Below are 55944 nucleotides of genomic sequence, written 5' to 3'. Positions count from 1 at the left end.
TGGGGAAATATATAGAGTTAAAATAACTATCGAAAGAATAAATAAGAAATAAATTTAATTTTTTATTAGTTTTTTATTTAATTTCTATTTTATTTTTGCTTTATTTATTTTTGTTTCGAACGCTTTTATAATTAAATTTAATAATTTAGGTGACTTAATTATGAAATTGGGTAAATTTGAGATAGACAATATTTATTTAGGAGATAGTTTAGTTTTAATGAAAGACATTCCAGATGATAGTATTGATCTAATTGTTACAGACCCTCCATATGGAATTAACTTTAAAGGTAAAAAGAATAACTACAATAGAAAATATGAGAATGTTTTAGAAGGTTACAATGAGATTCCCAAAGAAAAATATTACGAATTTTCTTATAATTGGATGAAAGAGGCATATAGAATATTAAAACCAACTGGGAGTATGTATGTATTTTCTGGTTGGACAAATTTAAAGGATGTTCTCAATGCATTGGATGATGTAGGATTTATAACAATAAACCACATTATTTGGAAATATCAATTTGGAGTTTTTACAAAAAGGAAATTTGTTACATCCCACTACCACATTTTATTTGTTGTTAAAGATGAAAAAAGATACAAATTTAATAAAATAGAACATTATCCAGAAGATGTTTGGATAATAAATAGGGAGTATTGGAGAGGTAAAGTTAAAACTCCAACAAAATTGCCTACTGAATTAGTTAAAAAAATTATTCTATATGGAAGTGATGAAGGAGATATAGTTTTTGATCCCTTCCTTGGATCTGGACAGGTTTGTGTTGTTGCAAAAATGCTAAATAGACATTATTTAGGTTTTGAAATAGTTAAAGAATATTATGAATTTGCAAAAAAGAGATTAGAAGAAATTGAAAGGCAAAAAGAGAATGGATTAATAAAGTGGATTAATAAGAGTAATACTATAAAAAAATAAAGTAAATGGTGTCATAATGGATAGTAATACAATAGAAGAATTTTTAAAGGATTTAGTTAAAAGAATATGTGAGATTGGAAAAGAATATCAATTAAAACCAGATTTACGTGAAGTTGAACCATTTCAACATTTTTTAGATAAAAATGGAGAAATAAATTATTCTGATTTAGATAGAAGAGATGGAAAATTTACGAGGAGAGAAATTTTAGCAAGATATTTGGTGTTAATGGTCGTTTTAGATCAGGGACCAGATATTATAGGAGTTAGAAAACTGCTAAATGGTGTTATAACTAACCTTTATAGAGAAGAAATAAGAATTCTTCATAGACCATTAGATTTTTTTAAAGAGTTGGGAATATCAATTGATACTTTAATTGAACAACATGAATCGGTTAAAAAAATAAGAGCAGAAACATGGGCAAAATTGAACAATACTAATCCTTCAAAGTATAATTTATTCTTTGCACAATCACAAAGAGGTATTGTTCCGATTAAACAGGTTTTAGATTATTCAATACATAGATGGGGCACTCCTTTGGCTATGTATTTACTATTAGAAAAAGATTTGGAGAAAGAAAATAAACAGTCAATAGAACCTCTTATTGAATATTTAGAAAGTTATGATTCAGCTGAGTTAATGGCGAGAGGTTTAAAAGATAATGAAAGATATGGATTAGGAAGTGCTATAGGAGATAAAGCGTGCCATTTATTTGCGAAATTGTATGTAAATAGATTAAATCTTAAAAAAAGGAGTGATACTGGTTGGACTGGAATTTCTTATGAGGTCCCATTTGATAGTAATGCGGGTAGAGTTTTATTTAGATGTGGATTTTTAACTAAAATAGGTACTATTAAAGATTATATAAAATGGGATGTAATCCAAAAAGGAAGAGGTAAAGGTAAAAAAGATTATATTCGAGTTACAAATTTAAGAGGTAAAAAAATTTCAATTAATGATGAAAATCTAAAACAAGAATATGATGACTTAGTTATTAACTATTTAAAAATAAATAAAAGACCTCCAAGAAATATAGAAATTCAACACATTCCAAACTTATTAATAAAAATTATAAATAAAGAAGAAAATGTAAATTATTCAATAGCTGATTTTGATGATGGTTTAATATATATTGGAACTAACTTTTGTTTTAATCACGATAGTCCAAACTGTAAAAAGTGTCCAATAAGAAATTTATGCATTGGATATAACGAAAACAACTCACTAATTAAAAATTATAGAACTTAAATCTAAATATAAAATTATTCTTTATTTTCTTTTAACAAATTTATAATGAGTGAGATTATGATTTTAAAAGAGGGAGATGTTATTTTTGAAGTTCCAGATAAATTAACAATTACAAAGAAGGACGAAGTTTTTTACAACCCAAGAATGAAAACTTGTAGAGATTTAAGTATAGTTATAGTCCAAGCATTTTTAAATTTATATCATAAAGTTGATAAATGCTATATATGTGACGCTTTGGCAGGTAGTGGGATTAGAGGTCTTAGATATGCAAAAGAAATAGAATTTCGTGGAGACTTACAAGTTTTCTTAAATGACATAAATCCAAAGGCATATGAAAAAATAATAAATAATGCTAAAATGAATAAAATTGAGAATATAAAAGTTTTTAATGAAGATGCAAACACATTTTTATCAAAACATTTTAGATTTTTCAATGTTATAGATTTAGATCCCTTTGGCTCTCCATCTCCTTATATTGACCAAGCTATTAGGGCATTAGTTACAAGAAATGGGTTGTTATGTATAACTGCAACAGATACAGCTGCTTTATGTGGAAGATCTAAGAAATCATGTTTAAGGAAATATTTAGCATATCCATTATTTAGTAGAGATTGCCATGAGTTTGCATTGAGAGTTTTGGTAGGATATGTTATGAGAATGGCTACAAAATATGAAATATCTTTAAAACCTGTATTTTGTCATTCTACTGATCATTATGTTAGAGTATATTTAATTACTGATAGAGGAGCTAAGAGGGCAGATAAAACCTTTGAAATGCTTGGCTATGTTAAAGATATTAATGGAATTAAGATAATTAAAAAATTTGAAGAAGGTTATGAAAAAGGATTCTCAGGGCCTTTATATATAGGTAATTTATACGATAAAACTCTCGTTGATGAAGCTTTAAAAATAGCTGAGGAAAGAAAATTAAATGAGAGAGTTTTAAAAATATTAAATGCCATTAGTGAGGAAGCGGAAATAAATCAAGTTGGTTGTTACGATACTCACCAATTAGGAAAGATTTTAAAAATATCAGTTCCACCAATAAAAGATATTATAAATAAATTAAAAAAGTTTGGTTTTAAAGCCACAGTTACTCACTATAATTCAAAAGGAATAAAAACTAATGCTACATTAAAAGATGTTATTGATGTAATGTATAGTTGTAAAAATTAATTTAAATTAATCAATTAACGAAAACTATATATATGGGTTATTATTATCTATTTTTTGCTCTTGTAGGGCGGTGGCTCAGCCTGGTTAGAGTGCTCGGCTGATAACCGAGTGGTCCGGGGTTCAAATCCCCGCCGCCCTACCATTTTTTATTTTTGAATAATATATTTATTAATTTAAATATATAAATTAATTTTTGTATAAAAATTATCTTCTAAACTGACTCATAAATTTAGGAATGTATTTTATAGCCATATTTAAACTCATAATTTCATAGTCATCTTTTAAATAACCTTTTTCCTTCAAAACTCTTCCAACCCAATCTGAAAATCTTTTATCTTGTATAACTACAACTCCATAATCGTTTTCTGTTCTTATCAATCTACCTATCATTTGAATTAAGGTTCTTGCCATTCTATCAAAAGAGGTCATTAAAAAAGATCTCCAATGAGCATTTTTAATATTTCTTTTTTTGAATTTTTCTTCTAATATTTTTTGTTCTCTTAATATTAAAGGAGTAGGAACTGGAAATGGTAGTGTGTCAATAACAACACCAACTAATGCCTCGCCGGGAATATCTACCCCTTCGGCAAATCTACCAGTTGCCAATAAAATCCCTCCAACTCTCTCAAATCTTTCTTTTAATTCCTTAGCCTCTTTTCCATCCATTCCCTGCTCATACACGTGAATGTTTTTATTTTTAATATTAGTTTTATCAATTTCTCTTTTTAGATATTTATAAAAGTTATCTAAATCTTCAAAGCTCTTAAATAAAACTAATGTGTTTCCATTTATTGCCTCCAATATTTTTAATAAGTTTTTATTAGCCTTTTCTCTATCTCTTCTTTCATACTTCATATCTACTCCATCTTTTAAGCCTATAATTATCTTCCTATCTTTTGGAAATGGGCTCTCTAAAACTAAAAAATCTGGATTATCCACTCCTGTTTTTATAGCGTGCATTTCTAAGTTTCCTATTGTGGCAGAACAATGAATAACTACTGCATTATTATAAAGTTCTTTTAAATGAGAACTAACAAAAACTGGCTCACATAGTAAGGAATTTCCACTTCTATATATTACATAATTATCATTAATATATTTTAAATTTTTGATATTTTCAATAAATTCAAGAATGTGCATATCAGACAATTTCCTCTTATGAATAAAATCGAGTTCTATAGAAATTAAAGCTCTATTATCAATATTAAATTTAAGTTCATTTTTATCAATCTCTTCATTTTCATTAAATTTTAAAATTTTATTTTTTATATTGTTTATTTGATAGTATCCATCTAATATAGATCCTAATATAGCCAATTCTGTCTTATATCTCCAAGAGTGTAATTCTCCATCAAAAATAATCGTTTCTTTGCAGATATCTATATCTACATTTTTATTAACTAAATAATTCTCAATAATTTCCCAGAAGTTTTCATCCTCAACATTTAATCTCTTTTTTAAAATATTTGGAGCGTAATAAATAGCCATATATTTCAATCTATTAATAGCCATATCTGGATTAATAACTATTGTAGAAGCATTTCTTACACTGTTCTCTAATTTGTGTGCCTCATCACAGATAATTATATCTATATCTCTTTTACTTTCAATATCTTCCTTTGCATAGTAAAACATACTATTATTTACTACAACAATATCAGCCAAAATACTATCAATTTTTGCCTTTTGATACTCACAAACACAATAAGGACAGTGGTAAATTGTCTTATTTCCTAAATTTATTGCCTGTTTTTTAGTTCCACAGTAGCATATAGGTCTTTTATTTGGTCTATAAGGACATTTTTTGTTTAGTTGGCAGTATAACCTATTTGCTTTTCCACCCTTTGATTTACATATATAGTTACCTTTTCCCATCAGATAGGCAACCTTTAAATTATGCTTTATAGAACTTAAATCCTCGTAAATTCTAACCTGTTGGTCAATAGTTTCAGTTAAAATAACAACTTTTTTTCCCTTTTCAGCAAAATATATAGCGGGAATTAAATAACCCAAAGTTTTCCCTACACCAGTTGGAGCCTCAATTATCAAATTTTTTTTATTTAAAATACTTTCATAAATTTTTAGCATCATTCTTTTTTGTGGCTCTCTAATCTTAGGATAAGGAAACTTTTCTTTAATATATTTTTTAAAATCCATAAAAAATCCCAATTCTGTAAATTTTTAAAAGTTTATTTTAAATTGTAGGTATTATCTATAAATAACTTTTTATCAATATTACCTTCAGCTCTTAATACATTTTTAAATTTAGAAAGATATTGAGATATTTTTAATAATTTTTCTACTTCTTCATAAAATGGGATCTTTCTAAAATGCTCTCTCCTATTTAACTCTAATAGGTATCTTATAATTTCCTCCTCATTTTCTTGATTAGAGTATTTTGCAATGTTGTTTTTTATAGATTTAAAAAGTTCTACATTTATTAATTTTATATTACTACCAAAAATTTCTTTGCATCTTTCAAACATTTCATCAAAATTTTTACTACTAAAAATATATCTTCCAAACTCTTCTCTCTCTTCCCAACTAATTCTAAAATCTTTATATAGTAAAGTTTTACTACTATGTTCCATTCCATTTTCTATAATTTCCTCAAAATTATCAAAATAAAGTTCTTTTATATATTTAATAACTTCTTTAATAACTTTTTTATCAGTTTCTCCCTTACAAATTCCTTTGCAGTAATGTTTTATTATCAACAAAGGAGTTCCATTCCACTTTACCATACTACTGAATGGAAAAATTTTACACATTAAAGGTTTAAACTCATAACCTTTTTCTAAATGAACTCTACATAAATTATTATTTAATAAAATACATCCTCTTTCATTAATTTTTACTCTATATTTAAATTCTCCTTTGCATCTCTCTATACAATCTTTGTAATCTTTAAGTTTTAAAACATCGAAGTAATTTAAATATATTCTCCATCCTTCACAAGAACAGCAGTATGCACAATTAATACATCTATAAGTGATTCCATTAAAAGTAATCTCCCACTTCATATAAGTCACTTAAAAGATTTTTTATATTAAGAGTTTATTTAAATTTACTTATGAGTATTACTTAACAATTAATGTTAATGTAATTTAATGTTAATAGATAATAATTAACCATAGAGATGGGTGATTATTTTGATGTTATTTATAAAACTACTCTATGCATTCGCTTTTGTTATAGTAGCCATTGTTATCGCATATATTGAAAAGTTAGGCATTGAGAAAAAAATATTTTATGTTTCAATATTGGCGTTAATTCAACTGTTTATATTGGGATATGCCTTACTTTATATTTTTTCTTTAGGAATGATGGGAGCTTTTCTTATGATTTCTGTAATGATTACTGTGGCATCATATTTAATAATGAAAGAAATAAAATTAAAGCATAAGAAAAAACTTTTTCTTAGTTTATTTGTTACCTTTTTAACGACAACTATAATTTCATTAATTATATTGGTATTTTCTGATGTTATTAAATTTGAGCCTATTTATGTAATTCCACTAATGGGAATGGTTGTTGGTAATACAATGAATACAGTCCATTTAACCTTAGATAAAATCATAGATTTAGTAAAATCTGAAAGAGATATTTTATGGGGATATTTGGCATTAGGAGCTACGGAATTAACTGCTTTAAAGCCATTTATAAAAAATGCCGTAAAGTCAGCAATAATTCCACAGATGAATAGAACGAAATCTGTTGGAGTTATCTTTATTCCGGGAGCTATGGTTGGTATGCTGTTGAGTGGGGCTAATCCTATATATGCTGCTGAAATTCAAATTGTAATAATGTGGATGATTTTAAGTTCGTCAATAATTTCTGGAATTTTGATTTGTTATTTAATGTATAAAGAGATTATTAGGGTATAATAAAAAGTTAGAATCCTCTCAACTGTTTTATTTTCTCTATTCTTTTCTTAATTAACTCCTTCTTACCAATATCACTTCTGTGATAAACTTCTCCTTTAATATATTTTGTAGCCTCTTCTGCAATCTTTTCAGCATCTTCAATTGTGTCTGCAACTCCTACAACAGCAACAGCTCTTGAACCTGTCATATATATAGTTCCATCTTCTTCATTAACTGATGCATAATGTAATATTGCTCCTAACTTTTCAATTGATTCTTCATCTACTGTTATTGGTTCTCCTTTTACTGGATTGTCAGGATAACCCTTAGGAACAACATATTTACAAACAGTTGCTTTATTTTCAAATTCAACATCTACATTTTTGAGTTTTTTATTGACTATTGCATCACAAATTTCTAAGAAGTCGTTTTTTAATATTGCCAATATATTCATTGCCTCAGGATCTCCAAATCTTGCGTTGTATTCAATAATCTTAGGCCCATCCTTAGTTAGCATAAACTGTCCATATAAAATTCCTTTATAACCACCAACTTCTTCTTTTAATGCCTTAACAGTTTCTTCCATAATCTCTTTTGCCAATTTTACATCTTCCTCAGTCATGAATGGTAAATTATGATCTGGGCATGAGTAAGAACCCATACCTCCAGTTATACTACCTTTATCTCCCTCCAATGCATGTGGATGATCTTGAACAAATGGTGTGAATTTTATACTGTCAATATCAACAAATCCGTGCAATGTGAATTCAACGCCCTCTAATTTTTCTTCAATTAATACTCTTCCTCCTCCTAATCCAGTCTCAAAAATCTCTTTAGCATATTTTTTTGCTTCTTCATTGTCTTTTAATTGCTCTCCAACGACTTTAACTCCTTTTCCTCCAGTTAATCCAACTGGTTTAACAACTGCCTTTATTCCTTTTTCAGTAAGTTCATCTATAAAACTTTCTAACTCTTCTCCATACTCTTCAAAAGCTTTAAACATTAAAGAACCTTTTATATTATATTTTTTTAATAAATTTCTCATAAATTCTTTGTTTGTTTCTATTTGAGCCGCTACTTTTTTTGGGCCAACAGTTGGAATACCCATATCCTCTAATAGATCAACAACTCCTGCCTCTAATGGAGATTCTGGACCTACAACTGCTAAATCTGGCTTAACTTTTTCAGCAAATGATTTAACTTCATTTAAATCAGTTTCTTTTGCTAGTTTAATCTCTTCTGATAATCTTGCAATTCCCGGGTTTTTATTTTTCATTAAAGTGTATAATTTAACTTCATCATTCTTTTTTAAAGCATGAGCTATAGCACTCTCTCTTGCTCCTCCTCCTATTAACAGAACTTTAACCATCATTTTCACCCATATTTTTATTTTTAATTTATTATTCTATTATTATTTCTCTATATTCTTTTTTCTCTGTATCTAAAATTCCAATTGTGGCAATACCTGTTAAATATCCACAGCACTCCCCAGGATTTATAACTAAAACATTATTAACCTCCTTAAAAACTCTTTCGTGGGTATGTCCATAGATAACAACATCATACAAACCAGAGTTTATAGCCAAATCTAAGACAGATTTATGATGACCATGAGTTATAAAAAATTTTAACCCATCAATTTCAATTGATACGAAATCATCAATAATATTATCTTCATTAATCTCTTTTAACCATTCCTGTAATTTATATCTCTCTCCATCGTTATTTCCATATGTTGCTATTATATTGGCATCTAAATTTTCAAACTCCTTTATGACAAACAAACTAACAAAATCTCCACAGTGTATTACTGTCTCAACATTTTCCTTGTTAAATATCTCTATTGCCTTTCTTATGTTAGGTAGATAGTCGTGAGTATCACTCATTATTCCAATTTTCATTTTCTCCCCTTTTCTGATTTTTTAAATATTCGATAGCCTCTGCTACTAAATCAACAATATATTTAACATTCTTACTTTTAATTATTACACTATCTGATGTTGCTACTATTTCTTTATTTTTAAGATTATAGTCACAGTTTTTAACACAATGAACTTCTCCAACTATATTATAATCTTTCATTTTTTCTCTAATATTTTTTGCTAACATCCCACTTTTTGACACTTGGGCATCTAAATAAATTATTGGCTTTATATCATACTCTTTAAGAATTTTTAATAATAACGATATTGCTTTAACGGAGTATTCGTTTATCTTATATTTACCATAAACTTTTTCAAAGTCTCTATATATATTATCGTCACACAAAACAACTTTATTTCCTTTAATTAAAGCCTCTAAACCTATAAGAACATTAAATCCATCAATATATAGTGTTTTCCCTTTTATATCTGATAATCTTTTTAATTTACTTTTTGTTATTTTAATCTCCTCATCCGTGTGAGTAGTTCTAATAATTCTAATTCTATCTTCTTTACTCAACTTGTAATGATTAGCAACAAAATTTAATGCAACATCTTTTTTATATCCCCTATTTATTAAATATCTAAAATCTTCTTTAGCCTTCTCTAAACTCATTATTTCCCCTAATTGGACAGACTTCTTCACATTCTCTACAAAATATACAACTGTCAATATCTACCTTTATAACTAAAGAATTTACATACTCATCTGGCGTTAAAATTGCCTGTAAAGAACATCTATCAATGCATTTTAAACATAGTTTGCATTTTTCTGGATCAATTTCTTTATTTAATACATCTATTGCCTCACAATCACATAAACCACAACTGTTACATCTATCTTTTAAAATTACTGGTGTCTTTGGTTTTGGAATTTCTTTTTTAATTATTGGAATGGGACAAAATGATATGCATATTCCACATTTCATACATTTACTCTCATCTATTGTAAATCTATCTTTTATTATAGCGTTATTGGGACATATTTCTAAGCAAGTTCCACAAACAGAGCATATTGTCTCTCTAAAATCAAATATTTTTATAGCATTGGTCGGACATTTACTTACACAGAGTCCACAACCAATACACTCAACTAATTGAATTGGCTTAGTTTTGGAAGGCTTTGAAAATATATCCTTATTTTTATTCGATAAATAAATCATTTTGATAATATTTTTTATAATCCCTACTCCTTTTATAATCTTATAAAATTCTTCTTCCATATTACCCACATTTAAAACTTTTAAAATTTAATTAAAATATTAGAAATATTTAAATTTATCAATTAGTTCATCTAAAATAAAAAATGGCGCCCTGGCCGGGATTTGAACCCGAGTCACGGGAGTGACAGTCCCGTATGATAGGCCGGGCTACACCACCAGGGCATAATAATGCCAAGGATAACCTAACAAAGCATTCAATAATAATGAATAAAAAGAGGCCGGCGGCGTCGCCCCTTTCCCGCCAGGTGGCAGTACTCGGGGCATCGCTGGGGGGCTTAACTTCCGAGTTCGGTATGGGTTCGGGTGTATCCCCCGCTATGACCGCCGTACCAAATGAAATGGCGGGCCCGAAGGGATTTGAACCCTCGACCACCTGGTTAAAAGCCAGGCGCTCTGCCAGACTGAGCTACGGGCCCTCTTTAACCTTTAACTTATGTGTGTTCCAAACATATTGTATTTCTCCTATATATACTTTTTGGTCAAATCATACAAAGAAAGTTTTGAAGATGGTCCGGCGGGCCGGATTTGAACCAGCGACATGCGGATCTACAGTCCGCCGTTCTACCAGGCTGAACTACCGCCGGACATAAAGTGGTGGGATTGTCCTGATCCAAACGCAACTTTGAAAGTAAATTACTGATATTTAGTGGTGGGCCTGCCCAGATTTGAACTGGGGTCTCAGGATCCCAAATCCCAAAGGATAGACCAAGCTACCCCACAGGCCCACTAACAGAAAATGGAGCCCCGGGGGGGATTTGAACCCCCGACCACCTGATTACAAGTCAGGCGCTCTACCAGGCTGAGCCACCGAGGCTCATTTGCAGTATTAGTTAAATTACAGAAGTTATATATAAATTTTTCGGTAATTAGTATATTTAATTATTTATTATCTTTGATAAGATTTTTTATAATATTTTAACTACTAACACTCCTATGATTCCTCCTACAATTGTAGCAATTAAATTCACATGTTCATTGTTTAAAATACCCCTTCTTTCAAATAATGCTCCAACGATGCTATCTGCTAAATTACCAGAAATACCTCCAATAACACTACATATTATAATATTAGAATTTTTAAAACATAGATATCCTATAACTCCTATTATAAAAGCTCCTAATAGCCCAGCAACTAATCCAAATATTGTTATAGCTCCATCAGTTCCTTTTTCTACGACTTCAAATGTTGTTATTAATCTTGGATTCTCATCAGATAATACTCCCAACTCTGAAGAAAAAGTGTCTGAAGTTGCTGCGGCAATTGAAGATACATAACCAAACAATGCCCATTTAAAACCCAGAACTGTTAAAATTGCAAATATTAATGGAATTAAACCATTAGCTAAAACATTTTTTAAACTTCTACTACTTTCATATATGTTTTTATTTTTCTTTTTTTCTTTACCTATTTTACTAACAATAACTCCCAATATAAAAAAAGATAGTAACAAAATTAAATATTCAAATCCACAAAAATATAATAATATGAAACCCATAAGGGAAGAACAAATAATTCCCTTATCATCCAAACACTTACTTTTTTTAATGAGTAATGCTAATATAATTATAACAATTATAGAAACTATCAATTTAAGCATAATCTCATCGTCTATAATTTTAATCATTAAAGCCCTGGCCGGGATTTGAACCCGGGTCAGGGGATCCGAAGTCCCCTGTGATATCCTCTACACCACCAGGGCTCATATATATATGAAATAAGAACTAATAAAATAAATCGCTATAAGAATAAAATTTTTTTAATTATTGTAAAAATATAAAAATAAGGTCTCAATTAGTTGAAAAATAAAAATATCAAAAATAAAGAAATTACTGCTTTAATGCCAACTTAATGTCTTCGACTTTAACGGTTTTTCTTTTAGCGTGCTTAGCTAATTCAACTGCCTCTCTTGCTATTTCTAATGCAATCTCTTCAACAGCCTCAGCCAAGTATTCTGCGGCTGCTCTACTCACTCTCTCTGCTCCTGCCTTCTTCAATATTCTTTCAAATGGTGCTACTGGTAACTCTCCCATTATCCCACCTCTCAATAGATTTTCAATTAAATAGTGATATAAAATCCTTTATTTAAACTTTTCGGTTAATTTTATTTTTACTTAACTTTGAAAATTTCTAAGATACTAAAAACAATTATTATCTACAAATATTACCATGATAGTGATATGTATGATAATTACCATAGCTTCTGGAAAAGGAGGAGTAGGAAAAACAACAACTTCTGCATCGTTGGCTGTAGGTCTTGCAAAATTAGGAAAAAAAGTTTTAGCTGTTGATGGAGATATATCAATGGCTAATTTGGGAATATTATTTAATATGGAAAAGAAAAAACCCTCATTACACGAAGTTTTAAGTGGAGAGGCAGATATAAAAGAGGCTATTTATAAACATAGAACAGGAGTTTATGTTTTACCAACAAGTTTATCCTTAGAAGGTTATAAGAAGTCAGATATTGACCTACTTCCAGATGTTATAAATGATATAGAGGATGAGTTTGAATATATAATTATAGATGCTCCTGCTGGATTAAATAGAGAGATGGCTACTCATCTTGCTGTTGCAGACAAACTATTACTTGTTGTTACTCCTGAAATGTTTTCAATTATTGACGCTGTTAGATTAAAAGAGAGTGCTGAAATGGCTGGAACTCCTTTAATGGGAATAGTGTTAAATAGAGTTGGTAGAGATTTTGGAGAGATAAGAAAGAACGAAATTGAGATGTTAATAAAAGGAAAAGTTTTAGTTGAAGTTCCTGAGGATGAAAATGTTAGAGCGGGAACATTGAAAAATATGAGCGTTATAGAGTATAGACCAAACTCTCCTGCATCTTTAGCATATATGAAATTAGCATCAATATTAGCAGGGGTTCCAATAGATTTTGATATAAAAATTAAAAAGAAAGAGAGTTTTATTGACAAAATTAAAAAGTTATTTTGGAGATGATTTTATTTTTATTATTCTATAGGGAATCTTAATAACCCTGCTATTCCTCCTAATGCTTTTAACTGTTTTCCAGCATCGTGTTCAGAGGAGACAATAACTACCTTCCCTCCCAACTCTTCAGTAGTATCAATTATTTTTTCAATTTCATGATTTCTTATTAAACTATCTGAAACTAACAATGTGTCTATGGCTGAGTATTCTAATGCCTTTTTAACCTCATCAATTCCATAAACTGCCAATCCTTTTTTAGAAATTTCCTCTAAAAGTTTCTCTATTAATTGTGTTTCCTTTGCTACTCTTGATTGTGCATATATTTTATTAATCAGCCCTCTTTTAATAACCTCATTCATCCCTGCTCTTGAAGTTGTAGATATAGTTTCCACTAAAATCTTACTTTTAAGTTCTGGATACTGAGTAGAGATAAAATTATAAAATGTATTCTTTGCAAATCCTGGACCAGCAACTAAGATGTTATCGACATCATACTCCTCTAAAACCTTTGCAATTTCGTGATAGTATTCTTTTTTTAGTTCTTCGTTAATTTTATAATCCAACCTTTTAGATGTATGTGACTTTATTGAGCAAATTTCTTTTATAGTGTAATCTCTAACTTCGAAAATGTCTGCCTCTTCATCATCCATAACTACTACTAAAATCTTAGGTTTCTTAGAAGACTCTATCGCCTCTTTTATTCTATCAATTTGCCATTTTTTCCAATTTTTTTCAATTGATAGTTCGTCAAATGGCTTAATTTCAAATGTGTGATGACTTCCAAGAGGAACATCATCTGGACCATGAATTATTGAACCTAAGATTCTCAATCTATTTAAATTTTCGTCAAATTCTACATTTTTTACTTCAAGACCTAAGAACATTTTTCTTTTAACTCCTCTATCTGCTCTGATAACATCTCCTTTATCTTGCACTCTTCTCTCAGTAACTGCAAATACTTTATCTCCTTCTTCAATAATGTTATATAAAACCCACAAATCATCTAAATTTTCAGGCATAAGTTTAATAATATTTTTTTGTGGAATCTCTTCAACAATCTTCATTTAATCCCCTCTATTATCTACTAATTTCTACATCTCCATTTTCAAGGATGTATATTTTAAATTTCTTTGTGGTTATTCTATTCTTAATAAAATCAGAAGCTTTTTCTTTTATAAGGTCAATTAACTCCAAGGTGTTGTATTTTACTTTTATATTTTCTTCATCAGCTTTTTTAAATACAATTTTTGGAATCTCCAAGACATCGATACCCTCATCAATTTCAATAGATACTGGGGCAATAATCATATTGTAAATTTTTATTGTGTTATATGCCTTCTTTATATTTTCTTTTGCTCTCTTTTCTATCATACTAATATTTGCTCTACTTGTTCCCAATAATTTTGCTATCTCTTCTTGTGTTAAACCCTTTTTTCTTAATTTTAAAACTTTAATTTGTGTTTCTGTTAGAAAGGATTCCATATTAACACCATGCAAAATCAAACTATTACAAAAATTATTATAAAATAGAATTTATTTAAATTTTATTTGGTGATAAGTATGAACTTAGAGGAAGAGAAAAGGAAAGTTATTGAAAAGTTAATTAGGGAGGGGTATATAAAGAGTAAGAGAGTGATAGATGCATTACTAAAAGTTCCAAGAGAGGAATTTCTTCCCGAACATTTAAAAAAATATGCCTATGTTGATACTCCCTTAGAAATTGGTTATGGTCAAACGATTTCAGCCATTCATATGGTAGGCATGATGAGTGAGTTATTAGATTTAAAGCCAGGAATGAAAGTTTTAGAGGTAGGAACTGGATGTGGTTATCACGCGGCTGTTACTGCTGAAATCGTTGGTAAAGATGGTTTAGTAGTTAGTATAGAAAGAATTCCAGAACTGGCTGAAAGGGCTGAAAGAACTTTAAGAAAATTGGGATATGACAATGTTATTGTGATTGTAGGAGATGGAACTTTGGGTTATGAGCCACTGGCTCCTTATGATAGAATATATGTAACTGCTGCTGGTCCTAAAATTCCAGAGCCGTTAATAAAACAGTTGAAGGATGGAGGAAAATTATTAATGCCAGTAGGTAGATATTTACAAAAATTGATTTTAGCAGAAAAGAGAGGAGATCAAGTTATAATAAAAGATTGTGGTCCAGTAGCATTCGTTCCTTTAATTGGGAAAGAAGGTTTTCAATAAATCAATAAAATAGTTAGTTTTATTTAATCCTTTAATTATTTTAGTTCTATGTGGTGAAATTATGCTATGGAAAGATGTTTGTGAAATATTTGACAAAATTGAAAAAACCACTAAAAGATTGGAAAAAAGAGATTTATTTATAAAATTAATTGATATGGTTAAAGAAAAAGGAACGCCAGAAGATTTAAAAAAGATTTGTTACATGGCAATAGGTAGAGTTTATCCAGAATATGATGAAAGAGAATTAGGAATTGGAGAAAAACTTTTAATTAATGCGGTAACATCAATAGGAATTAAAAAAGATGAATTATTGGAGAAAATTAAAGAAACTGGGGATATTGGTTTAGCTATTGAAAAGTTAAAGTCGAAAATTAAGCAGTCCTATTTATTTTTTCAGCCTTTAACTGTAGATGAAGTTTATAATACATTAAAGAGAGTTGGAGAGATTGAAGGAGAAGGTTCAGTAAAGAAAAAGTTGAGATTAATAAGTAGTTTATTTTTAAGAGCGTCACCAATTGAGTGTAGATATTTAGCGAGGTTAATATTGGAGGATATGAGAATAGGGATGAATGTTCCTACTATATTGGAGGCACTTTCAGTTTATTTCAATGTGCCTAAGGAAAAATTGGAAAAATTATATGCTATAACCAATGACATTGGGCTTTTAGCTGAGAAATTATTAAGAGGAGATTTAGATGATGAAGAATTAAAATTAAAACTATTTAGACCAATAAAACCTATGCTGGCACAAATTGCTCCATCAATTGAAGAGGCTTTATTAGAAATGGGTAGGGCACAATTTGAGACAAAGTATGATGGAGCAAGAGTTCAAATACACAAAGATAAAGATAAAGTTAAAATTTACAGTAGGAGATTGGAAGATGTTACAAACGCTCTCCCTGAGATTGTAGAGGCTGTTAAAAAAATTAATGTAGATCAGTTAATTGTTGAAGGAGAATGTGTAGCAATTGATAAAAATACTGGAAAGCCAAGGCCATTTCAAGATATTCTTAGGAGGTTTAGAAGAAAGTATGACATTGGAAAGATAATGAAGGAAATTAATTTGAGAGTTTATTTATTTGACATACTTTATAAAAATGGAGAATCATTTATTGATGAAGAGTTTGAAAAAAGAAGAAAAGTTTTAGAGGAAATTGTTGGTTATGAAAATGATTGGAGAACTGAAAGAGAAAGAATAGAAAAAGAACTGAGATCAGATAAAATTATTGATATATCTTATAAGTTAGTTACTAACGATCCAGATGAGGCAAAAGAGTTTTACAATTGGAGTTTGTCTATTGGGCATGAGGGAGTTATGATTAAAAATCTAAAAGCCCCATATACTCCGGGGAGTAGAGTTAGAACTATGTATAAATTTAAACCAACTCTTGAAAATTTAGATGTTGTTATTACAAAGGCTAAAAGGGGAATGGGTAAGAGAAAAGATTGGTATAGTTCTTTTGAAATTTGTGTTAGGGATGAGGAGGGTAATTTATATCCAATCGGACATGTAGGAACTGGATTGACTGAAAGTGATTTAGAAATGTTAAAAGAGGAGATTGATAAAATAATTATTAGAGATTTAGGGGAAGAGGTAGAAGTTGAGCCAAAAATTGTTATTGAAGTTGCTTATGAAGAAATACAAAAATCTGATAAATATCCCTGTGGATATGCTTTAAGATTTCCAAGAGTTGTAAGATTTAGATTTGATAAAGGTAAGGATGATATAAACACAGTAGAGGATGTAGAAAGAATTTACGAAATTCAAAGAGGTAGAAAACAGAATAATAAGTAAGTAAATTAAACAATAATTAACTTTTATAAGAAAGGTGTAGGAGTATGGAGATATTTAATAATACTCCAACTCATATAGTTATTTTTATTGCTATTACATTGTTAGGAATTGTTGCAGGAAAAATTGTAGATAAATTTATAAAAAATTATATAAAAAAAATTGTATCTAAAACAAAAACAAAACTTGATGATATTTTTTTAGACGCCATAGATATACCAACAGTTGTAATTATAGTGGTTATATTCTTTTATTTTGGATTGAACTTTTTAGTATTACCTGATTACATTCATAAAATCATAGAAAGTGCTATAAAAGTTGTTGTTATTTTTTCAATAACATACTTTGCTGTTAAGTTTGTTGATGGGATTTTCGAACATTATGTATCACCATTAGTTGAAAAAACTAAAACAAAACTTGATGATCACATATTTAAACCGTTAAAAAAATTTACAAAAATATTAATAATAGTTCTTGGAATATTAACTGCTTTAAGTTCTGTTGGATATGATGTAACTGCTATATTGGCTGGTTTAGGTATTGGAGGTTTAGCAGTAGCACTGGCAATGCAAGATACAATAAAAAACTTTATTGCAGGTGTTTTAATATTAATTGATAAGCCATTTAGTTTTGGACACTGGGTTAAAGTTGGCGATGTTGAAGGAATCGTTGAAGAAATTGGTATGAGAAGTACAAGAATAAGGACATTTGATTATACATTAATAACAGTCCCTAATTCTAATTTGTTGGAATCCTCTATTGAAAATTTAACAGTTAGGGATAGAAGAAGAGTTTTAATGACTATTGGTTTAACTTACAATACACCAGTTGAGAAAATTAAAAAAGGTAAAGAAATAATAACAAATATTGTTGAAAATCATCCTGCCACTCTACCCCCCTATAGAGTTCATTTTACAGAATATGGTGATTGGAGTTTAAATTTAAGAGTAGAATATTTTGTAAGAAATATTAGTTTTGATTATTATTTAAATGCTGTTGATGAGATTAATTTAAAAATAAAAGAGGAGTTTGAGAAAGAAGGAATAGAGATGGCATTCCCAACATATACAGTATATTTAGAGAAAGATAATGAAAAAGATAATTAAATATTTATTTAAGATTTTTTACATTTTTTAGTTCTTCTCTAAGTTTCAAATTTTCTATAAATGTAACTATATCTCCATGAGTTTTTTCTAAGATTCCTCTACATATATCTTGCTTTCTTCTTAAATTATCTACAACATAGTAGTAATCAAAGTTCATTAAAAAATCGTATAATGTTTCCATAAATTTAAAGTATCTCTCAACTTCTGATAGATCATCATTTTTCATAGATTCTAAAACTTCTCTCCTTAATTCCCCAATCACATCAGATAATCCCAAAATATAATTTTCCTCCTTTATAAAATCAAGGTCTTTGAACTTAGGAATTTCGTTCTTAAATTTTATCATATACAATGCCAATGCCTCTACGAACTCCTGCTGAGGAGTTGATAAATATCCAATGAACTCTGGAAATGTAGCCATACTATTCAATTTTTTAATTTTTTCTTCAATTTCTTTTAATTTATCTTCAAAATTTTCTTCTTTATCTGATTTGTGAATTTTTCTAATTAACATTGAACAATCTCTTACTATTTCCCTTGATAATTTTAAAATTTCTTCTCTAACGCTGTCTTTATTTGCAAGGTAGTTTATTAAGTATTCCAACTCTTCCATGTTTCTCACCAAAAATTTTATATACTCTTTTGTTAGTATTTGTTTATACACTTCTTTTCTTTTATTATGTTTATTAATATTAATGCAAACCTGAAAAGCCATAATAGGCAATGACAGGTTTGCACGATTGTAGGCTTAAATTTAATATAGTATAAATATAAAAACATAAAAACACAATTATTAAGATTTTTTAATTTATAGTAATAAATATTTCGGAGGTTAGATTATGGGATTAAATGTAAATAGACCAAGAAGAGGTTCCTTAGCATTCAGTCCAAGAAAAAGAGCAAAAAGACCTGTGCCAAGAATTAGAAGTTGGCCAGAAGAAGATACTGTAAGATTGCAAGCATTTCCTGTATATAAAGCAGGAATGAGCCATGCATTTATTAAAGAAGATAATCCAAAAAGTCCTAATGCTGGGCAGGAAATATTTACTCCAATCACAATATTAGAGGCTCCGCCAATTAATGTATTTGGAATAAGAGTTTATGGAAGAAATGAAAGAAACTATTTAACAACATTAACAGAAGTTTGGGCAGATAATTTAGATAAAGAATTAGAAAGAAAAATCAAATTACCAAAGAAAGAAGATAAAAAAACAGTAGAAGATTTAGAATCATTAAAAGATAAAATAGAGGAAGTTAGAGTTTTAGTTCATACAAATCCAAAATTAACAACCTTACCAAAGAAAAAGCCAGAAATTTTAGAAATTAGAATTGGAGGAAAAAATATAGATGAAAGATTAAACTACGCTAAGGAGATTTTAGGTAAGCAATTAAATATTACAGATGTCTTCCAAGAAGGAGAATTAGTTGATACAATTGGAGTTACAAAAGGTAAAGGATTCCAAGGACCTGTAAAAAGATGGGGAGTTAAAATACAATTTGGAAAGCACGCAAGAAAAGGAGTAGGTAGGCACGTAGGTTCTGTAGGTCCATGGCAACCAAAAATGATAATGTGGACAGTTCCAATGGCTGGACAAATGGGTTATCATCAAAGAACAGAATACAATAAAAGAATATTAAAAATTGGAGATAATGGAGAGGAAATTACTCCAAAAGGAGGATTCTTACACTATGGTGTTATTAGAAACAAATATGTTGTATTAAAAGGTTCAGTTCAAGGACCAGCAAAGAGGTTAATTGTGTTAAGAAGAGCTATAAGACCACAAGAACCATTAATTAAGGTTCCAGAAATTACATACATAAGTACTACATCAAAACAAGGGAAATAATCAGGGAAATTAAAATAAACTAATTTAAAATTAAAAATTTTAAACGATAAATATGAGTAAATAGATGATAAAGGTGAATAAAGATGAAAGCAGTGGTTTATAATTTAAATGGTGAAACAGTCAAGGAAATTGAATTGCCATCAGTATTTGAAGAAGAATATAGACCTGATCTAATTAGAAGAGCATTTTTATCTGCATTTACTGCAAGATTGCAACCAAAAGGTTCAGATCCTATGGCTGGTAAGAGAACTTCTGCAAAGTGTATAGGTAAAGGGCATGGCATGGCAAGAGTTATAAGAACCCCACAAGGATGGGCGGCATTTGTTCCACAGGCTGTTGGAGGTAGAAGAGCACATCCACCAAAAGTTGAAAAAATATTGTGGGAGAGAGTAAATAAAAAAGAAAGAATTAAGGCTATAAAAAGTGCTATTGCCGCAACAGCAAATCCAGAATTGGTTAGAGAAAGAGGACATATATTTGAAAATGAAAATTTACCAATAATCGTTGAAAATTCATTTGAAGATTTGCAGAAAACAAAAGAAGTTTTTAAAGTTTTTGAAAAATTGGGAATAAGTAGTGATGTTATAAGGGCTAAGAATGGTATTAAGATTAGATCTGGAAGAGGAAAAATGAGAGGTAGAAGATATAAAAAGCCAAGAAGTGTTTTAGTCGTTGTTGGTAATAAATGTAATGCAATATTAGCATCAAGAAATCTACCTGGAGTTGATGTTATAACAGCCAAAGATTTAGGAATTATACACTTAGCTCCAGGGGGAGTTGCTGGAAGATTAACAGTATGGACTGAAAATGCTATAGAAAAATTAAAAGAGAGATTTAACAAATAAAAAATTTGAAACAAGGGGATGAATTATGGATGCTTTTGATGTAATAAAAATGCCGGTAGTTTCAGAAAAGGCTGTTAGATTAATTGAAACAGAAAACAAGTTAGTATTTTATGTAGATAGAAAGGCTACAAAAAGAGACATAAAAAGAGCAATGAAAGAATTGTTTGATGTTGAAGTAGAAAAGGTAAATACATTAATAACTCCTAAGGGAGAAAAAAAGGCATACATTAAGTTGAAAAAAGGATATGATGCTCGTAAAATAGCAGCAAGTTTAGGAATCTACTAATAAATTAAAAAACGGTGATGAATATGGGTAAAAGATTAGTATCCCAAAGAAGAGGTAGAGGTAGCCCAACATATACAAGTCCTTCACATAAAAGAAGGGGAGAAGCAAAATATAGAAAATTTGACGAATTAGAAAAAAAAGGAAAAGTTTTAGGTAAAATTGTTGATATTTTACATGATCCTGGAAGAAGTGCCCCAGTAGCAAAAGTAGAATATGAAACAGGGGAGGAAGGGTTATTAATAGTTCCAGAGGGAATGAAAGTTGGAGACATAATAGAATGTGGAGTTACCGCTGATATAAAACCAGGAAATGTTTTACCATTAGGATCAATTCCAGAGGGTATCCCAGTATTTAACATAGAAACAATCCCAGGAGATGGTGGAAAATTAGTTAGAGCAGGAGGATGTTATGCTCATATCTTAACACATGACGATGATAGAACATATGTTAAATTACCATCTGGACATATTAAGGCTTTACATTCAATGTGTAGAGCTACAATAGGAGTAGTCGCTGGTGGAGGTAGAAAAGAGAAACCATTTGTTAAGGCAGGTAAGAAATATTATGCTATGAAGGCTAAGGCTATTAAATGGCCAAGAGTTAGAGGAGTAGCAATGAACGCAGTCGATCACCCATTCGGTGGTGGAAGACACCAACACACTGGAAAACCAACAACAGTTTCAAGAAGAATGCCCCCAGGAAGAAAAGTTGGACACATTGCAGCAAGAAGAACTGGAGTCAGGAAGTAATTTTCTCTAAATTTTTTCTACCTACCTTCATAAATTATACAATAAAAATAAAATAACTAATGGTGAATTATTATGGCTTCTAAAAGAAGAAGAATAAGAAAGAAAAAACAGGTAATTTCTAAGAGAGTTGAATTTAGATATAGAGGATACACATTAGAAGAACTACAACAAATGCCTTTGAGAGAGTTTGCTAAATTATTACCTGCAAGGCAGAGAAGAACATTGTTAAGAGGATTAACTCCACAACAGAAAAAATTGGCTATGAAAATTAAAAGAGCAAGAAGATTATTAAACAAAGGTAAAGAACCAAGAATTATTAGAACTCATTGTAGAGATTTCGTTATAACTCCAGATATGGTTGGATTAACATTTGGTGTCTATAATGGAAAAGAGTTTGTTGAAGTTAAAGTGACTCCTGAAATGATAGGTCATTACTTAGGAGAGTTCTCATTAACAAGAAAACCTGTTCAGCACGGAGCTCCTGGTATGGGTGCTACAAGAAGTTCAATGTTCGTTCCAATCAAATAAAATCCTTTATTTTTCTTTTTTTATTTTGATTAATAAGATTCATTAATTTAAATTTATAAATATAGATTTTAAAATAAAAAATAATTTAAGTAGTGTATTCAGCATTTATTCTAACATACTCATAACTTAAATCACATCCATAACAAACATTATCAAAGTTTCCCATTTTTAAATCAACTATTATTTTGATTTCATCACTTTTCATAATTTCTTCTGCTTTTTTTAACTCATCAGTTCCTTCATCTGCTAATGGAGTTCCATCTTTGACTAAATAAACCTCCTCCTTATTATTACCAATTATAATATCAACAATACTTGGATCAAAATCAGCCCCACTATAACCAACTGCCGCTAATATTCTTCCCCAGTTAGGATCTTCTCCAAATATTGCAGTTTTTACTAATAAAGAATTAACTATTGCCTTTGATGCTTTAATTGCATCCTCTTTACTTTTTGCTCCTTTAACTATTACCTCTACAAATTTAGTTGCACCTTCTCCATCTTTGACTATCATTTTGGAAAGTTCTCTACAAACATAAAGTAAAGATTTTTCAAACTCTTCCTTACATTCCTCATAATTAACTCCACTTCTACCATTTGCTAAAATAAAGACAGTATCATTTGTTGAAGTATCTCCATCGACAGATATATTATTGAAAGTTTTATCCACAACTCTCTTTAAAATTTTAGTTAAGTTTTCTTTGTCAATAATTATGTCAGTAGTTATAAAACAGAGCATAGTAGCCATATTGGGATGTATCATCCCCGCCCCCTTAGCAATTCCCCCAATTCTAACTTTTTTTCCATTTACTTCAAACTCAACTGCAATCTCTTTTGGTTTTGTATCAGTTGTCATTATAGCCTTAGCGGCATTTATTGAACTACTTTCTTTTTGCATTAATTCATAAACTTTTTTTATTCTATTTTTTATAATTTCCATATTCATTTTTCTTCCAATTACCCCAGTTGAAGCCACTAAAATTTCCTCTTCTTTAATATTAAAAAGTTCAGCAACTATTTTTTGCATTTCTTTCGCATCTTCTAAACCATTTTTTGTATAACAGTTGGCATTTCCACTGTTTGCAACTATCGCCCTAAACTTATCTCTATTTTTTATGAGATTTTTTGATAAAACAACTGGATGTGCAACAACTTTATTTTTTGTAAAAACTCCTGTTCCAATTGCTTCATTTTCAGAGATTATTATTGCCACTCCATACTTTCCTTCCTTATAACCATTTGCTTTAAAACCTTTTGGAACTATAACACCACCATCAATAACTTTCACAACATTCACCTTATTTTATTTTAATTCAATTAATGCTATCTTCTCCAAAACTCTCTCAATAGTATTTCCAAAACCTTTTATGTTAAAAACTTTCCTAATTAGTTTTTCTTTTTCTTCATTAAGTTCTAAAACTGAATCATCAACTTCTCCACCTATTAGTTTATGAATCTTTTTAAATGTATTCTCATTTTTACATATTAAGCAAACATTTCCATCTTTTGCTCCTATAATCTTTATAGCCTCCTGTATCTGCCTTTGTCCCGATGCTCTAACTAAAATTTCAATCCAAAAATTTTTAGCAATTGGTTTTTTTGTCTTAGCCTGATTTATTGCATGTAATATATGTTTTTTTGTCGCTATTAAATCAGCATTTAAAATTTGAAATTCTAATCCTAAATTAAAAATGTCTTTATTTATTTTTGCACCCCTTATACCCTTAATTATCATAACTATCCCTAAATTTAATATACTTTTTTCAATTTAACTGAGTTTTCGTCTTCCTCATCAACAATCTTAATATCATCTAATGATTTTAAATTCATCATTTCAGCAGTCTTCTCAATACCAAGTTTTTTATCCGTATCTAAGTATATAACATAAGCATCTATCTTTGGTATTCCCATTTTATATGCCGCAACTGCCCTATGATGTCCATCTATTAATATATAATGGTTGTCATTTTTTTTCTTTATTACTATAATAGGTTCAGCCAATCCTTTTTTTAATTCATACTTTCTTCCGACTAATTCATCAGCTTGTATTTTATTTTGGGTAGGTTTTAATTTACTAACTTCCACTTCTTTCTTTTCGACTTTTAAGTTGTATCCTAAACTTTGGTAAGTTTTAATTATATTTTCTAATTTTTTAGGAGTAGTTTTTTCTATTTGAGATCTAATAACATCCATATTTGATATTAACCCAACTAAATTATTCTCATTATCTACAACTGGTAATTTTGAAAACCCTGTTCTAAACATTATTCTGCCAACATCCATTATATTAGCGTCAGGAGTTGTAACTACCATATCCTTTCTTTTAGTCATTACATTTTCCACTTTTTCATTATCATCCTTGCCAATAATATCATTAACTGAAACTATTCCTATTAATTTTCCATTCTCTACAACAGGAAATGAGTTATGACCAGTCTCTTTTATCAATTTAATAACATCCTTAACCGTGTTATCTTTAGAGACAGTTATGACATTTTTTGTCATATACTCAGAAACTTTAACTTTCATATTATTTCCCTCATTAATACTTAATGTCTATACTATTAATTTTTAATTATATAAATAAAAGTTTATTTTAATTAAATAATTAAAATATTTCTATATACATTATTTTTAAATCTACAAACCGAAAATAATATATAAGAATAATTGCCATTAATAATCATAGCATAATAAGATAAGTGTAAAGATCAAAACAATTTTAGAGCGGAGGTAGCCTAGCCCGGCCAAGGCGTGGGACTGGAGATCCCATGGGGCTTTGCCCCGCGGGGGTTCAAATCCCCCCCTCCGCGCCACTTATTTTTTATTTTTTGTTTTTTATTTTTATATTAAAACACGAATTATGGAGGTGCAACCTTGACTGAAAATATGCAAAATTCTGAATTTAAATACTTAATTAGAGTTTCAAGAACAGATTTAGATGGTAATAAGAAGTTAATAATGGCTCTCCAAGACACCTATGGTGTTGGAGAGGCAATGGCAAGAGCTGTTATAAGAGTAGCTAAATTAGACCCTAACAAGTTGGCAGGTTACTTAACTGAAGAAGAAGTTAAAAAAATTGAGGAAATATTGGCTGATCCCGCTAAATATGGAATTCCATCATGGATGTTTAATAGAAGAAAAGATTATGTTACTGGAAAAGATAAACACGTTATTGAAAGTGACTTAATGATTGTAAAACAAGAAGATATAAACAGATTGAAAAGAATTAGATGTTATAGAGGAATTAGGCACGAACTTGGATTACCATGTAGAGGACAGAGAACAAAAAGTACATTTAGAAGAGGACCTACTGTTGGAGTTTCAAGAAGAAAGAAATAAACTAATAAGTTTATAAAACAAACATAAATTTAAAAATTTAACAAAGGTGATTAAATGGGAGATCCAAGAAGAAGATTTAAAAAGACTTATGAAACACCTAACCATCCATGGATTAAAGAAAGAATTGAAAGAGAAAAAGAATTATGTAGAAAATATGGGTTAAGAAGGAAAAGAGAAGTTTGGAAAGCTGAAACAATTTTAAGAAAGTATAGAAGACAGGCAAGAAGATTAATTAGCGATAGAACAGAACAAGGAGTTAAAGAGGCAGTTCAGTTATTTAATGTATTAAAAAGATATGGTATTTTAAAAATTGAAAATCCTACTCTTGATGATGTCTTATCCTTAACTGTTGAAGATATATTAGAGAGAAGATTACAAACACTTGTATTTAGAAAAGGATTGGCAAGAACACCTAAACAAGCAAGGCAGTTAATAGTTCATGGTCACATAGCTGTAAATGGTAGAGTAGTAACTGCTCCAAGTTATATGGTATCAGTTGAAGAAGAAGACAAAATTACCTATGCAAAAAACTCTCCATTTAATTATGAGGATCATCCAGAAAGAGCAAAAATTATAGGTTTAGAAGAAACACAGCCTGAATAAATTAATAATAAGGTGAAATACCATGACTGAACAAAAAAAAGAAAAATGGGGGATTGTTCATATATACTCATCTTATAATAACACAATAATTCACGCGACAGATATTACTGGAGCGGAAACTATTGCAAGAATCTCAGGAGGAATGGTTACAAGAAATCAGAGAGATGAAGGTTCTCCTTATGCAGCAATGCAGGCGGCTTTTAAGTTGGCTGAAGTATTAAAAGAGAGAGGTATTTACAACATACATATAAAAGTTAGAGCGCCAGGAGGTAGTGGTCAGAAAAATCCTGGACCTGGAGCTCAAGCGGCAATTAGAGCATTAGCAAGATCTGGATTAAGAATAGGTAGAATTGAGGATGTTACACCAATACCACACGATGGTACAACTCCTAAGAAGAGGTTTAAAAAATAAAGGTGGTAACCTTTGATTACAATTAAAGAGAAGAAAAAAACAAGAATTGGTGAAAATTTTATTTTTTCTTTAAAAGCACCAATATCTTTTTCTAATGCTATTAGAAGAATAATGATTTCTGAAGTTCCAACCTATGCTATTGAAGATGTTTATATATATGAGAATTCTTCATCAATGGATGATGAAATTTTAGCGCATAGATTGGGATTAGTTCCAATTAAGGGAAAACCATTATTAGAAAATGAAGTTATAAAATTCACCTTAGAAAAAGAAGGACCATGTGTAGTTTATTCATCAGATTTGAAATCTGATAATGGAGAAGTAGCATTTAAAAATATTCCAATTGTAAAATTAGGTAAAGGGCAAAAAATACAGATTGAATGTGATGCAGTTCCAGGTATTGGTAAAATACATGCAAAATGGCAGCCATGCAATGCTGTTTATAAACAACTTAGTGAAGATGAGGTAGAATTTCTAGTAGAAACATTTGGACAAATGGAGGCTGAAGAAATATTAGAGGAGGCCGTTAAAATATTAAAAAATAAGGCAGAAAGTTTTTTAAAACAACTGGAACAAATTGAGAAATAAATATTATTAAATTTTTTAAAACCTTAAAAAGGTTTAAAACACGGTGAGAATTATGAAAAAGATTAGAGCAACAAATCCAAGATTGGTTAAGTTAATTGAGACTTTAAAATATGAAAGTTATAAAAATCAGGCAAAGATTTGGAAGGATATAGCAAGAAGATTAGCAAAGCCCAGAAGAAGAAGGGCTGAAGTAAATTTAAGTAAAATAAATAGATATACAAAGGAAGGAGACATAGTTTTAGTTCCAGGTAAGGTTTTAGGAGCAGGTAAATTGGATCATAAGGTAATAGTTGCGGCATTTGCATTTTCAGAAACAGCTAAAAAGTTAATTGAAGAATCAGGAGGAGAGGCTATAACTATTGAAGAATTAATAAAAAGAAATCCAAAAGGTTCAAATGTTAGAATTATGGCATAAAACACGTTGGTGATAATAATGACAGTAATAGATGCTGAAGGAGCGATATTGGGGAGATTATCTTCGGAAGTGGCAAAGAGAGTATTAAGAGGAGAAGAAATAGTTATAGTAAATGCTGAAAAGGTAATTATAACTGGTAATAAAGATTGGATTATAAAAAAATATCAAGAAGAGAGAGAAAAGAAAAACGTTGCTAATCCAAGAAGATTTGGTCCAAAGTTTCCAAGAAGACCTGATGATATATTGAGGAGAACAGTAAGAAAAATGCTTCCATACAAAAAATCAAAAGGTAGGGAGGCATTTAAGAGAGTTAAGGTTTATGTTGGCAATCCTAAAAATTTACAAGTTGATGAAAAAATATCTCATCCATTAAACACTACAAAGTATATTACATTAGGTGAGTTAAGCAAACACTTAGGAGCGAAATTCTGAGGTGATTAAATGGAAGAACATAATAAAAAAATAGTTTTAACAGTTGGTAAAAGAAAAAGGGCAATTGCAAGGGCTGTAGCAAGACCTGGAAAAGGTAGAATAAGAATTAATAAAATACCAATTGAATTAATAGAGCCAAAGTATAAAAGAATGAAATTAATGGAACCAATTTTATTGGCTGGAGAGGAAATCATTAGCCAAATAGATATAGATGTTACCGTAAATGGCGGAGGAGTTATGGGACAAATGGATGCCGCAAGAACTGCTATTGGTAAGGCAATAGTTGAATTTACTGGTAGTAAAGAGTTAAGAGATAAATTCTTAGCATACGACAGAACATTGTTAGTTAGTGATGCAAGAAGAACCGAGCCACACAAACCAAGTAGATCTACAAAAGGTCCAAGAGCAAAGAGACAAAAATCTTACAGATAAATTCTTTATTTTATGTTATAATTTTCTTTTTATAAAAGGTGATGATTATGATGTTTCCAATTAGATGCTTTTCTTGTGGTAATGTTATTGCCGAAGTTTTTGAAGAGTATAAAAGAAGAATATTAAATGGAGAGAATCCAAAAGATGTATTAGATGATTTAGGTATTAAAAAATACTGTTGTAGAAGAATGTTTATATCATATAGAATTAGTGAAGATGGAAAAGAGATTATAGATGAAATTATTGCTCAAGATGAAAAATACTTATAAAAAATTATTTTTAGAAATTTTACATTCTTATGGGGCTGTGGGGTAGCCTGGTTATCCTGTGCGCTTGGGGGGCGTGCGACCCGGGTTCAAGTCCCGGCGGCCCCACCATTTTTATATATTTAGTTTTAGAGGTGAGATGTTGAAATTAACAAAATTTGAAATTGCAAGAATTTTAGGGGCAAGAAGTTTGCAGTTGTCAAATGGAGCATATATAACAATTAAAACAAATTTAGATAGTTCATTAAAAATAGCATATGAGGAGATTAAACAAGGAAAAGTCCCATTAAGACCTATAAGACCATAAAAGAATAATTTCTAATCTTTAATTGAGGTGGATATAATTGACAAACGTTATTATTGAAAAAATTAGTGCAAAAAAAGTCTTTAAAGGGGCTAAAATTAAAGTTATGATAACTACAATGACTAATATCTCAGTTGGTTATGATATTATTGATGTTGCTAATCCTGAGGAAGCTATAGCTGATGTTGAAAATGTTATAGCTCCAGAACTTATTGGATATCCAGCAACTGACATTGATTTTATAGATTCATTAATTTGTGAAACTTCAGCATCTAACAATCCTAATGTTGCCATGGGAATATCTATAAGTATAGCAAGAGCAGCATCAAATAGTTTAGATATTCCTATGTTTAAATTTTTAGGAGGGGCTTTAACAACAGATTTACCCATAGTTGCATCTGGAATATTAGTTGATAAAAATGATAATGAATTAATTCCAATTGTTATGGCTGAATCTATAGAGGATATTGTTAATTTTTATATAACATTATCTAAAAAATTAATGAATGATTATTCAATTGTAAATATTAATGGAGCATACACTTGTAGTGATATATTCAACGAAATCCCAAAAATTAGGAAATTAATTGATGAGCTTAAAGAAGATGAAGATTTAGATGTTTTATTAGGACTTAGCACTAAAAAGGATATTGTTAAAGATAAGGAATTATCTCAAATTGACTACTTAGAAGTTGAAGAACCCATAGAGTTTGATGGGTTTTTATGCACAGATGTTATTTATGAAGAAAGTGACTTTGTAAAATTATACCCTTATGAAATGGGAACAATAACTGAGATGTATTATTATATAAACTACATTGTGGATAAAGGACTTTATCCAGTAATATTTGGAAATAATTCCTCATTAGCTCATATAGCAGTTAGTTTTAAAGTCCCTTTTTTGAGATCAAATCTTTCCTCAAATGTCCTTAATGAAGTTTGGAACATAGAAAGGACTATAATTAATCCAAATATAAGAAGATTTTAAAATTTATTTTTAAATTTTTCTTATTTTTCGATAACTATTTATAGATAGATAACTATTTATAGATAGAATATTACTATATCTTAACTATCCAATTAAAAATAATTAAGAATGAGGTGATAATAAATGGCAGTAACAATAAACTACGATTTATGTAAAGGTCCTGACTGTGCAGAGTGCGTAAATAATTGCCCAATGGAAGTTTTTGAAATTCAGGGAGATAAGGTAGTTGTTGCAAGAGAAGAAGATTGCACATACTGTGGAGTCTGTGAAGATGTTTGTCCTACTGGGGCAGTAAAAGTTGAACCAGAATAAAATAGATTATTTTTTATTCTTCCATTTCTTTTAAAGCATTAAATAGTTCTTCCCATGCTTCTAAACTTAATTTCGCATCTTCTTCACTTAAAACTTCTAATGCATAGCCAGTGTGAATTAAAATATAATCTCCTATTTTAACTTCTTTATCTAATAATGTTAATTTTGCTTTTTGTCTAACTCCTTTATATTCTGCTATTGCATATTTCTCTCCATCCTCTTCTATTATCTCTACAACTTTACAGGGAATAGCCAAACACATAATTCATCACCATAAAAATTTAAACTCTAATAATTATTTTCCTATAAAGAATATAAAATTATGATTATGAAATTTTTTATTTAAAGTATTAATCAAAAATGGATGTGATCTTTTAAAACAAATGGAATAATAACCATCCCATGCCTAATTAACCTACTTAAAAATACTGCAACCATATATTTTTTAAATGGCATTTTAAAGATATCACAAATCCAACATATAACTTCAAAAGGAATTGGTGTAAAACTCGCAATAATAACCCCAAGAATACCCCACTTTTTTAAATAGAAAGTTCCTTTATCTATTTTCTCCTTTTCAAATAATTTTAACATTAACTGTTTTCCATACTTTATTGCAAGATAATATGTAACTACAGCCCCAAGGTTGCAAGCAACTGTTGAAATAATCCAAACCAATTTCCAATCTAATCCAGCCAATAAGCCAGCGACAATAAATATCTCTGTTGGAAAAGGTTGAAATATTGGCTCAGAAAATCCTACTAAGAAAATACCAAAATACCCATATTCCTTTATAAGGTTTAATAGGAATTCTTTAAATATCTCAAAGTTAATCATATCTATCGCCAAGATTTTTAATCATTCCACATAATTATATAATTCTCAATTATATAAACCTCTAAAAATATCAAGGTTCTAATTTAAATACTAAATTGTGGAGGGAGAATTATATGAAGATAAAACCAGAATGTGCTATCTGTATAATTAGGCAAGTTGTTGAAGCGGTTAAAGAAATAACAAATGATGAAAAAGAGCAATTTAGATTAATAAAAAACACTATGGAAGTGATTAAAGAAGTTTATGGAGAAAATGCTGTTCCAGCGTGGATGGGAACTGTTGTTCATAGGCATTTAAAAAAAATTAGCAATACTGAAGACCCTTATAAGAATTTAAAAGAAAAAGCGAATAAAATTGCATTAAAATATTTAGACAAAGTTAGAGAATTGTGTAATGATAACAACGATTTAGAAAGATTAAGAAAAAAAGTATTGGCATCAATTGCTGGTAATGTTATAGACTTTGGAGCATACAGCATAGATATAGATATAGAGAAGTTAATTGAAGATACATTAAATGATAAACTAAAAATAGATAACAGTAAAGAATTATTAGAAGATTTAAAAAATGAAAAAATAAAAAAAGTTTTATATATTTGTGATAACGCAGGGGAAATAATTTTTGACAGAATTTTAATAGAAGAAATTCTTAAATATAATAAAGAAGTTGTTGCAGTTGTTAAAGGGAAACCAATTTTAAACGATGCTACATTAGAGGATGCAAAGATAGCAAATATTGATAAAATATGTAGAGTAATAACAACAGGATCTGATATAATTGGAATCATATTGGAGGAGTGTTCAGAAGAATTCCTAAAAGAATTTAGAAGTGCTGATTTAATAATTGCAAAGGGTATGGGAAATTATGAAAGTTTAACAGAGTATGAGAATGAAATAGATAAGCCAATTTATTATATATTAAAGGCAAAATGTAAGCCAGTTGCTGAAAATATAGGAGTTAATGTTGGAGATAATATACTATTAAAAAGATAAAAGGTGAATAAACAATGGTTACATATAAAGATGCAGGAGTAGATATCTTGTATGAAGATAAAATAATTAAATCTTTAGTTTCACAGATAAAATTTAAGAGAAGTGATATAAAACCAGCTGAGTTAGGATTACATTACGCTGGGGCTGTTGAATTTTTAGACTATTATTTGGTTTTATCTACTGATGGAGTAGGAAGTAAGATGATAGTGGCTGAAATGGCTAATAAATTTGATACTGTAGGAATAGATATGATTGCTATGAATGTAAATGATGCTATATGTATAGGGGCTGAGCCAATAGCCTTGGTAGATTACTTAGCAGTGGGACATATAACTGAGGAAATTGCTGAACAAATTGGTAAAGGTTTGAATGAGGGTGCGAAAGAGGCAAATATAAACATAATTGGAGGAGAAACTGCCACTTTACCAGATATGATTAAAGGAATTGATTTAGCAGGGACTGTCTTAGCAATAGTTAAAAAAGATGAAATTATAACTGGAAGAGATGTTAAACCGGGAGATGTAATTGTTGGATTGAGAAGTTCTGGAATTCATAGTAATGGTTTATCATTGGCGAGGAAGGTATTTTTTGATATAGCCAAGTTAGATGTTTTCGATAAACTATCTTATGGAAAGACAGTTGCTGAAGAACTTTTAACACCAACAAGAATTTATGTAAAGCCAATCTTAGAAATGGTTAGAGATAAAGATATTAATGTTAAAGGATTAGCCCATATTACAGGAGGTAGCTTTAGAAAACTTAAGAGATTGAATAACAATGTTACATATTATATTGACAATCTTCCAGAGCCATTACCAATATTTAAAGAAATTCAAAGATTGGGGAATGTAAGTGATGAAGAGATGTTTAGAACATTCAATATGGGAATTGGCTTTTGTGTAATTGTTGATGAAGAAGATGCAGACAAAGTTATAAAAATCTCTAACAAGTATGATATTCCAGCCCAAATAATTGGGAGAGTTGTTAATAGTTTAGATATTAATGGAGAAAAAATTGTAGGAAAGTCAGTAGTTAAATACAAAGATAAATATATTATATTAGGTTAAATAACCTAAACATTAAATATTAACAAATTCTTTTAATTTTTAGAGATTTAGAGTTCCAATTTTTATTAAATTTATTTTAATTTTTCAATGATTTTCTTTATAAAAAACAAAAATAAAAAGGTTATCAACATGTGTGGGATATTTGGAGTTTATTCTTATGAAAAACTAAATGTTGCAAAGAGAATTTATTATGGATTATTTGCTTTACAACATAGAGGACAAGAAGGAGCAGGAATTGCTACAAGTGATGGAAAAAATATACACTACTATAAAAATGTTGGATTAGTAACAGATGTCTTTAAAAGTGAAATACTGCAAAATCTATTTGGATACATTGGAATTGGGCATGTGAGATATTCAACAACTGGTGGAAAATCTGTTGAAAACTGTCAGCCATTTGTAGTTAAAAGTTCTTTTGGTAATATAGCAATAGCTCATAATGGTGATTTAGTAAATTCAAATGAATTAAGAAAAGAGTTGGAATCAAAAGGGCACATATTTGTTTCTTCTACAGACTCTGAAGTTATAGCCCAACTCTTAGTTAGAGAGTTGTTAAAAACTTCTGATAAAATTGAGGCAATAAAAAATACATTAAAAAAACTCGTTGGGGCTTATTCACTTTTAATAATGTTTAACGATTCGTTAATAGCCATTAGAGACCCACGAGGATTTAAACCATTATGTATTGGAAGAGATGAAAATAATATATATGTTTCTTCAGAAGATTGTGCTTTAACAACATTAGATGCTGAGTTTATTAGAGATGTAAAACCTGGAGAGATTATAGAAATTAAGAATGGAGAAATAACATCTTATGAATTTGATTATGATATTTCCAAAAACTATGATCCTGTATGTGTTAATGCTCCTTCAATATATGAGGGAGCGACAACCTGCATGTTTGAGTATGTATATTTTGCAAGACCAGATTCAACAATTGATGGAATAAGTGTATATAAAGTTAGAAAAAATATAGGAAAAATTTTGGCTAAGGAACATCCAGTAGATGCCGATGTAGTTTCTCCAATTCCAGATTCAGGAGTTACTTTTGCATTAGGTTTTTCTGAAGAGTCAAAAATTCCATACTATGAAGGTTTGATAAAAAATAGATATGTAGGGAGAACTTTTATTTTACCATCCCAAAATGAAAGGGAGTTGGCTGTTAGATTAAAACTAAGTCCAGTAAAAAGTGTTTTAGAAGGTAAAAGGGTTGTTTTAGTAGATGACAGTATTGTTAGAGGAACTACTTCAAGGAGAATTGTAAATATGGTTAGAAAGGCTGGAGCAAAAGAAGTGCATCTAAGAATAGGATGCCCTAAAATTATATCTCCTTGTTATTATGGTATAGATATGGCGACTAAAAAAGAACTTATTGCTTCAAATAAAACAGAAGAGGAGATTAGAAAAGATCTTGGAGTAGAATCTATTGGATATATATCGTTGGAAGGGTTAATTAAAGCAATTGGTAGAAAAGATTTATGCTTAGCTTGTTTAACTGGAAAGTATCCTACTGATGTCAATTTTGAAAAAGTATTAGAAAGAAAGTAATAAAAAGTTATAAATCTTTATAAATACTTTTTAACGAAGTATTCTGCATTTAATACACTTGCTCCTGCTGCTCCTCTAATTGTGTTATGCTCTAATGCAACGTATTTAACATCAAATATTGGATCTTTTCTAATTCTACCAACAACTATACTCATACCATTTCCAATGTTTCTATCTAATCTTGGCTGAGGTCTATCTATTTCTTCCTTAATAACTATTGGTTTAGCATAAGTTGGAAGGTTTAAATCTTTTAATGGATCAAATTTATCCATAACTTCCTTTATCTCCTCTGGCTCAGCTCCATTTTCAGTTTTAACAAATATACATTCTGTATGTCCATCTATAACTGCCACTCTATTACATGAAGCACTTAATTTAAATTTAGCAAATTCAACTTTGCCATCTTTTAAAGTTCCTAAAAGTTTTAAACTCTCTGTTTGCATTTTTTCTTCTTCATTTTTAATAAATGGAATTAAATTATCTAAAATTGCCATTGAAGGAACTCCATTATATCCTGCTCCACTAACTGCCTGCAATGTAGTTATAATAACTGAATCTAAACCAAATTTATCCATAATAGGCTTTAATGTAATTACTGCACAAATTGTTGAACAGTTAGGGTTTGTTATTATTGCTCCATCCCATCCTCTCTTTTCTCTCTGAATTTCTATTAAATTTAGATGGTCGGCATTAACTTCTGGAATGACTAATGGGACATCTTCCTCCATTCTATAAGCTGATGCGTTAGAGAAAACTAACTTTCCTTCTTTAGCAAATTCTGGTTCAAACTTTTTAGCTAAATCTGATGGTAAGGCTGAAAACACAATATCAACATCTTCAAATGCTTCATGCTTAGGATCTGTCGGAACTACAACCATATCTTTTATATTTTCAGGAATATCCCTATCTTGGAACCAATAACAGGCATCTTTATACTTTTTTCCAGCACTTCTCTCTGATGCGGCTAAAACTGTTAATTCAAACATTGGATGCTCTGCCAACAACTGAACAAATCTCTGCCCTACGCTACCAGTAGCCCCTAAGACACCAACATTTATTTTCATCTTTTCACCTTTTGTTTTAATTTGTATCTTTAATTTTTATTTTAATTTGAAAGGCAAATAAATATTTTATTATTTTTGAAAGATTTAATAAATAGAAAAAATCTCATCATATATGTCCTTAAAGAATTCTCTTCTCATCTTTATAATAATTTCTGAGGAATTTAAATTCTCTTCTTGAATTTTTAAAATATCTTCTGGAATGTTTCCTTTTTTTATCTGTTTAGTTGAGATATACTTACCAACTTTAATTAATTTTTCTCTTAATTTTTCTTTACGAATATTTCTATTTTTTATAATTTCTTCCTTTGTTAAATTTAAAGTTTCATCTCTATATGGGATTGCATTAATTGATAGGGCTATAACTCTTTCATCAATTTTATTAATTCTGTTTGGCTTAAAATTTGGATTTTTATATCCCAAAGTAATACCTCTTTTTCTTCCAATACTCTCTCTTTCTGAAATTATATATCCGCAACTAACTAATGCACTTCTAAAAGGAATTGATGATGAATAAGATATTATTACTCCATTATCATTTAATCTTTTGTAAATTTCTCTTAAAAAATCGTAAGTGTATAATGTTGGGTCTCTCTTAGGAGAAAAGGCATCGTGAAAAACTATATCATATTTTTTATTACAATTTACAATAAATTTTCTTGCATCTTCGACATATATATTAATATTGTCATATTCTGACTTGTATTTAATTCCTATTTTATTTAAAAAATACTCTCTAACTTTGTCTTTTATAATTTCATGCTCTTTAAATGGAATATCTAAAAATAAAGTTAAAAATAAAACCTCTTCACAAATTTCAACCATATCTATTTTGCTGTTTTTATTATAATGTAGAGCAGATATAGCATTATAACATAAACCACTACACAAATCTAAAACTCTTGGATTTTCTAAATTTTCAATATTTGAAGGTTTAACAAATTTATAAATTGACTCTTTCAAAGCCCCGACTTTTGAGTGCATCATTTCCTCTTCATTTTCAGATTTTAAAGTATAGGTTCCATCTTCAGTTTCTACTAAAACATTGTTTTCTTTTAATTCTTTAACTAAATGTTCTTTAATATAATCTTCATTACTTCCATTGTATATTTTCATATATTTTCTAATAATCTCTAAACCTTTTTTATTTGGGAGCATATTCTATCACTTCTTCACTTTAAATTCTAAAACAATTCCCTCTCCCAATTTATAAAAGTTTTTTAATTCTAATTTAACACATTCATCAACTGTCTTAAAACCCTCTCCATCTACATAGGTAGGAGCATCTTTTCCACCAAATATTTTTGGAGCTATATAGACAGAAACTTCATCTACTAAACCTTCCTTAAACATACCCCAGTTTAATGTTCCCCCTCCCTCTAACAAAATGCTTTTTATTCCTTTTTCATAAAGTATCTCCATTAATTTTTTTAAATCTACCTTTCCTCTACCACATCTAACAACTTCTACTCCCATATCTTCCAATATTTTTATTTTCTTTTCTTTTTCTTCATTACTATCTTCTGTAGTGGCAATTATAGTTTTTGCCTCCTTGTTTAAAACTCTTGCATTTAGAGGAATTCTCAACTTGCTATCAACAACCATTCTAACAGGATTTTTATCACTTTTAATTTTATGAACTGTTAATCTTGGATCATCCTTTAAAACTGTTCCAATACCTACCATAATTCCATCTACATTAGCCCTAATTTTATGAACTCTTATTAAATCCTCTTCACAGGATATTCTTGAATCGTTATTTACTGTGGCTAACTTTCCATCTAATGACATTCCTACATTTGATATTACATAAGGCTTTTTTGTCATATTTTCACCTTTTAAATTGAAATATATAAAGAGATTGTTATTTTAAATTACATAGTTAAGTTTTTATATTTCATATTGATATAATTCATTAAACTCCTTAAAGTTAAAGTAAATATTATAAGGACTATAAAAAACTAATAAAAACAAATAACCATTTTTGGGTGTTAATATGAGTGTATGGCAAGGTAGAAGTAGAAGAAAACCAACAGGAGGTTTATATAAACCAGCAAGAAAAAAGAGAAAGTATGAGATGGGTAGAGAGCCTATAGAAACACACGTAGCAGATAGTTTAAAAATAAAGAAAGTTAGAACAAGAGGAGGTAACTTAAAAGTTAAAGTTGTTAGAGCTGATTTTGCCAATGTATTAGATCCAGAAACAAACACTTGTAAAAAAGTTAAAATACTAACAGTTAAAGAAAACACTGCAAATCTTCACTATATTAGAAGAAACGTTATAACAAAAGGAGCAATTATCGAAACTGAAATTGGATTAGCAAAAGTTACCTCAAGACCAGGACAGGATGGAACAATCAATGCAGTTTTAATTAAAGAATAAAATTACTTTAAAATTACTTTTTATATTTTTTACAAGATATGATTTATTAATTTAAATTAAAAAATAAAACAGGGAGATTATGAAACTTGAAAGATACTTAGGAGTTTCAAAAGATATAATTCCAGCAAAATTTATAATATCTAAATCAATAGAAGTTGAAAATTTTGAAGATTTAGAAATAAATGAATTGTGGGAAATTCACAATAGAACATTAAAAAAAGTTGATTTTAATAAGTTTGACTTCTATGATATTGAATATGTATCTCCAAACTTGTTAGATTTGAAAATAGAAATTGCCAAAAGAATTTTTGAAAATTGTAAGTTTTGTGAGCATAGATGTTATGTAAATAGAAAAATTGAAAGAGGATTTTGTAGAATAAAAGAAAGTTATTATTCTACAGAATTTTTGCATTTTGGAGAAGAGAGAGTTTTAATTCCCTCACATACAATTTTTTTCTGTGGGTGTAATTTTAAATGTGTCTTTTGTCAAAATTGGGATATATCTCAAGTATATTTTGATAGATCAATAATAAATAGATGTATTCCATACAATCCTAAGAAAATTGCCAATATTATTGAAGATAAGAGAATATATTCAAAAAATGTAAATTTTGTTGGTGGAGAACCTACTCCTAATTTATTGAGCATACTAAAAACATTGAAGTATTTAAATAGAAATATTCCAGTGGTTTGGAACTCAAATATGTATCTAACTGTTGAATCTCTCAATTTATTAAAGGGCGTTGTTGATGTATTTTTAACTGATTTTAAATTTGGAAATAACAAATGTGGAGAAAGATTATCAAAGGTTAAAAACTATTTTGATATAGTTGGCAGAAACCATATCCTAATAAAAGATGAGGAAGTTATAATAAGACATTTAGTTCTACCAAACCATATTGACTGTTGCACAGAAAAAATTTTCCAATTTATTTCAAATAATCTATATAATGCTGTAGTTAATGTTATGTTTCAATATCGACCAGAATATAAGGCAAAAGAATATCCAGATATAAATAGAATATTAAATTATGAAGAAATAGAGAGAGTTATATACTTAGTTGAAAAGTATAACTTAGATGTAATTTCTGATTAATTTAATCATTTTTATTTTTAATCTTTTCTCTCTTAATCATTTTAAATTTTTTACTTCCACATTCACAAACTAAATCTTCAACTTTTTTTATTTTATCTCCAACCTTATAAATTTTTCCACATTTTAAACACTTATAATATCTAATAACTGGCTTAACTAAGCCAGTGTATATTTTATTTATGTCTCCTATATTTGGTTTTAAATCTTTTCCAATTAATCTTGATATAAATGTAGTATTTGCTATTATTTCACTACCTTCATAGTAATTAAAGTTGGGGATTAGTTCAGAAATAACGAATCCCATATCAGTTATTGCTTTTTGAATTAACAACCATTCCTCTATAGGTTTGTGAGAATAAGATAAATATGCTATACCTTCTTTCCCTAATCCTTCAATCCCTCTTGACAAAAATAGCTTTAAACCATCAACAGTATATGGAGGATCTGTTGAAATTACATCAAACTTTTCTTTTAACTCCTCAGGTAGTGGATTTCTTAAATCGTGCTTAACAGTTTTAATATTAACATTTTCCTTCTCTGCAAATTTTTCTATTAACTTTAAAATTCTTTCATCTATATCTACAACCACAATATTTTCAGCCATATTTGTGAGTGCTGTTGGTAGAGAGGTTAGATCATCATCTCCAACAAATAAAATATTCTTCCCCTCTAAATCTCCTCTCTCATACATTAATGCCGCTCTGTATGTTGATGTCTCAGGGGTGGCAAAGGATTGGTCTAATGATGTATCAACTACTGGTCTCTTTTTACTCCATATTTTAACTTTATTTAAAATCTCTTCAAAAAATTCATCTAATACTATGCCTCTACCTTTGCAAGTTTTACATGTAAGAGACTTTTTATACTTCAATTTTAAAACATTTTCAGCAAATTTTAATCCTTTTTCAGTTAATTCAGCCCCCTTTTCACATCTTTTTAATAGTTTTTCTCTTTCTAAAATAGTTCTAACCTTAGCCACTATTGGTAATGGTAATTTAGTTTTTTGTGCTATTTTTTTGGTTGATATAGGTTGATGCCTATATATAACTCTAATTATATCTTTCACAGCCCTTTTTCCTTCACTAATATCAACTTTTTTAGATATATAATCTAAAAGTAAGTTATATTTTAATTCGTCTAACTCATCTTCTTTAAGCTTTTTATCTCCTTTTCCAATTTTACCTATAACTTTCATTTATTACACCTTAAAATAAACAATATATTTAAAGATTTAATTTATTAAATTTATGTATGTAAAAAAATAAATGGAGCCTCGGGCGGGGTTTGAACCCGCGACCTCCTGCTTACCAAGCAGGCGCTCCACCAGGCTGAGCTACCGAGGCACCTTTGCATTATTAAATAATTACTCATATATAAACATTACGCCGAAAAGTATATATATAAGTTATGTGTATTTACTAAATTGCCTACATTTGATGTAGCCCGGTGGTGTAGTGGCCTATCATCCGGGGCTTTGGACCCCGGGACCGCGGTTCGAATCCGCGCCGGGCTACCATTTTTATTTTAGATGTTTATATTTATTAATTTGAATATATTTAAATATGGTGAAACTGTGAAAGTAGCTATTTTAAGCGATGGACTATATGGAGATAGAGCATATAAAACCATTAAGTCAAAATTTCCATGCGATTTTATTGTAGTCAAATATAATTATGAAGATTTTGATAAAATTGAAATAGATGAAAAAATTATTAAAAAATTAAAAAATTATAATTTGTTTATCACATATATTTTAAATCCAGATGTAACCTATGAAATTGTTAAAAAAATAAAGGAAATTAATGAAAAAGCTTTTGTTATTGTAGGAGCTTGGAAAGGTTTAGGATTCAAAAAACAGTTGGAGAGTTTTAAAAATGCTTTTTGTCCAGATTTAATGTGTAATATTGATGAAAATGAATTAAAAGAATATCTATATAAATATCCTCAATTAAAAGAATTTTTAAAGTTTTTTGGAAAGCCCAAAGCAAAGTTATATGTTAAAGATAATATAATTAAAAAAGTTGAAATTTTAAGAGAAGCTCCATGTGGTTCAACGTCAGAAACCTTAAAGGAATACATAGGCAAGGAATTTAATGATAAAACTTTAACAAATATGGGTTTGAGAGTTCAACACTTTTGTAGGGCTGGAAAAATAAGGTTATTTGTAGAAAAAGAAAGTAAAAAAACAAAAGCTGGAAAATTATTAGTTAATGGGATCCAAGTAGTTCAAATTTAATGTTGTGTCCAAATAGATATAACAAAACTGAACCAGTAACCTTCTTACTTTTATTAGTATATTTTTTTCCACATATTTCAATTTCGAATTTTCTACTGTCATATATATTGACCTCATAAAATTTATTTTCAAAATTTTTGAATATAGCATCTTTTAATGGGTCAAATTTTTTTAGGTCATCTAAACTATTTAATGATTTAACGATAAAACCTGTATATCCATGTAAAGAGTTAATAACTCTCAATAATCTTATATCATCATCCATAACCTTTTCATCTAATTCAAGTTTATTTTTAGTTTCTTCAATAATTTTATAAATTTTATTTTTAGATTTAAAATTTTCTATAATTTTTTTCCAATTTTTCTCTTTTTCTAGTTTTTTTGTTGAGATTCTTTTATCTTTCTCTTTAATTGCTTTTATTAATCTTCTTCTCCAACATCTACCAACCATATTTAAATTTAAATTTTTTCCTAAGATGTAGTTAATTAAAAATTTTCTATCGTCTTTTGAATAATTCTCAATAATGTCTCTAATTTTATTATTTTTTGGTTTTATATAGATATGATAACCTCTATTACCACTAAATACAATTTTTATATCCTCCTCATTTAATCCGAAATCTGGAATTAAAAAGTCTTCAATTAAATAGATAACTTGATTCTTTGCTTCCTCTAAACAATATTTGCATATCCAATCATCCTCATGCTTACACTTATTAGTTTTATGGACATCTATATCAAAAGCTAACTCTCTCCTAAATACTCCTTTCTTTTCAGCCCCTCCGGGGTTATTTGGATATAGCATATAAGCTAAGGATTTGTATAAGTGCATTGGTGAATTTTTTAAAACCCAATCTTTATACACTCTCTCATTTTTAAAGGATAAGTTTCTATTATCGACTTTTTTTAAATATCCATAACCAAATTCCCTATGCTCAATATCTTCAGGGACTTCAAGGATATTGTTTTTTATTGCAAATTTGTAATATTCTTTATATAACTTTTGAACTTCTACAAATGCGTTCATATATAGATCACCGTTAAACAAAAATAAAATAGACAAAGAATAAATATTTTAAGATTTTATCATAAATAATTCCAATATAAAAATTAATTAAATTTATAATTGGTGAAACTTATGATTTTAGGAATTGATATTGGAGGAGCAAATACAAAAATTGCAGAGATTGATAATGATAGATATAAAATTCATCATATATATTTTCCAATGTGGAAGAAAAAAGATGAATTACCTGATTTATTGAAATCTTATAACAATGACAATGTTGAATATGTAGCATTAGTAATGACTGCTGAATTAGCAGACTGTTATAAAACAAAAAAAGAGGGAGTTTATGACATAATAAATAAAGTTGAGCAATCCTTTAATTGTCCAATATATGTTTTTGATGTTGATGGAAATTTTTTAACAACAGAAGAGGCTAAGAAAAATTATTTAAAAGTTTCAGCGTCAAATTGGGTGGCTACAGGGAAATTTGTTGCTGAATTTATAAAAGAGAGTTGTATTTTAGTAGATATGGGCTCTACGACAACAGACATAATTCCAATAAAAAACAAAAAGATTTTAGCAGAAAAAACTGATTTAGATAGATTAATGAATAACCAACTTGTTTATGTTGGGGCATTAAGAACACCAGTAAGTTTTTTAGCTAATAAAATAGAATTTAGAGGAAAATTAACAAATCTATCATCAGAATACTTTTCCATAATAGCAGATATTTCTTTAATTCTTAATAAGATTAGTGAAAATGAGTATAGTTGTGAAACTCCAGATAATGGAGGAAAAGATTTTAAAAGTTGTTTGACAAGATTGGCAAGAGTTTTGTGTGCTGATTTGAATATGGTTAGTGAGGATGAAATTATTGACTTTGCAAAAAAACTTTACAATAAACTACTAAATTTAATTAGAAAAAATGTTGATAGTGTTTCAAAGAGATATAATTTGAAACATGTAGTTATAACTGGTTTGGGAGAGGAAATTTTAAAAGATGCATTAACAGATTATAATATAATCTCTATAAAAGAACTGTATGGTAAAGATGTTTCCTTAGCAACTCCAAGTTTTGCCGTAGGGAAATTATTACAGATGCAGTTGAAATAAATAATAACTTATCTCTTTCTCATTCCAAAAAAGTTAATCATTCCTATTAACTCTTCAAATGCATTAATTTCAAATTCTAATGCTTCTTTTTTGCTATATACTCCACTCACTTCTCCGTCTAATGTTAATTGCTCTACGCCTCTAACAACTATTCTTTCTATTCCATCTCTACTTAAAAGTTCCTCAGCAACTCTATCATGCACAAATGCCTTAGGAGGTATAAAAACAGTTTCTTTAACATCTTTTAAATTTAGATTTTCTAAATCTTTAGAAGTTATTAAATCTGCAATGTCTTTATTGACTTTAACAACATTAACAGAAGTTTCGTCAAAAATCTTTTTTAAGAATGGGTAGGCAACATTTCCAGTTATTATTGTAGCCTCTCCATGTATTTTATTTTTTAATCTTTCTAAAATATGTTTATTTTCATCATCTGCCAACGCAAAAGGTGTTTTTGTAACTGGATCATATAATGGGGTTCCAGTAACTCTAATACTGTCTCCAAATTCGTTGTGAATTTCATCAACTATCTTTTTAAATTCTTCAACTGTATGCGTTTTTATATTTTCAAGTAATGGAGCATTTCCTAATATTAATCCTTGTTCTTCAGAATTTGCAAATCTCATTAATATAACAGCCTTTGCTCCCCAATCTACTAAATCTGAAACAGTTCTCTTTAATTCTTCACCATCATTAACTCCTGGAATAACTATTATTGCACAATGAACTTCACAATGCTCACAAAAGTATTTTAAGCATTTTAATGCAGTTTCAGCATTTTTGTCATTCATCCACTCTTTTCTAAGTTTTGCATTCGTTGAAAAAACTGAAAATGTAACTTCATCTACTCCATAATCAACTAAATTTTTGGCTATTTCTATATTATCAAAACCTTTGCCTGATGTATATCCAAGATGTATGTTCAATCCCATATTATTTATATATTTACATAAATCAACTAATTGAGGATAACAACTTATATCTCCTCCTCCGGTGATATTAACTTTTTTATATCTTTTAAATAATAAACTGCTTTGCACTTCCATTAATGCCAATGGTAAAGGAATAAAATCTCCATTAATTTCTCTAACTGAGTAAGTACAATAATCACAGCCAAATGTAAATTGACAGTATCTACAACCCAAAGGTTTTGGATTTTTTTTATTCACTTTTCTAAAATAACAAAATTTGCAAAACCCATTACAGTTAATTCCTGGCTCTCCTTTTAAATCTACCAATAAACTACTTTCCCTCATATTTCCACTTAATATTGTAGTTTTATAATTTATATCATAAATTGATAAAATAAATATTTAACATAAATTTAATTATTTAAATGTTTGTAGAAGATCTTAAATATGAACTTTAAATCTATTTTATATATATAATTTACGATTTTTTTTAAATGAAAAATAGAATATATAAAAATCATTATACTAAATATCGAACCAATAGATGTGGGTGTGATTAATATGGTTAAGTATAAAGACACCATAAATTTGTATAACGAAAAAGGTGAATTAGTAGAGGAGAATGTTCCCTTAGAAGCAATTAGTCCATTGTACAATCCAACAATTCAGAAGTTAGTTAGAGATGTTAAGAGAACAGTTGCTGTAAACTTAGCAGGTATTGAAAATGCATTAAAAACAGGTAGTGTTGGTGGAAAAGGTTGCAAAATTAAAGGGAGAGAAATAGATTTACCAATTGTCGAAAATGCTGAAACAATTGCTGAATATGTAGAAAAAGTTATTAAAGTTTCAGAAGATGACGATACTTCAATTAAATTAATTAATAATGGAAAACAAATGGCTGTTCAAATACCAACAAAAAGATTAGATATTGCAGCAGAATATTCAGTTTCTGTATTGGTTACTGCTCAGGCATTAAAAGAGGCGATTATAAGAACTTTTGATGTAGATATCTTTGACGCTCCAATGGTTCATGCTGCTATTTTAGGAGGATATCCACACGATGTTTCAATGAAAGGTTCAAATATTATGGCACTATTAGGTAGTCCATTATCATTAGAAGGTCCAGGTTATGCATTAAGAAATATTATGGTAAATCACTTTGTTGCATGTACTAAGAAGAATATTATGAACGCTGTAGCGTTTGCGGCAATAATGGAGCAAACTGCAATGTTTGAAATGGGAGACGCTGTTGGATTATTTGAAAGATTACATTTATTAGGATTAGCATATGAAGGATTAAATGCTGACAACTTAGTAATTGATTTAGTAAAAGCAAACGGTAAAAATGGAACTGTTGGATCAGTTGTAGCATCAGTTATTGAAAGAGCCTTAGAAGATGGAGTAATAAAAGAGGATAAAACCTTACCATCAGGATTTACATTATACAAACCTGTTGATGTTGCTAAATGGAATGCTTATGCAGCAGCAGGTTTAGTTGCAGCAGCTATTGTAAATTGTGGAGCCGCTAGAGCAGCACAAAACATTGCATCAACAATATTATACTACAACGATATTTTAGAATATGAAACTGGATTACCAGGAGTTGATTTCGGTAGAGCAGAAGGTACTGCTGTTGGTTTCAGTTTCTTCAGTCACTCCATCTATGGAGGTGGAGGACCAGGTATCTTCAATGGAAACCACATTGTTACAAGACACTCCAAAGGATTTGCTATTCCACCAGTTGCAGCTGCAATGTGTTTAGATGCAGGAACTCAAATGTTCTCACCAGAGAGAACTTCTGCATTAGTAGGAACAGTATTCAGTGCAATTGATGAATTTAGAGAACCATTAAAATATATCATTGAAGGGGCATTAGAAGTTAAAGATAAGATCTAAGTGATCATAATGATAGAAGTTGAAATCTTCCCTTATAGGTATTTAAAAGCCTCTACAACTGAAAAATTTCTTAATAAAATATATGACTTAAAGACCGTGGAGAGAGTGGTTATCCACGGTCAACCCCTTCCTAAAGTTGTTCCATATGGACCTGCCAGAGGAACACCAGTAAATCACACAGAAAGGAAAGTAATTAATGTTAAAGGAGTTCCAGTAGAACTTACAGTTATGGCAGGGAGGTTTTGGATAACACTCAGCGATGATAGTGAATTAGAAAAATTAGATGAAATTTGTAAAGAGATGTTTCCATTTGGATACGATTTGAGAGTAGGGAAATTCTTAAAAGATAAACCAACAGTTACAGATTATATTAAATATGGAGAAGATGGAGTTTTCTTAATAAATGAGATGGATAGAAGATTAATAGGGATGGTAGATCCAAGAAGTAGAATGGCTAATACTGTAAAAGTTATAGAGAAAGAAAAAAATGAGGAATGAAATATGGTCGTTGGTAGAAGAGAGCAAATTATAGATTGTAGAGCAGTGATGGGATTAGGAGAAGGAGGAGGATTAGCACAGAGAGGGACATTTGCAGAGGCTCTAAGAAACGATGTTGTAGTAGTAGCGATGTCACCAGGAAGAAGGCATATAACAAAACCAGTGTGTGAAATAACATATGGTATAAGAGAGGCAGGAATTCAAACCAGTGTTCTCGTATTAAACGCTGGATCAGGAATTCCTCATGATGCTCCAAGAGGTTCTTTGGGATCAACTTTCGGAATTAAACCAGAGGAGGCTGAACAAATAAATAGACATAAACTTTGTATAGTACATTTCGGAAATGTTATTAGTCATATTGTATATAAAGCCGCTTTATTCTTAAAGTATGTGGAAATTCCAACAATTATCGTTTGTCAAGCTCCTGTGGATATGGAAGACCTTGCCAAATATGGGGTAAAGACTATAAATGTTATGCCATTAGAACCTAAAACCAAAGGAATTGTTGTTGATATTGTGACAGGAGTTATTAGGGGAGAATCCTGTCCTCAAAGTAAAATTGACGAAATTATTAGAAAAATAAAAAAGCATTTAAAACTTCTATAATATAAAAAGTTAAATTTGAGGTGATTATATGGCATACAAGCCACAGTTTTATCCAGGTCAGACAAAAATTGCTCAAAATAGAAGAGATCATATGAATCCAGATTTTCAGTTAGAAAAGTTGAGAGATATTCCAGATGATGATGTTGTTAAAATAATGGGTCACAGACAGCCAGGAGAAGATTACAAAACAGTTCACCCACCATTAGAAGAAATGGATTTGCCAGAAGATTACGTTAGAGACTTGGTCGAGCCAATAAATGGAGCTAAGGAAGGACATAGAATTAGATATATTCAATTTACTGACTCAATGTATTTTGCTCCAGCACAACCTTATGATAGAGCAAGAACATACATGTGGAGATTTAGAGGAGTAGATACAGGTACATTATCAGGAAGACAAGTTATTGAAATGAGAGAAAGTGACTTAGAAGCATTATCAAAGAATTTCTTAATTGATACAGCATTTTATGATCCAGCAAGATGTGGAATTAGAGGAGCAACAGTTCATGGACACTCATTAAGATTAGATGAAAATGGTTTAATGTTTGATGCTCTCCAAAGATATGTATATGACGAAAAGACAGGGCATGTTTTATATGTTAAAGACCAAGTAGGTAGACCATTAGATGAGCCAGTTGATGTTGGCGAACCATTACCAGAAGAAAAATTGAAAGAAATTACAACAATTTATAGAATTGATGGAGTACCGTTAAGAAATGATGAAGAATTATTAATTGTTGTTAAAAGAATCCACAGAGCAAGAACATTAGGAGGATTTATTCCTGTTGAAGATGTCTTTGAAAAGCTTTAAATTCTATAATTTCTTTAAAATTTTTATTTATAAATAAAAAATTATAGAGGTGAGTCAGATGGATGCTGAAAAAAGATTGTTCTTAAAAGCATTAAAAGAAAAGTTTGAAGAAGATCCAAGAGAAAAATATACAAAGTTCTATGTATTTGGTGGATGGAGACAATCAAAAAGAAAAAGAGAATTCGTTGAAGCTGCACAGAAGTTAATTGAAAAAAGAGGAGGACTTCCTTTCTACAATCCAGATATTGGAGTTCCATTAGGTCAGAGAAAATTAATGCCTTACAAAGTTTCAAATACTGATGCAATTGTTGAAGGTGATGACTTACACTTTATGAACAATGCTGCAATGCAACAGTTCTGGGATGACATTAGAAGAACAGTTATAGTTGGATTAGATACAGCACATGCTGTATTAGAAAAAAGATTAGGGGTAGAGGTTACTCCAGAAACTATCAATGAATATATGGAGACAATTAACCACGCATTACCAGGAGGAGCAGTTGTTCAAGAGCACATGGTTGAAATTCACCCAGCATTAGTTTGGGATAGTTATGCTAAAATATTTACAGGAGATGACGAATTAGCAGATGAGATTGACAAAAGATTCTTAATCGATATAAACAAGTTATTCCCAGAAGAACAAGCAGAACAAATTAAACAGGCAATTGGTAAAAGAACATACCAAGTTTCAAGAGTTCCAACATTAGCAGGTAGAGTTTGTGATGGAGGTACTATTGCAAGATGGAGTGCAATGCAGATTGGTATGTCATTCATTACAGCATACAAGTTATGTGCTGGAGAGGCAGCAATTGCTGACTTTGCTTATGCAGCTAAGCACGCAGATGTTATTCAAATGGCAACATTCTTACCAGCAAGAAGAGCAAGAGGACCTAATGAGCCAGGGGGAATGTTCTTTGGAGTTTTAGCAGATGTCGTTCAGACATCAAGAGTTAGTGACGATCCAGTTGAGCAGTCATTAGAAGTTGTCGGAGCAGGAGCAATGTTATATGACCAAATCTGGTTAGGAAGTTACATGTCTGGTGGAGTTGGATTCACTCAGTATGCTACAGCATCTTACACTGATGATATCTTAGATGACTTCTCATACTATGGTTATGACTATATAAATAAAAAATACGGTGGATGTAACAGTGTAAAGCCAACTATGGATGTTATTGAAGACATTGCAACAGAAGTAACCTTGTATGCTTTAGAACAATATGATACATTCCCAGCATTGTTAGAAGATCACTTTGGAGGATCACAAAGAGCAGCAGTTACTGCTGCGGCAGCAGGAATTACTGTTGCATTGGCAACAGGAAACTCAAATGCTGGAGTTAATGGATGGTATTTAAGTCAAATCTTACACAAAGAATACCACAGTAGATTAGGATTCTATGGATATGATTTACAAGATCAGTGTGGAGCCGCTAATTCCTTATCATTTAGAAACGATGAAGGATCTCCATTAGAATTGAGAGGGCCTAACTATCCAAACTATGCAATGAACGTTGGACACCAAGGAGAATATGCAGGAATCACACAGGCAGCACACTCAGGAAGAGGAGATGCATTTGCACTTAATCCATTGATTAAGGTTGCATTTGCTGATCCAACATTGGTATTTGACTTCAGATATCCAAGAAAAGAGTTTGCAAGAGGTGCTTTAAGAGAGTTCGAGCCAGCAGGAGAAAGAGATCCAATAATTCCAGCTCATTAATTTCTAACTTATTTTTTATTTATTGCCACATACATTGAAATATTTAGTTTTAATAAAATAAGGTTAATTAAAAGAAAGTTAAATATAATTAAAAAAATTTTAAAAAATTCAAATAGAAAACCTTATATATTGACCATATCTACATATAAATTTTAGATTTTAGAAAAAGAGGTGAATAAAAAATGGATGCTACATTAATTACACTTGGAGCACTGGCTTTATATGGAGCACTGGCAACTATTGCCGGATGTGCAGAAGATGCAGAATCAGATGTAGGATCCCAATCAAACCCAAACTCTCAGGTTCAGTTGGCTCCGCAGATGGGAAATATACATAGATATTACAATAAGGCAATATCCGGGGAGCCAGTTTCTTATGGATTATATGTAGCAGTTGCTGGAACTATCGCCTATGCATTGATAAACTTAGGATTATCTCCACTTTTAGCAATGATTTTAGGTACAGGAATAGCTGCATTTGTTCATGGAGTATATGCAGTTTCAGCATATTTGGGGAGAATTGTAGGACAGTCAAAAAACTTTGGTCAGCCAGTTTATTGGGATGTTGTAATGAGTCATGTTGGTCCAATTGTTGGACATGGTTTTATTGCAGTATTTTGCATGGTTTTAATGTCATATATTGCTAATACTATATTAGGAAATCCATTCCCATTGCCATTAATTGCGTTAATATTTGGGATTACTGTTGGGGCAATTGGTTCCTCAACTGGAGACGTTCATTATGGTGCTGAAAGAGAATATCAAAAATATCCATTTGGAGGAGGAGTACCTGTTGCTAACCATGGAGATATCGATATTAAAGCAGAGTATGGTTTAAGAAATAGTATGGATTCTTCATATTTCTGTGTTAGAGTTGGTGGAGTATTAACTGGTTTATGCTTTGGTTTAATTGTTTTCTTAGATGGTTGGAGAGGGATTATTGGAAATATTTTACAGGGGAATAATCCTATCTCAGCATCAATTATTTCAATAATTGTTGGTTTAATAATTGTAGCAATTTTGGCAATTGCTAATAGAAAGGTTGAAGTCTTTGCAAGAAACAAATTTGGTCCATATAAATAAAATCATAATGCTTAGGGTGATACTTAATGGATATAGCTAATTTAATATTATCTTTAGTTGAAATTACTATTGCAGGAGCTATAGTTAGTGCGAGTGTTCATTTTATCCCAGTTGGAGGAGCACCAGCAGCAATGGCTACATCTACTGGGGTAGGTACTGGGACTACACAGTTAGCAGCAGGAGCAGGATTCACTGGTTTGATGGCAGCGGCTGTTATGTCGTCAATTGTAGGTCTTTCAGGAATTGGAGCCATTCTAATTTTATTATCAGGAGCCGTTGGTTCAATGATCATGCTTGGAGTAACAATGTTTATTGCCCAGTTAATTTATGTGTTTGGAGTAGGTACTGTTCCTGCAGCAGATAAATGTGAAATAGATCCAATAACAAAGGATCCACAAAAACCATATATTACTCCAGGGACTACAGGACATGGTATTCCAACAGTATGTTTTATTAGTGGATTAATAGGAGCAGCTTTAGGAGGTATTGGAGGGGCTTTAGCATATATTGCATTAGTCAAATTAGGGTTATCAATGGCTACTGCTGGTATGTTAGCATTTGGATTTTTCTTTATAAATGCTGTTCTTGCATCCTATAATATAGGGGGTACTATTGAAGGATTCCATGATCCTAAGTTTAAAAGAATGCCTAAAGGTGCTTTAGCATCATTATTAGCTTCATTCGTCTTTGGAATAATTTCTATATTAATGGCTATTTAAAATAATTAAAATTAATAATAAGGATTTAAGGTGGTAAAATATGTCACATGGTGGAGGAGGTCATGCAACTGAAATAATCCCAGAAAATCAATTGTTTGTAATAGGGGTAGTTTTATCAATTGTTGGAATTTATGCTGCAAACTTTTTACCAGGTTATTTATCAATGTTAATTGGAGGATTGTTAGTTTCATCAGCATGTGTTGCTGGAGCAAATACTGTTAGAAAAGTAGCATCATATGGATTAGGTACTGGAGTTCCATCAATTGGTATGGTTAGTTTAGGAATGGGTACATTATCAGCAGTTGCAGGTGTTTTAATACCTAAAGCAGTTGGAATAACTCCATTAGTTGCACCAATATTAACATTAATTATTTCACTTATCTTTGGATTTATAGTAGGAAAATTGACAGTTAATCCAGTAGGGATGAAAATTCCTGTTATGGTTAGAAGTATGACATATTTATCAGTTGCAGGGGCTTTGGCAATGTTAGGTTTTACTACGGCATATGTTGGTTCATTAGATCCAAACTTATACATAAAAGGAGCATTAGAATCTGGAATAATGGCATTAGCATTTATAGTTCCTGGTATGGCAATATTACACCCATTTAATGCATGTTTAGGTCCAAATGAAAGCCATAAAAGAACATTAACATTGGCAGTTGCCTGTGGATTTTTAACATGGTTTATATTTTCAATTATAAAATTAGATCTGTTATCTATGGTAGTTTCAATTATATTATGGGCTATATGTTATGTGAAATTTGTAAAGATGTCATTCAAAGATGCTTGTGCAGTTCTTTATGTTCCTGAGATTCCTAAGAAAGAAGAACAATAAGGTGGAAACATGGATATTGTTAAAATATGTCCTGAACTTGATATTGTTATGGATGTTGATTCAGGATTGGTAGCAGAAACAAGAAAAGATATTTTAATGGTGGATTTACATCCTGTGGAAGAAAGAATTAAAAAATTGGAAGAATTAGTTATAGCGTTTGAAAACTCATTAGATCCAAGAAATCCACCATTAAAATCCTTCCCAAATAGAGAAGAAGTTTATGAAATAGCAGGACATTTTAAAGGAATATTCTTTGGTTTTTGGTTAGCTTTAGCAATAATGACACTTGTAATATTTGCAATAATTAAATTATATCCTGGCTTAATTCAATAAGGAGGTGTAAATTATGGTAAAGAAAAAATCTCCAGCCCCAGGTTGGCCAATAGTTTCTGGTGAATATGTTGTAGGAAATCCTGAGAGTTGTGTTGGAGTTGTGACACTTGGTTCTCATGGTTTAGAACAGGCATGTGTAGAAGCAGGAGCAGCTATTGCTGGTCCATGTCACACGGAAAATTTAGGTATTGAAAAAGTTATAGCAAATTATATTTCAAATCCTAACATAAGATTTATGATCCTTTGTGGTTCTGAAGTTCAGGGGCATCTAACAGGACAGTGTTTTAAAGCGTTATGGGAAAATGGTATTGATGACAGTGGGCAAATTATAGGTGCAAAAGGGGCAATTCCATTCTTAGAAAATGTAGATAAAGAAGCAGTTGAGAGATTTAGAAGGCAAATTATTGAAGTTATTGACTTAATTGATTGTGAAGATATTAACAAAATAACACAGGCTATAAAAGAATGTTTAAGTAAAGATCCAGGAGCTATTGATGAAGAACCAATGATAATAGAATTAGAAGGTTCTAAGGGTGGAGAAGAAGAGGAAGGTTTGGCAATTAAACCAATGTCCCCAGAAACTGCTTTAATAGAGGCAAGAATAAGAATGATTTCCGAAAAAATAAATTCTGCAGCATTACTTTCAAAATATAATTCAGGATATTATAATGGAAAAATTCAAGGATTGGCTATTGGCTTATTTATCTCAATACTTTTATTTACATTAATACTATAAATTAAAATTTTATAAAATATAAGTAAAATATAAGTAGGTGTCAATTATGGAAATTGAAGGAATTCCAACATTGGTAAAACCAAACTTAGAGCATTGTGACAAACACTTAGAAGATTTAGAGTATAAAGTAGGATTAATAACGAGAGACATTGGTTTAGCTTCAGGAATATATACAAAATCAACAACAGGAGTAATTATTGGAGCAGTTGGTGCTATTGTATTAGTAGGAATTCCAATTATATTAAAAGCCATAATAGGGTGAATTAAATGACTATCCTTACACCAAAGGATGAATTTAAACAAATAATGAAAAAATTAGATGAACTTGAAGAGAAAGTAGAAAATACTAATGCTGAAATATTCCAAAGGGCTGGGAAAAAAGTTGGTAGAGATATAGGTATTGCCTATGGGTTGATTATTGGAACCATACTGTCAATTATATTACCTAATTTATTAAAGATAATGGAATTTATTATAAAAATGTCATCTCATTAAATTAAATAATAGAGGTGATTGTATGTTTAAATTTGAAAAAGAACAAATGGTTATAGAAATTGCTGGTAGAAAAATCGGTGGTCAGCCAGGAGAATATCCAACAGCATTGTCTGGAACTATATTTTATGCAAGGCATAAAATCGTAGAAGATGAAAGAAAAGGTATATTTGACAAGGCAGCAGCTGAAGATTTAATAAACAAACAGGCAGAGATGGAAGATACAACTGGAAATCCAGCATTAGTTCAGGTATTTGGTGGAACTCCCGAAGCATTAGTTAAGTATATTGACTTTGTTGCTGAAATTTGGGATGGTCCAATGTTACTTGACTCAACTGCAAAAGAGGCAAGAATGGCAGCAGCAAAAAGAGCAACTGAGGCAGGTTATGCCGATCAGTGTATTTACAACTCTATTAATGTTTCTATTGATGAAGAAGAATTCCAAAACTTAGTTGAAAGTGACCTTGAAGCATCAATTCTTTTATGTTTCGATCCAATGGACTCAACCGTTGAAGGAAAATTAAATGTTCTATTAAATGGTGGAAAAACAGCAGATAAAGGAATGTTAGAACTTGCAGAACAAGCTGGTATTAAATATCCATTAGTTGATGTAGCAGTTACACCATTAGGAAATGGTGCAGGTCCAGCAGTTAGAGCAACATTTGCTGTTAAAGCAAAATTAGGATTACCTTCTGGAAGTGGTATTCACAACATTCCTTCAGCATGGGATTGGTTAAGATCATTTAGAAAAAAACTAAAAGAGGAAGGATTAACCCAATTAGCAAAAGATGTTCATCATGTATGTGATATTGGAGCAAATATAGTTCAAGTCATGGCTTCAGGGGACTTCGTCTTATACGGACCTATTGATAACGCTCAATTAGCATTTCCAGCAGTTGCTATGACAGATGCAGTTATTGCAGAAGCAGCAAAAGAAATGGGAACAACTCCTGTAGATAATCATCCAATTAATAAGTTGTTATAATTTTACTTTTTTATTTAATATTATTATATTATTTTAGATAATTTTCTTTTCTCTATTTTTAAGTGAGATTGTCAAGATAAGGATAAGAGGTAGTTATAGATGGAGGCGAAAGAATTAAGCCAGGAGATAATGGTAATAAATTTGGAATTATTAGGGAATCTATTATAGAAGGACTTAGTTTTTCGTTTAAGGAGGGAGAAGAAGCTTTCTAC

The 55944-nt window shown here is 30.0% G+C and carries 67 protein-coding genes, 11 tRNA genes, 1 rRNA gene and 1 pseudogene (1 of these 80 only partly in view); 49 read left to right on the top strand and 31 right to left on the bottom strand.

Features of this window, described 5'->3' with window-relative positions; all coding sequences use genetic code 11:
• From ileS to HZY31_RS05625, 5 genes are all read left to right on the top strand, one after another.
• On the top strand, positions 1-52 hold the 3' end of the coding sequence (ileS, locus tag HZY31_RS05645; RefSeq protein ID WP_297318452.1) for an isoleucine--tRNA ligase. 3071 nt of this gene lie to the left of the window's left edge; 52 of the gene's 3123 nt are visible here — the last part of the coding sequence; its start codon lies beyond the left edge, outside the window; the stop codon is at positions 50-52.
• A 108-nt stretch (positions 53-160) separates the two neighbouring features.
• Positions 161-931, top strand: coding sequence for a DNA-methyltransferase (locus HZY31_RS05640; protein WP_297318451.1), 771 nt, complete (start codon positions 161-163; stop codon positions 929-931).
• A 16-nt stretch (positions 932-947) separates the two neighbouring features.
• Positions 948-2177, top strand: a complete 1230-nt coding sequence (locus HZY31_RS05635; protein WP_297318450.1) for a hypothetical protein — start codon at positions 948-950, stop codon at positions 2175-2177.
• Positions 2178-2234: 57 nt separating this feature from the next.
• Entirely contained in the window at positions 2235-3353 is a 1119-nt protein-coding gene (locus tag HZY31_RS05630) for a tRNA (guanine(10)-N(2))-dimethyltransferase (RefSeq protein ID WP_297318449.1), read from the top strand.
• Positions 3354-3417: 64 nt separating this feature from the next.
• Positions 3418-3495: transfer RNA gene (locus HZY31_RS05625), tRNA-Ile, on the top strand.
• Between the two features lie 62 nt (positions 3496-3557).
• Here HZY31_RS05625 and HZY31_RS05620 read toward each other — a convergent pair.
• Together HZY31_RS05620 and HZY31_RS05615 are read right to left on the bottom strand one after the other, a co-directional pair.
• Positions 3558-5510 (bottom strand): ATP-dependent DNA helicase, encoded by a 1953-nt coding sequence (locus HZY31_RS05620; RefSeq protein WP_297318448.1) that lies wholly within the window; start codon positions 5508-5510, stop codon positions 3558-3560.
• 32 nt (positions 5511-5542) lie between these two features.
• A complete protein-coding gene (locus tag HZY31_RS05615) occupies positions 5543-6376 on the bottom strand; it encodes a YkgJ family cysteine cluster protein (RefSeq protein WP_297318447.1) in 834 nt (277 codons plus the stop codon).
• Positions 6377-6508: 132 nt separating this feature from the next.
• Here HZY31_RS05615 and HZY31_RS05610 point away from each other — a divergent pair, with 132 nt between their 5' ends.
• Positions 6509-7240, top strand: a complete 732-nt coding sequence (locus HZY31_RS05610) for an ABC transporter permease (protein WP_297318461.1) — start codon at positions 6509-6511, stop codon at positions 7238-7240.
• A gap of 7 nt (positions 7241-7247) precedes the next feature.
• Here HZY31_RS05610 and purD read toward each other — a convergent pair whose 3' ends face one another.
• The 13 genes from purD to HZY31_RS05545 all read right to left on the bottom strand — a co-directional run bounded on the left by purD (position 7248) and on the right by HZY31_RS05545 (position 12395).
• Complete coding sequence (purD, locus tag HZY31_RS05605; protein ID WP_297318446.1) at positions 7248-8588, bottom strand: phosphoribosylamine--glycine ligase; 1341 nt, start codon at positions 8586-8588, stop codon at positions 7248-7250.
• Positions 8589-8619: 31 nt separating this feature from the next.
• Positions 8620-9120: an MJ0936 family phosphodiesterase gene (locus tag HZY31_RS05600; protein ID WP_297318445.1), complete on the bottom strand. Its 501-nt coding sequence runs from the start codon at positions 9118-9120 to the stop codon at positions 8620-8622.
• A complete protein-coding gene (locus HZY31_RS05595; protein ID WP_297318444.1) occupies positions 9098-9757 on the bottom strand; it encodes a DUF434 domain-containing protein in 660 nt (219 codons plus the stop codon). The genes HZY31_RS05600 and HZY31_RS05595 overlap by 23 nt, the downstream gene beginning before the upstream one ends.
• Positions 9738-10364 (bottom strand): 4Fe-4S binding protein, encoded by a 627-nt coding sequence (locus tag HZY31_RS05590; RefSeq protein ID WP_297318443.1) that lies wholly within the window; start codon positions 10362-10364, stop codon positions 9738-9740. Before HZY31_RS05590 ends, HZY31_RS05595 begins: the two co-directional genes overlap by 20 nt.
• 84 nt (positions 10365-10448) lie before the next feature.
• Positions 10449-10526: transfer RNA gene (locus HZY31_RS05585), tRNA-Asp, on the bottom strand.
• A gap of 54 nt (positions 10527-10580) precedes the next feature.
• Positions 10581-10693, bottom strand: a 5S ribosomal RNA gene (gene rrf, locus HZY31_RS05580).
• A 10-nt stretch (positions 10694-10703) separates the two neighbouring features.
• Positions 10704-10780: transfer RNA gene (locus HZY31_RS05575), tRNA-Lys, on the bottom strand.
• A 91-nt stretch (positions 10781-10871) separates the two neighbouring features.
• Positions 10872-10948, bottom strand: a tRNA-Tyr gene (locus HZY31_RS05570).
• 63 nt (positions 10949-11011) lie between these two features.
• A tRNA-Pro gene (locus HZY31_RS05565) sits at positions 11012-11089 on the bottom strand.
• Positions 11090-11101: 12 nt separating this feature from the next.
• A tRNA-Thr gene (locus HZY31_RS05560) sits at positions 11102-11178 on the bottom strand.
• 91 nt (positions 11179-11269) lie between these two features.
• Entirely contained in the window at positions 11270-11989 is a 720-nt protein-coding gene (locus HZY31_RS05555) for a TIGR00297 family protein (RefSeq protein WP_297318442.1), read from the bottom strand.
• A 3-nt stretch (positions 11990-11992) separates the two neighbouring features.
• Positions 11993-12064, bottom strand: a tRNA-Arg gene (locus HZY31_RS05550).
• A gap of 127 nt (positions 12065-12191) precedes the next feature.
• On the bottom strand, positions 12192-12395 hold the full coding sequence (locus tag HZY31_RS05545) for a histone family protein (RefSeq protein WP_297318441.1): 204 nt from the start codon (positions 12393-12395) through the stop codon (positions 12192-12194).
• Between the two features lie 151 nt (positions 12396-12546).
• Between HZY31_RS05545 and minD the strand changes: the two genes are divergently transcribed.
• Positions 12547-13320, top strand: a complete 774-nt coding sequence (gene minD / locus HZY31_RS05540) for a cell division ATPase MinD (protein WP_297318440.1) — start codon at positions 12547-12549, stop codon at positions 13318-13320.
• Between the two features lie 11 nt (positions 13321-13331).
• On the opposite strand, the gene HZY31_RS05535 is transcribed toward minD, so the two are convergent.
• Together HZY31_RS05535 and HZY31_RS05530 are read right to left on the bottom strand one after the other, a co-directional pair.
• The gene (locus HZY31_RS05535) at positions 13332-14375 is read right to left on the bottom strand and encodes an mRNA surveillance protein pelota (protein ID WP_297318439.1); all 1044 of its coding nucleotides are present in this window, start codon (positions 14373-14375) and stop codon (positions 13332-13334) included.
• A gap of 13 nt (positions 14376-14388) precedes the next feature.
• Positions 14389-14793, bottom strand: a complete 405-nt coding sequence (locus HZY31_RS05530; protein WP_297318438.1) for a Tfx family DNA-binding protein — start codon at positions 14791-14793, stop codon at positions 14389-14391.
• Between the two features lie 78 nt (positions 14794-14871).
• Here HZY31_RS05530 and HZY31_RS05525 point away from each other — a divergent pair, with 78 nt between their 5' ends.
• From HZY31_RS05525 to HZY31_RS05515, 3 genes are all read left to right on the top strand, one after another.
• On the top strand, positions 14872-15516 hold the full coding sequence (locus HZY31_RS05525; RefSeq protein WP_297318437.1) for a protein-L-isoaspartate O-methyltransferase: 645 nt from the start codon (positions 14872-14874) through the stop codon (positions 15514-15516).
• Positions 15517-15577: 61 nt separating this feature from the next.
• A complete protein-coding gene (locus tag HZY31_RS05520; RefSeq protein WP_297318436.1) occupies positions 15578-17311 on the top strand; it encodes an ATP-dependent DNA ligase in 1734 nt (577 codons plus the stop codon).
• Positions 17312-17355: 44 nt separating this feature from the next.
• Positions 17356-18414 carry a mechanosensitive ion channel family protein gene (locus HZY31_RS05515; protein WP_297318435.1) on the top strand — a complete coding sequence of 353 codons (1059 nt, stop codon included), beginning with the start codon at positions 17356-17358 and terminating at the stop codon, positions 18412-18414.
• Between the two features lie 4 nt (positions 18415-18418).
• Here the strand turns inward: HZY31_RS05515 and HZY31_RS05510 are convergent, their stop codons facing one another.
• Complete coding sequence (locus tag HZY31_RS05510; protein ID WP_297318434.1) at positions 18419-19027, bottom strand: translin family protein; 609 nt, start codon at positions 19025-19027, stop codon at positions 18419-18421.
• Between the two features lie 226 nt (positions 19028-19253).
• On the opposite strand from HZY31_RS05510, the gene HZY31_RS05505 reads away from it, so the two are divergent.
• From HZY31_RS05505 to rpsS, 5 genes are all read left to right on the top strand, one after another.
• The gene (locus HZY31_RS05505; RefSeq protein WP_297318433.1) at positions 19254-20261 is read left to right on the top strand and encodes a 50S ribosomal protein L3; all 1008 of its coding nucleotides are present in this window, start codon (positions 19254-19256) and stop codon (positions 20259-20261) included.
• An 83-nt stretch (positions 20262-20344) separates the two neighbouring features.
• Positions 20345-21106, top strand: coding sequence for a 50S ribosomal protein L4 (gene rpl4p, locus HZY31_RS05500; RefSeq protein WP_297318432.1), 762 nt, complete (start codon positions 20345-20347; stop codon positions 21104-21106).
• A 25-nt stretch (positions 21107-21131) separates the two neighbouring features.
• The gene (locus HZY31_RS05495) at positions 21132-21392 is read left to right on the top strand and encodes a 50S ribosomal protein L23 (RefSeq protein ID WP_214400292.1); all 261 of its coding nucleotides are present in this window, start codon (positions 21132-21134) and stop codon (positions 21390-21392) included.
• 23 nt (positions 21393-21415) lie between these two features.
• Positions 21416-22141 (top strand): 50S ribosomal protein L2, encoded by a 726-nt coding sequence (locus tag HZY31_RS05490; protein WP_214400291.1) that lies wholly within the window; start codon positions 21416-21418, stop codon positions 22139-22141.
• A gap of 72 nt (positions 22142-22213) precedes the next feature.
• Positions 22214-22669 (top strand): 30S ribosomal protein S19, encoded by a 456-nt coding sequence (gene rpsS, locus HZY31_RS05485; RefSeq protein WP_456371665.1) that lies wholly within the window; start codon positions 22214-22216, stop codon positions 22667-22669.
• Between the two features lie 85 nt (positions 22670-22754).
• On the opposite strand, the gene argJ is transcribed toward rpsS, so the two are convergent.
• Genes argJ through HZY31_RS05470 form a run of 3 tightly spaced genes read right to left on the bottom strand, consistent with a single transcriptional unit; the run spans position 22755 to position 25198 of the window.
• Positions 22755-23957 (bottom strand): bifunctional ornithine acetyltransferase/N-acetylglutamate synthase, encoded by a 1203-nt coding sequence (argJ, locus tag HZY31_RS05480; protein ID WP_297318431.1) that lies wholly within the window; start codon positions 23955-23957, stop codon positions 22755-22757.
• 15 nt (positions 23958-23972) lie between these two features.
• On the bottom strand, positions 23973-24404 hold the full coding sequence (gene cgi121, locus HZY31_RS05475) for a KEOPS complex subunit Cgi121 (RefSeq protein WP_297318430.1): 432 nt from the start codon (positions 24402-24404) through the stop codon (positions 23973-23975).
• A 14-nt stretch (positions 24405-24418) separates the two neighbouring features.
• On the bottom strand, positions 24419-25198 hold the full coding sequence (locus HZY31_RS05470; RefSeq protein ID WP_297318429.1) for a CBS domain-containing ParB/RepB/Spo0J family partition protein: 780 nt from the start codon (positions 25196-25198) through the stop codon (positions 24419-24421).
• A 198-nt stretch (positions 25199-25396) separates the two neighbouring features.
• On the opposite strand from HZY31_RS05470, the gene HZY31_RS05465 reads away from it, so the two are divergent.
• From HZY31_RS05465 to HZY31_RS05405, 13 genes are all read left to right on the top strand, one after another.
• Positions 25397-25485: transfer RNA gene (locus HZY31_RS05465), tRNA-Ser, on the top strand.
• 73 nt (positions 25486-25558) lie between these two features.
• Positions 25559-26011: a 30S ribosomal protein S13 gene (locus HZY31_RS05460; protein WP_297318428.1), complete on the top strand. Its 453-nt coding sequence runs from the start codon at positions 25559-25561 to the stop codon at positions 26009-26011.
• Between the two features lie 54 nt (positions 26012-26065).
• Entirely contained in the window at positions 26066-26614 is a 549-nt protein-coding gene (locus HZY31_RS05455) for a 30S ribosomal protein S4 (RefSeq protein ID WP_297318427.1), read from the top strand.
• A gap of 22 nt (positions 26615-26636) precedes the next feature.
• Positions 26637-27026: a 30S ribosomal protein S11 gene (locus HZY31_RS05450; RefSeq protein WP_214400285.1), complete on the top strand. Its 390-nt coding sequence runs from the start codon at positions 26637-26639 to the stop codon at positions 27024-27026.
• 12 nt (positions 27027-27038) lie between these two features.
• Complete coding sequence (locus tag HZY31_RS05445) at positions 27039-27614, top strand: DNA-directed RNA polymerase subunit D (protein ID WP_297318426.1); 576 nt, start codon at positions 27039-27041, stop codon at positions 27612-27614.
• 52 nt (positions 27615-27666) lie between these two features.
• Positions 27667-28029: a 50S ribosomal protein L18e gene (locus HZY31_RS05440; protein ID WP_297318425.1), complete on the top strand. Its 363-nt coding sequence runs from the start codon at positions 27667-27669 to the stop codon at positions 28027-28029.
• 18 nt (positions 28030-28047) lie between these two features.
• Positions 28048-28461, top strand: coding sequence for a 50S ribosomal protein L13 (gene rplM, locus HZY31_RS05435; protein ID WP_297318424.1), 414 nt, complete (start codon positions 28048-28050; stop codon positions 28459-28461).
• A 9-nt stretch (positions 28462-28470) separates the two neighbouring features.
• The gene (locus HZY31_RS05430; protein ID WP_297318423.1) at positions 28471-28893 is read left to right on the top strand and encodes a 30S ribosomal protein S9; all 423 of its coding nucleotides are present in this window, start codon (positions 28471-28473) and stop codon (positions 28891-28893) included.
• 47 nt (positions 28894-28940) lie between these two features.
• Positions 28941-29162 (top strand): DNA-directed RNA polymerase subunit N, encoded by a 222-nt coding sequence (locus HZY31_RS05425; protein ID WP_297318422.1) that lies wholly within the window; start codon positions 28941-28943, stop codon positions 29160-29162.
• 31 nt (positions 29163-29193) lie between these two features.
• Positions 29194-29270 (top strand) — tRNA-Pro (locus HZY31_RS05420).
• A gap of 31 nt (positions 29271-29301) precedes the next feature.
• On the top strand, positions 29302-29466 hold the full coding sequence (locus HZY31_RS05415; protein WP_297318421.1) for a DNA-directed RNA polymerase subunit K: 165 nt from the start codon (positions 29302-29304) through the stop codon (positions 29464-29466).
• 37 nt (positions 29467-29503) lie between these two features.
• On the top strand, positions 29504-30451 hold the full coding sequence (locus HZY31_RS05410) for a phosphopyruvate hydratase family protein (protein ID WP_297318420.1): 948 nt from the start codon (positions 29504-29506) through the stop codon (positions 30449-30451).
• 123 nt (positions 30452-30574) lie between these two features.
• Positions 30575-30763: a 4Fe-4S dicluster domain-containing protein gene (locus HZY31_RS05405; protein ID WP_297318419.1), complete on the top strand. Its 189-nt coding sequence runs from the start codon at positions 30575-30577 to the stop codon at positions 30761-30763.
• 13 nt (positions 30764-30776) lie between these two features.
• Here the strand turns inward: HZY31_RS05405 and HZY31_RS05400 are convergent, their stop codons facing one another.
• Positions 30777-31025 carry a HypC/HybG/HupF family hydrogenase formation chaperone gene (locus HZY31_RS05400; protein WP_297318418.1) on the bottom strand — a complete coding sequence of 83 codons (249 nt, stop codon included), beginning with the start codon at positions 31023-31025 and terminating at the stop codon, positions 30777-30779.
• Positions 31026-31117: 92 nt separating this feature from the next.
• Positions 31118-31600 carry a YqaA family protein gene (locus tag HZY31_RS05395; RefSeq protein ID WP_297318417.1) on the bottom strand — a complete coding sequence of 161 codons (483 nt, stop codon included), beginning with the start codon at positions 31598-31600 and terminating at the stop codon, positions 31118-31120.
• 113 nt (positions 31601-31713) lie between these two features.
• On the opposite strand from HZY31_RS05395, the gene HZY31_RS05390 reads away from it, so the two are divergent.
• The 3 genes from HZY31_RS05390 to purF all read left to right on the top strand — a co-directional run bounded on the left by HZY31_RS05390 (position 31714) and on the right by purF (position 35207).
• Positions 31714-32592, top strand: a complete 879-nt coding sequence (locus tag HZY31_RS05390) for a damage-control phosphatase ARMT1 family protein (protein WP_297318416.1) — start codon at positions 31714-31716, stop codon at positions 32590-32592.
• Between the two features lie 14 nt (positions 32593-32606).
• A complete protein-coding gene (gene purM, locus HZY31_RS05385; RefSeq protein WP_297318415.1) occupies positions 32607-33659 on the top strand; it encodes a phosphoribosylformylglycinamidine cyclo-ligase in 1053 nt (350 codons plus the stop codon).
• Between the two features lie 129 nt (positions 33660-33788).
• The gene (gene purF / locus HZY31_RS05380; protein ID WP_297318459.1) at positions 33789-35207 is read left to right on the top strand and encodes an amidophosphoribosyltransferase; all 1419 of its coding nucleotides are present in this window, start codon (positions 33789-33791) and stop codon (positions 35205-35207) included.
• A 17-nt stretch (positions 35208-35224) separates the two neighbouring features.
• On the opposite strand, the gene asd is transcribed toward purF, so the two are convergent.
• From asd to HZY31_RS05365, 3 genes are all read right to left on the bottom strand, one after another.
• Entirely contained in the window at positions 35225-36271 is a 1047-nt protein-coding gene (gene asd / locus HZY31_RS05375; protein WP_214400271.1) for an aspartate-semialdehyde dehydrogenase, read from the bottom strand.
• 84 nt (positions 36272-36355) lie between these two features.
• Complete coding sequence (locus tag HZY31_RS05370; protein WP_297318414.1) at positions 36356-37426, bottom strand: MnmC family methyltransferase; 1071 nt, start codon at positions 37424-37426, stop codon at positions 36356-36358.
• A gap of 6 nt (positions 37427-37432) precedes the next feature.
• Positions 37433-38095 (bottom strand): 2,5-diamino-6-(ribosylamino)-4(3H)-pyrimidinone 5'-phosphate reductase, encoded by a 663-nt coding sequence (locus tag HZY31_RS05365; RefSeq protein WP_297318413.1) that lies wholly within the window; start codon positions 38093-38095, stop codon positions 37433-37435.
• A 169-nt stretch (positions 38096-38264) separates the two neighbouring features.
• Here HZY31_RS05365 and HZY31_RS05360 point away from each other — a divergent pair, with 169 nt between their 5' ends.
• Positions 38265-38651 carry a 30S ribosomal protein S8e gene (locus HZY31_RS05360; protein WP_297318412.1) on the top strand — a complete coding sequence of 129 codons (387 nt, stop codon included), beginning with the start codon at positions 38265-38267 and terminating at the stop codon, positions 38649-38651.
• Between the two features lie 79 nt (positions 38652-38730).
• A complete protein-coding gene (locus HZY31_RS05355) occupies positions 38731-39747 on the top strand; it encodes a radical SAM protein (protein WP_297318411.1) in 1017 nt (338 codons plus the stop codon).
• A 1-nt stretch (position 39748) separates the two neighbouring features.
• Here the strand turns inward: HZY31_RS05355 and HZY31_RS05350 are convergent, their stop codons facing one another.
• On the bottom strand, positions 39749-40942 hold the full coding sequence (locus HZY31_RS05350; protein ID WP_297318410.1) for a bis-aminopropyl spermidine synthase family protein: 1194 nt from the start codon (positions 40940-40942) through the stop codon (positions 39749-39751).
• A 71-nt stretch (positions 40943-41013) separates the two neighbouring features.
• Positions 41014-41090 (bottom strand) — tRNA-Thr (locus HZY31_RS05345).
• 97 nt (positions 41091-41187) lie between these two features.
• Between HZY31_RS05345 and HZY31_RS05340 the strand changes: the two genes are divergently transcribed.
• Together HZY31_RS05340 and HZY31_RS05335 are read left to right on the top strand one after the other, a co-directional pair.
• Positions 41188-41263: transfer RNA gene (locus HZY31_RS05340), tRNA-Gln, on the top strand.
• 57 nt (positions 41264-41320) lie between these two features.
• Entirely contained in the window at positions 41321-41983 is a 663-nt protein-coding gene (locus HZY31_RS05335; protein ID WP_297318409.1) for a DUF166 domain-containing protein, read from the top strand.
• Here HZY31_RS05335 and priS read toward each other — a convergent pair.
• A complete protein-coding gene (priS, locus tag HZY31_RS05330; protein WP_297318408.1) occupies positions 41955-43010 on the bottom strand; it encodes a DNA primase catalytic subunit PriS in 1056 nt (351 codons plus the stop codon). The genes HZY31_RS05335 and priS overlap by 29 nt on opposite strands.
• A gap of 111 nt (positions 43011-43121) precedes the next feature.
• Here priS and mfnF point away from each other — a divergent pair, with 111 nt between their 5' ends.
• The gene (gene mfnF / locus HZY31_RS05325) at positions 43122-44105 is read left to right on the top strand and encodes a (4-{4-[2-(gamma-L-glutamylamino)ethyl]phenoxymethyl}furan-2-yl)methanamine synthase (protein ID WP_297318407.1); all 984 of its coding nucleotides are present in this window, start codon (positions 43122-43124) and stop codon (positions 44103-44105) included.
• Positions 44106-44113: 8 nt separating this feature from the next.
• On the opposite strand, the gene mmp10 is transcribed toward mfnF, so the two are convergent.
• A complete protein-coding gene (gene mmp10, locus HZY31_RS05320) occupies positions 44114-45361 on the bottom strand; it encodes a methyl coenzyme M reductase-arginine methyltransferase Mmp10 (RefSeq protein WP_297318406.1) in 1248 nt (415 codons plus the stop codon).
• Positions 45362-45577: 216 nt separating this feature from the next.
• Here mmp10 and mcrB point away from each other — a divergent pair, with 216 nt between their 5' ends.
• From mcrB to mtrH, 13 genes are all read left to right on the top strand, one after another.
• A complete protein-coding gene (gene mcrB / locus HZY31_RS05315; RefSeq protein WP_297318405.1) occupies positions 45578-46912 on the top strand; it encodes a coenzyme-B sulfoethylthiotransferase subunit beta in 1335 nt (444 codons plus the stop codon).
• Positions 46913-46921: 9 nt separating this feature from the next.
• Positions 46922-47410, top strand: coding sequence for a methyl-coenzyme M reductase operon protein D (gene mcrD / locus HZY31_RS05310; RefSeq protein WP_297318404.1), 489 nt, complete (start codon positions 46922-46924; stop codon positions 47408-47410).
• Positions 47411-47413: 3 nt separating this feature from the next.
• A complete protein-coding gene (gene mcrC / locus HZY31_RS05305) occupies positions 47414-48016 on the top strand; it encodes a methyl-coenzyme M reductase I operon protein C (RefSeq protein WP_297318403.1) in 603 nt (200 codons plus the stop codon).
• A gap of 28 nt (positions 48017-48044) precedes the next feature.
• Entirely contained in the window at positions 48045-48827 is a 783-nt protein-coding gene (mcrG, locus tag HZY31_RS05300; RefSeq protein ID WP_297318402.1) for a coenzyme-B sulfoethylthiotransferase subunit gamma, read from the top strand.
• Positions 48828-48885: 58 nt separating this feature from the next.
• The gene (gene mcrA / locus HZY31_RS05295) at positions 48886-50547 is read left to right on the top strand and encodes a coenzyme-B sulfoethylthiotransferase subunit alpha (RefSeq protein ID WP_297318401.1); all 1662 of its coding nucleotides are present in this window, start codon (positions 48886-48888) and stop codon (positions 50545-50547) included.
• Between the two features lie 182 nt (positions 50548-50729).
• Positions 50730-51629 carry a tetrahydromethanopterin S-methyltransferase subunit E gene (mtrE, locus tag HZY31_RS05290; protein WP_297318400.1) on the top strand — a complete coding sequence of 300 codons (900 nt, stop codon included), beginning with the start codon at positions 50730-50732 and terminating at the stop codon, positions 51627-51629.
• A gap of 26 nt (positions 51630-51655) precedes the next feature.
• A complete protein-coding gene (mtrD, locus tag HZY31_RS05285) occupies positions 51656-52348 on the top strand; it encodes a tetrahydromethanopterin S-methyltransferase subunit D (RefSeq protein WP_297318399.1) in 693 nt (230 codons plus the stop codon).
• A gap of 40 nt (positions 52349-52388) precedes the next feature.
• Complete coding sequence (gene mtrC / locus HZY31_RS05280) at positions 52389-53186, top strand: tetrahydromethanopterin S-methyltransferase subunit MtrC (RefSeq protein WP_297318398.1); 798 nt, start codon at positions 52389-52391, stop codon at positions 53184-53186.
• Positions 53187-53195: 9 nt separating this feature from the next.
• A complete protein-coding gene (locus HZY31_RS05275) occupies positions 53196-53519 on the top strand; it encodes a tetrahydromethanopterin S-methyltransferase subunit B (RefSeq protein WP_297318397.1) in 324 nt (107 codons plus the stop codon).
• 13 nt (positions 53520-53532) lie between these two features.
• Positions 53533-54255: a tetrahydromethanopterin S-methyltransferase subunit A gene (mtrA, locus tag HZY31_RS05270; RefSeq protein WP_297318396.1), complete on the top strand. Its 723-nt coding sequence runs from the start codon at positions 53533-53535 to the stop codon at positions 54253-54255.
• Positions 54256-54301: 46 nt separating this feature from the next.
• On the top strand, positions 54302-54517 hold the full coding sequence (gene mtrF / locus HZY31_RS05265; protein WP_297318395.1) for a tetrahydromethanopterin S-methyltransferase subunit F: 216 nt from the start codon (positions 54302-54304) through the stop codon (positions 54515-54517).
• A 5-nt stretch (positions 54518-54522) separates the two neighbouring features.
• A complete protein-coding gene (gene mtrG, locus HZY31_RS05260) occupies positions 54523-54750 on the top strand; it encodes a tetrahydromethanopterin S-methyltransferase subunit MtrG (RefSeq protein ID WP_297318394.1) in 228 nt (75 codons plus the stop codon).
• 22 nt (positions 54751-54772) lie between these two features.
• Positions 54773-55732, top strand: coding sequence for a tetrahydromethanopterin S-methyltransferase subunit H (gene mtrH, locus HZY31_RS05255; protein ID WP_297318393.1), 960 nt, complete (start codon positions 54773-54775; stop codon positions 55730-55732).
• 71 nt (positions 55733-55803) lie between these two features.
• Here mtrH and HZY31_RS05250 read toward each other — a convergent pair.
• Positions 55804-55944 (bottom strand): annotated as a pseudogene (locus HZY31_RS05250) (IS6 family transposase); the annotation flags it as partial.

This window comes from Methanocaldococcus sp., assembly GCF_024490875.1.
Classification (GTDB): Archaea; AGJL01; Methanococci; order Methanococcales; family Methanocaldococcaceae; genus Methanocaldococcus.
Note: the sequence above shows the minus strand (reverse complement) of the source record. Positions and strands in the feature narration are given on the sequence as shown.

Coding starts and splice junctions, on each gene's coding strand:
- HZY31_RS05615 (WP_297318447.1), bottom strand. CDS start 6,376: ATGAAGTGGGAGATTACTTTTAATGGAATCACTTATAGATGTATTAAT.
- mtrD (WP_297318399.1), top strand. CDS start 51,656: ATGGATATAGCTAATTTAATATTATCTTTAGTTGAAATTACTATTGCA.
- HZY31_RS05535 (WP_297318439.1), bottom strand. CDS start 14,375: ATGAAGATTGTTGAAGAGATTCCACAAAAAAATATTATTAAACTTATG.
- priS (WP_297318408.1), bottom strand. CDS start 43,010: ATGAACGCATTTGTAGAAGTTCAAAAGTTATATAAAGAATATTACAAA.
- HZY31_RS05490 (WP_214400291.1), top strand. CDS start 21,416: ATGGGTAAAAGATTAGTATCCCAAAGAAGAGGTAGAGGTAGCCCAACA.
- mmp10 (WP_297318406.1), bottom strand. CDS start 45,361: ATGAGGGAAAGTAGTTTATTGGTAGATTTAAAAGGAGAGCCAGGAATT.
- HZY31_RS05440 (WP_297318425.1), top strand. CDS start 27,667: ATGAAAAAGATTAGAGCAACAAATCCAAGATTGGTTAAGTTAATTGAG.
- rpl4p (WP_297318432.1), top strand. CDS start 20,345: ATGAAAGCAGTGGTTTATAATTTAAATGGTGAAACAGTCAAGGAAATT.
- HZY31_RS05520 (WP_297318436.1), top strand. CDS start 15,578: ATGCTATGGAAAGATGTTTGTGAAATATTTGACAAAATTGAAAAAACC.
- HZY31_RS05450 (WP_214400285.1), top strand. CDS start 26,637: ATGACTGAACAAAAAAAAGAAAAATGGGGGATTGTTCATATATACTCA.
- mtrG (WP_297318394.1), top strand. CDS start 54,523: ATGACTATCCTTACACCAAAGGATGAATTTAAACAAATAATGAAAAAA.
- HZY31_RS05595 (WP_297318444.1), bottom strand. CDS start 9,757: ATGAGTTTAGAGAAGGCTAAAGAAGATTTTAGATATTTAATAAATAGG.
- HZY31_RS05530 (WP_297318438.1), bottom strand. CDS start 14,793: ATGGAATCCTTTCTAACAGAAACACAAATTAAAGTTTTAAAATTAAGA.
- HZY31_RS05355 (WP_297318411.1), top strand. CDS start 38,731: ATGAAACTTGAAAGATACTTAGGAGTTTCAAAAGATATAATTCCAGCA.
- HZY31_RS05610 (WP_297318461.1), top strand. CDS start 6,509: ATGTTATTTATAAAACTACTCTATGCATTCGCTTTTGTTATAGTAGCC.
- HZY31_RS05275 (WP_297318397.1), top strand. CDS start 53,196: ATGGATATTGTTAAAATATGTCCTGAACTTGATATTGTTATGGATGTT.
- HZY31_RS05400 (WP_297318418.1), bottom strand. CDS start 31,025: ATGTGTTTGGCTATTCCCTGTAAAGTTGTAGAGATAATAGAAGAGGAT.
- HZY31_RS05470 (WP_297318429.1), bottom strand. CDS start 25,198: ATGAAAGTTAAAGTTTCTGAGTATATGACAAAAAATGTCATAACTGTC.
- HZY31_RS05460 (WP_297318428.1), top strand. CDS start 25,559: ATGCAAAATTCTGAATTTAAATACTTAATTAGAGTTTCAAGAACAGAT.
- HZY31_RS05370 (WP_297318414.1), bottom strand. CDS start 37,426: ATGCTCCCAAATAAAAAAGGTTTAGAGATTATTAGAAAATATATGAAA.
- cgi121 (WP_297318430.1), bottom strand. CDS start 24,404: ATGATAATTAAGGGTATAAGGGGTGCAAAAATAAATAAAGACATTTTT.
- minD (WP_297318440.1), top strand. CDS start 12,547: ATGATAATTACCATAGCTTCTGGAAAAGGAGGAGTAGGAAAAACAACA.
- HZY31_RS05405 (WP_297318419.1), top strand. CDS start 30,575: ATGGCAGTAACAATAAACTACGATTTATGTAAAGGTCCTGACTGTGCA.
- HZY31_RS05425 (WP_297318422.1), top strand. CDS start 28,941: ATGATGTTTCCAATTAGATGCTTTTCTTGTGGTAATGTTATTGCCGAA.
- HZY31_RS05505 (WP_297318433.1), top strand. CDS start 19,254: ATGGGATTAAATGTAAATAGACCAAGAAGAGGTTCCTTAGCATTCAGT.
- HZY31_RS05590 (WP_297318443.1), bottom strand. CDS start 10,364: ATGGAAGAAGAATTTTATAAGATTATAAAAGGAGTAGGGATTATAAAA.
- HZY31_RS05620 (WP_297318448.1), bottom strand. CDS start 5,510: ATGGATTTTAAAAAATATATTAAAGAAAAGTTTCCTTATCCTAAGATT.
- rplM (WP_297318424.1), top strand. CDS start 28,048: ATGACAGTAATAGATGCTGAAGGAGCGATATTGGGGAGATTATCTTCG.
- purD (WP_297318446.1), bottom strand. CDS start 8,588: ATGGTTAAAGTTCTGTTAATAGGAGGAGGAGCAAGAGAGAGTGCTATA.
- HZY31_RS05495 (WP_214400292.1), top strand. CDS start 21,132: ATGGATGCTTTTGATGTAATAAAAATGCCGGTAGTTTCAGAAAAGGCT.
- mtrA (WP_297318396.1), top strand. CDS start 53,533: ATGGTAAAGAAAAAATCTCCAGCCCCAGGTTGGCCAATAGTTTCTGGT.
- mcrC (WP_297318403.1), top strand. CDS start 47,414: ATGGTCGTTGGTAGAAGAGAGCAAATTATAGATTGTAGAGCAGTGATG.
- purF (WP_297318459.1), top strand. CDS start 33,789: ATGTGTGGGATATTTGGAGTTTATTCTTATGAAAAACTAAATGTTGCA.
- HZY31_RS05515 (WP_297318435.1), top strand. CDS start 17,356: ATGGAGATATTTAATAATACTCCAACTCATATAGTTATTTTTATTGCT.
- HZY31_RS05510 (WP_297318434.1), bottom strand. CDS start 19,027: ATGGAAGAGTTGGAATACTTAATAAACTACCTTGCAAATAAAGACAGC.
- rpsS (WP_456371665.1), top strand. CDS start 22,214: ATGGCTTCTAAAAGAAGAAGAATAAGAAAGAAAAAACAGGTAATTTCT.
- asd (WP_214400271.1), bottom strand. CDS start 36,271: ATGAAAATAAATGTTGGTGTCTTAGGGGCTACTGGTAGCGTAGGGCAG.
- mcrA (WP_297318401.1), top strand. CDS start 48,886: ATGGATGCTGAAAAAAGATTGTTCTTAAAAGCATTAAAAGAAAAGTTT.
- mcrG (WP_297318402.1), top strand. CDS start 48,045: ATGGCATACAAGCCACAGTTTTATCCAGGTCAGACAAAAATTGCTCAA.
- HZY31_RS05350 (WP_297318410.1), bottom strand. CDS start 40,942: ATGAAAGTTATAGGTAAAATTGGAAAAGGAGATAAAAAGCTTAAAGAA.
- HZY31_RS05630 (WP_297318449.1), top strand. CDS start 2,235: ATGATTTTAAAAGAGGGAGATGTTATTTTTGAAGTTCCAGATAAATTA.
- mtrF (WP_297318395.1), top strand. CDS start 54,302: ATGGAAATTGAAGGAATTCCAACATTGGTAAAACCAAACTTAGAGCAT.
- HZY31_RS05600 (WP_297318445.1), bottom strand. CDS start 9,120: ATGAAAATTGGAATAATGAGTGATACTCACGACTATCTACCTAACATA.
- HZY31_RS05545 (WP_297318441.1), bottom strand. CDS start 12,395: ATGGGAGAGTTACCAGTAGCACCATTTGAAAGAATATTGAAGAAGGCA.
- HZY31_RS05555 (WP_297318442.1), bottom strand. CDS start 11,989: ATGATTAAAATTATAGACGATGAGATTATGCTTAAATTGATAGTTTCT.
- mtrE (WP_297318400.1), top strand. CDS start 50,730: ATGGATGCTACATTAATTACACTTGGAGCACTGGCTTTATATGGAGCA.
- HZY31_RS05455 (WP_297318427.1), top strand. CDS start 26,066: ATGGGAGATCCAAGAAGAAGATTTAAAAAGACTTATGAAACACCTAAC.
- mtrH (WP_297318393.1), top strand. CDS start 54,773: ATGTTTAAATTTGAAAAAGAACAAATGGTTATAGAAATTGCTGGTAGA.
- mcrD (WP_297318404.1), top strand. CDS start 46,922: ATGATAGAAGTTGAAATCTTCCCTTATAGGTATTTAAAAGCCTCTACA.
- HZY31_RS05525 (WP_297318437.1), top strand. CDS start 14,872: ATGAACTTAGAGGAAGAGAAAAGGAAAGTTATTGAAAAGTTAATTAGG.
- HZY31_RS05390 (WP_297318416.1), top strand. CDS start 31,714: ATGAAGATAAAACCAGAATGTGCTATCTGTATAATTAGGCAAGTTGTT.
- HZY31_RS05430 (WP_297318423.1), top strand. CDS start 28,471: ATGGAAGAACATAATAAAAAAATAGTTTTAACAGTTGGTAAAAGAAAA.
- mfnF (WP_297318407.1), top strand. CDS start 43,122: ATGATTTTAGGAATTGATATTGGAGGAGCAAATACAAAAATTGCAGAG.
- purM (WP_297318415.1), top strand. CDS start 32,607: ATGGTTACATATAAAGATGCAGGAGTAGATATCTTGTATGAAGATAAA.
- HZY31_RS05395 (WP_297318417.1), bottom strand. CDS start 31,600: ATGATTAACTTTGAGATATTTAAAGAATTCCTATTAAACCTTATAAAG.
- HZY31_RS05365 (WP_297318413.1), bottom strand. CDS start 38,095: ATGACAAAAAAGCCTTATGTAATATCAAATGTAGGAATGTCATTAGAT.
- mtrC (WP_297318398.1), top strand. CDS start 52,389: ATGTCACATGGTGGAGGAGGTCATGCAACTGAAATAATCCCAGAAAAT.
- HZY31_RS05640 (WP_297318451.1), top strand. CDS start 161: ATGAAATTGGGTAAATTTGAGATAGACAATATTTATTTAGGAGATAGT.
- mcrB (WP_297318405.1), top strand. CDS start 45,578: ATGGTTAAGTATAAAGACACCATAAATTTGTATAACGAAAAAGGTGAA.
- HZY31_RS05360 (WP_297318412.1), top strand. CDS start 38,265: ATGAGTGTATGGCAAGGTAGAAGTAGAAGAAAACCAACAGGAGGTTTA.
- HZY31_RS05635 (WP_297318450.1), top strand. CDS start 948: ATGGATAGTAATACAATAGAAGAATTTTTAAAGGATTTAGTTAAAAGA.